Origin of the sequence: Chryseobacterium turcicum (assembly GCF_021010565.1) — a bacterium.
GTDB lineage: Bacteria > Bacteroidota > Bacteroidia > Flavobacteriales > Weeksellaceae > Chryseobacterium > Chryseobacterium turcicum.
The window spans coordinates 3,216,864-3,259,839 of record NZ_JAJNAY010000001.1; the positions used below are offsets into that span (position 1 = coordinate 3,216,864).

The 42,976-nt window shown below is 30.8% G+C and carries 38 protein-coding genes and 1 pseudogene (1 of these 39 running past the window's edge); 27 read left to right on the forward strand and 12 right to left on the reverse strand.

Annotation, left to right across the window (positions count from 1 at the left end; all coding sequences use genetic code 11):
* On the reverse strand, positions 1-241 hold the 5' end (the start) of the coding sequence (locus LO744_RS14555; RefSeq protein WP_230670354.1) for a DUF808 family protein. 665 nt of this gene lie to the left of the window's left edge; 241 of the gene's 906 nt are visible here — the first part of the coding sequence; it begins with the start codon at positions 239-241; its stop codon lies off the left edge, out of view.
* A 153-nt stretch (positions 242-394) separates the two neighbouring features.
* Between LO744_RS14555 and LO744_RS14560 the strand changes: the two genes are divergently transcribed.
* From LO744_RS14560 to LO744_RS14570, 3 genes are read left to right on the forward strand one after another with little or no spacing between them, the layout of a single operon-like run.
* Positions 395-808: a hypothetical protein gene (locus LO744_RS14560; RefSeq protein ID WP_230670356.1), complete on the forward strand. Its 414-nt coding sequence runs from the start codon at positions 395-397 to the stop codon at positions 806-808.
* Positions 801-1,316, forward strand: a complete 516-nt coding sequence (locus LO744_RS14565) for a hypothetical protein (RefSeq protein WP_230670358.1) — start codon at positions 801-803, stop codon at positions 1,314-1,316. Before LO744_RS14560 ends, LO744_RS14565 begins: the two co-directional genes overlap by 8 nt.
* A gap of 51 nt (positions 1,317-1,367) precedes the next feature.
* On the forward strand, positions 1,368-2,228 hold the full coding sequence (locus LO744_RS14570) for an alpha/beta hydrolase (protein WP_230670360.1): 861 nt from the start codon (positions 1,368-1,370) through the stop codon (positions 2,226-2,228).
* Between the two features lie 423 nt (positions 2,229-2,651).
* On the opposite strand, the gene LO744_RS14575 is transcribed toward LO744_RS14570, so the two are convergent.
* From LO744_RS14575 to LO744_RS14590, 4 genes are all read right to left on the reverse strand, one after another.
* The gene (locus LO744_RS14575) at positions 2,652-3,368 is read right to left on the reverse strand and encodes a DedA family protein (protein WP_230670362.1); all 717 of its coding nucleotides are present in this window, start codon (positions 3,366-3,368) and stop codon (positions 2,652-2,654) included.
* A gap of 87 nt (positions 3,369-3,455) precedes the next feature.
* Positions 3,456-4,568, reverse strand: a complete 1,113-nt coding sequence (gene prfB / locus LO744_RS14580; RefSeq protein ID WP_230670364.1) for a peptide chain release factor 2 — start codon at positions 4,566-4,568, stop codon at positions 3,456-3,458.
* A gap of 306 nt (positions 4,569-4,874) precedes the next feature.
* Positions 4,875-5,834: a T9SS type A sorting domain-containing protein gene (locus LO744_RS14585; RefSeq protein WP_230670366.1), complete on the reverse strand. Its 960-nt coding sequence runs from the start codon at positions 5,832-5,834 to the stop codon at positions 4,875-4,877.
* 368 nt (positions 5,835-6,202) lie between these two features.
* A complete protein-coding gene (locus LO744_RS14590) occupies positions 6,203-7,558 on the reverse strand; it encodes an ATP-binding protein (protein ID WP_230670368.1) in 1,356 nt (451 codons plus the stop codon).
* A gap of 214 nt (positions 7,559-7,772) precedes the next feature.
* On the opposite strand from LO744_RS14590, the gene LO744_RS14595 reads away from it, so the two are divergent.
* Entirely contained in the window at positions 7,773-8,675 is a 903-nt protein-coding gene (locus LO744_RS14595; protein ID WP_230670370.1) for an ABC transporter ATP-binding protein, read from the forward strand.
* 2 nt (positions 8,676-8,677) lie between these two features.
* Entirely contained in the window at positions 8,678-9,526 is an 849-nt protein-coding gene (locus LO744_RS14600) for an ABC transporter permease (RefSeq protein WP_230670372.1), read from the forward strand.
* Positions 9,527-9,756: 230 nt separating this feature from the next.
* On the opposite strand, the gene pruA is transcribed toward LO744_RS14600, so the two are convergent.
* From pruA to LO744_RS14620, 4 genes are all read right to left on the reverse strand, one after another.
* Positions 9,757-11,382: an L-glutamate gamma-semialdehyde dehydrogenase gene (pruA, locus tag LO744_RS14605; protein ID WP_230670374.1), complete on the reverse strand. Its 1,626-nt coding sequence runs from the start codon at positions 11,380-11,382 to the stop codon at positions 9,757-9,759.
* A gap of 321 nt (positions 11,383-11,703) precedes the next feature.
* Complete coding sequence (locus tag LO744_RS14610; RefSeq protein ID WP_230670375.1) at positions 11,704-12,807, reverse strand: DNA topoisomerase IB; 1,104 nt, start codon at positions 12,805-12,807, stop codon at positions 11,704-11,706.
* Between the two features lie 9 nt (positions 12,808-12,816).
* Complete coding sequence (locus LO744_RS14615) at positions 12,817-12,984, reverse strand: phosphatidate cytidylyltransferase (RefSeq protein WP_230670377.1); 168 nt, start codon at positions 12,982-12,984, stop codon at positions 12,817-12,819.
* A 27-nt stretch (positions 12,985-13,011) separates the two neighbouring features.
* Positions 13,012-13,494 carry a DUF6526 family protein gene (locus LO744_RS14620; protein ID WP_230670379.1) on the reverse strand — a complete coding sequence of 161 codons (483 nt, stop codon included), beginning with the start codon at positions 13,492-13,494 and terminating at the stop codon, positions 13,012-13,014.
* 171 nt (positions 13,495-13,665) lie between these two features.
* Between LO744_RS14620 and LO744_RS14625 the strand changes: the two genes are divergently transcribed.
* The 12 genes and pseudogenes from LO744_RS14625 to LO744_RS14680 all read left to right on the forward strand — a co-directional run bounded on the left by LO744_RS14625 (position 13,666) and on the right by LO744_RS14680 (position 24,950).
* Positions 13,666-15,444 carry an aminopeptidase P family protein gene (locus tag LO744_RS14625; RefSeq protein WP_230670381.1) on the forward strand — a complete coding sequence of 593 codons (1,779 nt, stop codon included), beginning with the start codon at positions 13,666-13,668 and terminating at the stop codon, positions 15,442-15,444.
* A 279-nt stretch (positions 15,445-15,723) separates the two neighbouring features.
* Positions 15,724-16,290, forward strand: a complete 567-nt coding sequence (locus LO744_RS14630; RefSeq protein ID WP_230670383.1) for a Crp/Fnr family transcriptional regulator — start codon at positions 15,724-15,726, stop codon at positions 16,288-16,290.
* Positions 16,291-16,367: 77 nt separating this feature from the next.
* Complete coding sequence (locus LO744_RS14635) at positions 16,368-16,946, forward strand: NAD(P)H-dependent oxidoreductase (protein ID WP_230670385.1); 579 nt, start codon at positions 16,368-16,370, stop codon at positions 16,944-16,946.
* A gap of 84 nt (positions 16,947-17,030) precedes the next feature.
* Positions 17,031-18,415: pseudogene (gene mnmE / locus LO744_RS14640) on the forward strand (tRNA uridine-5-carboxymethylaminomethyl(34) synthesis GTPase MnmE).
* 167 nt (positions 18,416-18,582) lie between these two features.
* Positions 18,583-19,722, forward strand: a complete 1,140-nt coding sequence (locus LO744_RS14645) for a site-specific integrase (RefSeq protein ID WP_230670390.1) — start codon at positions 18,583-18,585, stop codon at positions 19,720-19,722.
* A gap of 10 nt (positions 19,723-19,732) precedes the next feature.
* Positions 19,733-20,506, forward strand: coding sequence for a hypothetical protein (locus LO744_RS14650; RefSeq protein ID WP_230670392.1), 774 nt, complete (start codon positions 19,733-19,735; stop codon positions 20,504-20,506).
* 87 nt (positions 20,507-20,593) lie between these two features.
* Positions 20,594-20,884, forward strand: a complete 291-nt coding sequence (locus tag LO744_RS14655) for a helix-turn-helix transcriptional regulator (RefSeq protein ID WP_230670394.1) — start codon at positions 20,594-20,596, stop codon at positions 20,882-20,884.
* A 4-nt stretch (positions 20,885-20,888) separates the two neighbouring features.
* Entirely contained in the window at positions 20,889-21,902 is a 1,014-nt protein-coding gene (locus tag LO744_RS14660; protein WP_230670396.1) for a RepB family plasmid replication initiator protein, read from the forward strand.
* Positions 21,903-22,296: 394 nt separating this feature from the next.
* On the forward strand, positions 22,297-23,121 hold the full coding sequence (locus LO744_RS14665; protein ID WP_230670398.1) for a toprim domain-containing protein: 825 nt from the start codon (positions 22,297-22,299) through the stop codon (positions 23,119-23,121).
* Positions 23,122-23,256: 135 nt separating this feature from the next.
* The gene (locus LO744_RS14670; protein ID WP_230670400.1) at positions 23,257-23,553 is read left to right on the forward strand and encodes a plasmid mobilization protein; all 297 of its coding nucleotides are present in this window, start codon (positions 23,257-23,259) and stop codon (positions 23,551-23,553) included.
* 83 nt (positions 23,554-23,636) lie between these two features.
* Positions 23,637-24,452 carry a relaxase/mobilization nuclease domain-containing protein gene (locus LO744_RS14675; protein WP_230670402.1) on the forward strand — a complete coding sequence of 272 codons (816 nt, stop codon included), beginning with the start codon at positions 23,637-23,639 and terminating at the stop codon, positions 24,450-24,452.
* 9 nt (positions 24,453-24,461) lie between these two features.
* A complete protein-coding gene (locus LO744_RS14680) occupies positions 24,462-24,950 on the forward strand; it encodes a hypothetical protein (RefSeq protein WP_230670404.1) in 489 nt (162 codons plus the stop codon).
* A 5-nt stretch (positions 24,951-24,955) separates the two neighbouring features.
* Here LO744_RS14680 and LO744_RS14685 read toward each other — a convergent pair whose 3' ends face one another.
* A complete protein-coding gene (locus LO744_RS14685; RefSeq protein WP_230670406.1) occupies positions 24,956-25,540 on the reverse strand; it encodes a hypothetical protein in 585 nt (194 codons plus the stop codon).
* A gap of 434 nt (positions 25,541-25,974) precedes the next feature.
* On the opposite strand from LO744_RS14685, the gene LO744_RS14690 reads away from it, so the two are divergent.
* From LO744_RS14690 to LO744_RS14735, 10 genes are all read left to right on the forward strand, one after another.
* Complete coding sequence (locus tag LO744_RS14690) at positions 25,975-26,196, forward strand: hypothetical protein (protein WP_230670409.1); 222 nt, start codon at positions 25,975-25,977, stop codon at positions 26,194-26,196.
* A gap of 11 nt (positions 26,197-26,207) precedes the next feature.
* Positions 26,208-27,284, forward strand: coding sequence for a ComEC/Rec2 family competence protein (locus LO744_RS14695; protein WP_230670411.1), 1,077 nt, complete (start codon positions 26,208-26,210; stop codon positions 27,282-27,284).
* Positions 27,266-28,651, forward strand: a complete 1,386-nt coding sequence (locus LO744_RS14700) for an ABC-three component system protein (RefSeq protein ID WP_230670414.1) — start codon at positions 27,266-27,268, stop codon at positions 28,649-28,651. The genes LO744_RS14695 and LO744_RS14700 overlap by 19 nt, the downstream gene beginning before the upstream one ends.
* Positions 28,629-29,174: an ABC-three component system middle component 1 gene (locus tag LO744_RS14705; protein ID WP_230670416.1), complete on the forward strand. Its 546-nt coding sequence runs from the start codon at positions 28,629-28,631 to the stop codon at positions 29,172-29,174. The genes LO744_RS14700 and LO744_RS14705 overlap by 23 nt, the downstream gene beginning before the upstream one ends.
* On the forward strand, positions 29,171-32,290 hold the full coding sequence (locus tag LO744_RS14710; protein ID WP_230670418.1) for an AAA family ATPase: 3,120 nt from the start codon (positions 29,171-29,173) through the stop codon (positions 32,288-32,290). Before LO744_RS14705 ends, LO744_RS14710 begins: the two co-directional genes overlap by 4 nt.
* Before the next feature lie 39 nt (positions 32,291-32,329).
* Positions 32,330-34,195 carry a hypothetical protein gene (locus LO744_RS14715; RefSeq protein ID WP_230670420.1) on the forward strand — a complete coding sequence of 622 codons (1,866 nt, stop codon included), beginning with the start codon at positions 32,330-32,332 and terminating at the stop codon, positions 34,193-34,195.
* The gene (locus LO744_RS14720; protein WP_230670422.1) at positions 34,185-35,954 is read left to right on the forward strand and encodes a hypothetical protein; all 1,770 of its coding nucleotides are present in this window, start codon (positions 34,185-34,187) and stop codon (positions 35,952-35,954) included. The genes LO744_RS14715 and LO744_RS14720 overlap by 11 nt, the downstream gene beginning before the upstream one ends.
* 232 nt (positions 35,955-36,186) lie before the next feature.
* Complete coding sequence (locus LO744_RS14725; RefSeq protein ID WP_230670424.1) at positions 36,187-37,467, forward strand: hypothetical protein; 1,281 nt, start codon at positions 36,187-36,189, stop codon at positions 37,465-37,467.
* Positions 37,468-37,490: 23 nt separating this feature from the next.
* The gene (locus LO744_RS14730; protein WP_230670426.1) at positions 37,491-39,413 is read left to right on the forward strand and encodes an AAA family ATPase; all 1,923 of its coding nucleotides are present in this window, start codon (positions 37,491-37,493) and stop codon (positions 39,411-39,413) included.
* A complete protein-coding gene (locus tag LO744_RS14735; protein ID WP_230670428.1) occupies positions 39,413-40,846 on the forward strand; it encodes an McrC family protein in 1,434 nt (477 codons plus the stop codon). Before LO744_RS14730 ends, LO744_RS14735 begins: the two co-directional genes overlap by 1 nt.
* Positions 40,847-40,880: 34 nt before the next feature.
* Here LO744_RS14735 and LO744_RS14740 read toward each other — a convergent pair whose 3' ends face one another.
* Together LO744_RS14740 and LO744_RS14745 are read right to left on the reverse strand one after the other, a co-directional pair.
* Positions 40,881-41,237: a phosphotyrosine protein phosphatase gene (locus tag LO744_RS14740; protein ID WP_230670430.1), complete on the reverse strand. Its 357-nt coding sequence runs from the start codon at positions 41,235-41,237 to the stop codon at positions 40,881-40,883.
* A gap of 235 nt (positions 41,238-41,472) precedes the next feature.
* Positions 41,473-42,573, reverse strand: a complete 1,101-nt coding sequence (locus LO744_RS14745; RefSeq protein ID WP_230670432.1) for a Fic family protein — start codon at positions 42,571-42,573, stop codon at positions 41,473-41,475.
* Between the last annotated feature and the right edge of the window lie 403 nt (positions 42,574-42,976).

Consider the following 42,976-nt stretch of genomic DNA (forward strand, 5'->3'; position numbering starts at 1 on the left):
GCCATTCGAGCAGGAAAACAAAAGGAACAATAATCAGTTTATTGATGAATGAACCTTTCATAATTTTCATCAATACAGGAATTTCCCTTGAAGAAAGGAAACCTGTGGCTTTTTCTGCGTTTACCGCCAAATCATCGCCTAAGATACCTGCTGTTTTTTGGGTTGCAATTTTACTTGTTACAGCAACATCATCCATTAAAGCAGCGATATCATCTAAAATCGCAAAAAAACCAGACGCCATAGTATTTTAATATTTTTTTAATAAGTGTTAAGTCTTACAAAAATATAGATTTTAATTGGTTTCAAAGAACTTTTAAATCTCATTTGTCAGAATAATTGTTTATTAGGGAAAGTAATTTTATATTTAAAAAAGTTTTTACTTATTTTTATTTAAATGAAATTGACCTTAAAAATTTTAATCGCTATATTCTCACTTACAATACTTTCTCATTGTAAGGAAAAATTGACAAAGCCTATTTCCTTTTTCGAAGATTATGATTTGAATTCCGGCAAATATAAATTGGAAGTCTATCAAATTGAAGGTGAAATTATTGATGATTTTAAAAAATTTTACATTGATGATTCTGAAACTTTAAAAAAAATGCAAAAACAATGGATTTTTAAATATAAATCTGAAGTGATGCCTTGCGGATTTGGATATGAATTACATTTGGTAAAAGACCATAAAATCATCAAAAAAACTTTAATAAATATTGATTGTGAGTACATGCAAGGTTGGATACATTTTCCGAAAGAATATCTTACAGACCACAAAAATCATTTTAAAAGAATTATAGAAAATGACTAAATTTAACTTAAGCTCAATAAAAAGAATATTTTTTTTCTTTTTTGTAATTATAATTCCTCAATTTCTATTTGCTCAGATAAATGATGACAACATCCGATTAAAAACTTTACAAAAATCAAACATTGGCAAAAAATACATTTATGGAAAATGGAATGAAAAAGGTGGGACAGAAACTCATTTAACTTATTTAGGAAATGTCGTTTCAAAAAAAGGCATTTATAAAATTATGAATTCTACTTGGCTTTGGGGATTATCACGAAGAGCAACTAATCGCATTTTAATTTTCAACAATCTTAATCAATATATTGGGGAATACAGTGTAATAATGATGTCAGATTTGCCACAAAAATTTAGACATGGAATATTGATATTTAAAAACAAGAATAATGACTGTGACCGAAGAGTGTCATCAAAAATTAATTTTAAAAATGGTATTCCAAAACAGTTTTTCCGAGAATGCAAAAATGGTTCTGGTGACCTTTATGAGTTTGATAGTTTTATAGAATAAAATCATATTTGTTTATCATCATAAAAATCAAATTCTCCTTACCTTTACTTTATGAAAAAGCTGATTCTCAATTACCATTTCTTTGTTTTAGGATTAATTGGTTTGGTATTAAATTCATGCAATTCTAAATTCAGAGTTTGGGTGGGAAAAGACAGTCAGAAAATTTATAATCTGAAATATGGAGAACACAAACGCCAGAAAATGGATGTTTTTCTTCCTGCAGAATATCCACAAGATTCTCCTGTGATTTTAATTGTTCATGGTGGCGCATGGAAATATGGCAGAAAAGAGCACATGATACAAATTCAAAAAATGCTTTTTGAAAATAATATTCCGAGCATTAATATGAATTATCGCTTGGTTTCAAAACATTTCACTTATAAAAATCAGTTAGAAGACATCGATTCTGTGATTGAAAAATTCAATGCGCTTTCAAAGAATGCAGAACTTCAACCCAATAATTATATTCTTTTGGGTGAAAGTGCGGGTGGCCATTTGGCACTGCTCTACGGATATCAGAATCCTGATAAAATCAAGAAAGTCATTTCTTTAAGCGGACCGACAGATTTTTATTCCCCTAACTATTTAAATTCATTTTATTCAAAATATACTTCAGGAACCATTCAAAAAGTAGTTGGAACAAAATTTAACCGTAAAAATTTGTCTGAGGATTTTCAAAAAGCGAGCCCCATAGCGAATGTTACCAATGTTCCCACTCTTTTATTTCAGGGAAATCAGGATTTTTTGGTCAATCAGAAACAAGGTTTGGCATTAGATTCAGCTTTAACGAAGATGAATGTTCCGCATAAATTGGTTTTCATGGATAAAACAGGACACGCACCCAGATTTTTCAACAAGAAAAAAAGAGATAGCATTATCTATCCTAATATTCTGGAGTGGATTAAAAATTAGATTAATATATCCTTCTCTTCTTTAATTCGCTATTATCCTTGAGAATACGTTGTATTTCATCGTTCAATTTACATGTTTGTATATCCTACGGTCATTATTTTTACGTTAAAAAAAATAACACCTACTATTTGTAAGTAAAAATGAAACCTTAGGATGTATTTTTTAACGCAAAGTTTATTTTTTAAGCATTGATTTTTAGAAGGCAAATGAATTTGCTTCGCGAAGCTTGAAAATAGAGCTTCATCAAATCAACTTGTTGATTCATCTTTGCTCCTTAAATAAGGAAGAGTATTTAATAAAACTTTGCGTGAAATAGAAGAATTATAAGAATCTATATCTGAAAAAAAATTGGGTAAATTTATCTTAGAAGCAAAAAAATAACCTGCAACAAAATTGCAGGTTATCTCTTATATTTTAAATTGATTATTTTTCTTTGTCAATTAAGTCGTCTAAAACCTCATCTTCCAGTTTCGGATTTCCTTTCGGAGCTCCAAACATAAATTTCAGAACCACAGGAACCGTAGTAATTAAAACAATCACAATAATGATAAATTCAAGTTTTTCTTTCAGATTGATTCCGAATTGCTCAAGGAATAACTTATCCAGGTAATGTCCTGCAAAGATTAAACTGAAAGACCAAAGAATACCTCCGATAATGTTATCGCGTAGGAATGCTTTTTTGTCCATCTTCACAATACCCGCCACAATAGGCATAAAAGTTCTTACCACAGGTAAAAATCTTGCCATAATAATTGCCAAGGCTCCATTTTTTTCAAAGAAATCATGTGCCTGATAAAGGTATTTTTTCTTGAAAAGCATGGTATCTTTTTTCTTGTATAAAGCCGGACCTGTTTTGCTTCCGAACCAATACCCTACCTGATTACCTACAATTGCAGCTAAAGCTACAGCACTTGCCAAAATGGTGGTGTCTAAAAAGTCACTACCTGTAGAACCAAATGTTTTAGAAATAATGTCTACTGCATAAATTCCTGAAACAAAAAGCAGTGAATCTCCCGGAAGGAAAAACCCTACAAACAAACCTGTTTCGGCAAATATGATAAACAATATTACCCAAAACCCACCCATGTTGATATAAAACTCAGGGTTTAATAAATCTTTCCAACTATTGAAATCTTCCATATGTAATGATGATGAACAAAAATAAGCTTAATAAAATTATGCTGAAAATATATTAGCATATTTTAACAAAAATGTAAACATGATTTTCTATAGGTCGAAATCATCGTCTGAAACCGCGGTTCCATCGGCCATAAGAAACGCTTTGAGGAATGGCGTAAGATTTCCGTTCATCACTCCATCAACATCTGATGTTTCGTGACCCGAGCGCACATCTTTTACCAATTTGTAAGGATGCATCACATAGTTTCGAATCTGACTTCCCCACTCGATTTTCATTTTATTGGCTTCAATTTCAGTTCTGGCCCTCAAACGTTCTTCCAATTCCATTTCATACAATCTGGATTTTAAAAGTTGCATTGCTTTTTCTTTATTCTGAAGCTGAGAACGTGATTCTGAGTTTTCGATGATAATTCCTGTTGGTGCATGACGAAGACGAACAGCAGTTTCTACCTTGTTTACGTTTTGCCCACCCGCTCCGGAGCTTCGCATTGTTTCAAATGAAATATCTGCCGGATTGATGTTGATTTCAATCGTATCATCCACCAAAGGATAAACATAGACAGAAACGAAACTGGTATGTCGTTTTGCGTTAGAATCAAAAGGAGAAATTCTTACCAATCTATGAACACCATTTTCACCTTTCAGATATCCAAAAGCGTATTCGCCATCGATTTCTAAGGTTACAGTTTTCACACCTGCAACTTCACCTTCCTGATAATTTAGTTCTTTTATTTTATAACCCTGCTTTTCCGCCCACATATTATACATCCTCATTAGCATTGCTGCCCAATCACAACTTTCAGTTCCACCCGCTCCTGCCGTGATTTGAAGAACAGCAGAAAGCTCATCACCTTCATTAGAAAGCATGTTTTTAAATTCCAGATTTTCTATTTTTTCTAATAATTTAGGAAAAGCTTCATCTAACTCTTTTTCAGAATCGGCATCTTCTTTTGCAAACTCAAGCAAAACCTGCAAATCCTCAAACTGAGAATTGATTTCTTCATATTCTTCCACCCATTTCTTTTTGGAACGAAGTTGTTTCAGAAAAACTTCAGCCGTTTTTGGATTATCCCAAAATTCCGGAGCTGCCGTTTTTTCGTCATCATTAGAAATCTCTATCTTCTTTTTGTCAATTTGAAGATATTTATGAAGGTCTTCAATTCTAGATTGAATTTCTTTTATCTGGTCGTTATTAATCAAAGCTAAAAAATTTGAAAAGCAAATTTACGGATAAAATCACGAGTATTGGATAATGTGTAATAAGTTATAAAAATTGTTGTGAATAATCTGTTCAAATAAGCCTCTATAAGCTATAAATTCATCATTTTATCTTTGTCTTTTTTTTCCCACGAATGCACAAATATTAGGATGTGAAATTTTTAGGAAAAATGATTATTTTAATTATCCTCGAAGCCATAAACAAATAAGCCGATTAATTAAAACCGGCTTATTAAACAATGATTTTTTGTAAATTATATAATAATCAAAGTGGAAAAAAACTCTATCTTATTTTTTCACCACTTTCTGTGATGAAATTGTACCATTTTTGTTTTTAAGAACCAAAATATAATTTCCTTTATCTAAGAAAGATAAATCTAATTTTGTCTTAGGCTCTATACTAGCTTTAATTGTTTTCCCTGAAAAATCTAAAACTTCGATTGAAGTAACATCAGAAATATCAGCAAAATTTAATTCGTTTGAAAAAGGATTTGGATAAACAGACTGGTCTTTTACTTTTTTAGCATCTGAAACAGAAAGTTGGGCAACCTGTGCAGACACTGCAAATACATTAATCACTGTTACTTCTGTAGAAGTTTTTTTAACGGTAACTGAAGTAATCACTTTAGATTGATTACCCGCACTTATTGCCAAAGGAATCTGATAAATTCTAGGGTTTGTACCTCCAGCTGCATCTAAGGCATTTGAAGCTCTGTTGATTCTTCCGATTCCCTGAATGGCCGCACTCGTTCCACCATACCAATCCTGAAAATTTGTAGCGGCAAAAACCTGTGTAGTTCCATCTTGGAAATTAACGGTAATATCCCCTGTAGAAGGGCCACTACCGCTTACCGCAAGAACATATAAATTATTTGCAGCAGTTGGCGTTGCCAAAGTAAGTGTTCCTGTATCGTTTGCATTAGGAAGTCTTAAAGAATTATTTCCAGAATACGTTGCCAATTGGTACGTTAAGCCGCTTGTTGTTGCTACAGCAGAAGTAATAAGCCCGTTCTCTGGTAAACCATACGTTAAAGCTGAAGCCGAAGAATTTACTTTAAAATCTCTGGACATGTACGCAAAATTATCGGTGTCTTTATCTAAACTCATGGTTGTAGAATTTAAAGATGGACCTACTCCGTTTGCGATGACATCTGCATTGAAACCTGTAACCGTTAATGACTGATATGATTGTGCGTTTATCTGAGTAAAAGCCAAGATTACCCCAAGAGAAAATAGTTTTCTTTTCATAAGTTTTTATATTAATGTTGATAAGTTTTGAACGTGAGTGTAAGTTTCTTTTCAGAATTAAAAAGATGAACAAATATATAAGATGACCTGTGAAAAGCACTACTCAGAGCATACAAAGTACATACTCAATACATACTCACACTACTTAGAATTGCTCATATAGCAATATTTCAGAAACATAAAACACTTTTCAATAATTAATCCAATTATAAAAAATAAAAAAATATATAAAAACAACTAATATCACAAAAAATTAACAATGACAAAAAAAGTAACAATTTAGAAATACTTACAATATTAGATTTGAAACAAAAAAACCATTACTGTTTAAAAGTAATGGTTTTTGATATTTCTTATAAAAAGTAGATTTATTTCTCTTTTTTTTCTTCATCATTATGCTGAAACCCAATTTCTCTTTGTGGAATTTCTACTGTCTGATAGGTCTCAAGTTCAGATTTCAATGAATGAATTCTCATCTGGAAGTCATCAAGATTATTAATGATAACATCATTTAAAAACTGAGCAATTTGGTTGAGATATTCTTCCGTTAATTTTGCTGCCGCATCTCGCAAAGCACCATTAAGAAGTGTTTCATCAATTTTTAACTTTTCATCTTTTGTCCGTTGGTAACGATTTTTAATTCTCTTTTTAAGACTTTGGGTAAAATCGATGAGCATTGTATTGCTGAAAACTTTCATTTTAGTAGCGGTTTCTGCCCAGAAAGGAATTTTATCCGCTTTATTATTTTTAAGAATTTTAAAAAGAAGCGAGTCTCTATCCAGATTTTTGGTCATTGAATACAAAATAATCTCTGACCTTTCTGCGGCATTCGGAGGAAATATAGGAACCACAACATCAAACCTTCCCGGTGCAAGAATTTCTTCGTTAATATCTGAAACAGAATTGGCAGAACCCACCATTAACAAATCTTCACTTTCAAATTTTGAGACATGATGAAGAATAATCTCCTGAGTTTCAAGATTGCATGATGCGACATCATTTTCAGCTCTTCTTTCCATCATAATTTCATCAAAATCATCCAAAAAAAGCAAAACCTTGTCTTGTTTCATCATCGTCACCAAAAAATCATTAAAATTGGTTTGGCTTCCGTCAATAAATGAAGTGCCGAGATAATGTTTTTTGACTTCTTTAAATTGATAATTGATGATTTCAGCAATTTTATTGGCCCAAAATATTTTTCCACTTCCCGGAGGTCCGTACAAAATAATTCCTGCAGGCTTATTGATTCCCCAGTCTTTAATTTGTTGCGGATTTAAAAATGGTTCTAAAATTCCTGAAATATAAAAGAAAAGATCTCTGTAACCGATAAAATCACGTTGTTTCAAACTGGTTTTATTTCCAAAATAATTATAAACAAAATTGTAATTTCCACCTAATTTATGGTCAATCCCATAGCTTGAAATTGAAGAACGAAATAATCCGTTATCAAAAATATTAGAATTTGTTTCCTGAAGGGCTTTTTCTATCTTTTCTTTCGGCTGATTGATGGTTTTAGCAATCTCATCAATCGTTTTATTTTCACCTAAATCTTCTTCATACTGCTTCAGAAAATCTATATTTTCTCGGGCAAACTTTTCAAAGTCTTCTTTTACTTCAAATTGGGTCGAAATACAGTCTGTCAAATCAAGATCAAAGTCCTGAATAAACTGTTTGATAGCTTCTGCGGAAACATTTAGCTCTTTTGCAAGTTCGATTAACTTCATACTGACATCTTTAATTCAAATGTAATGAAATTTTGGGAAAAGCTAGTTGATAGTTGATAGTTGTTGGTTGTTGGTTGTTGGTTGTTGGTTGTTGTGTTTAATGAAAATACTTTTTACTTTTTACTTTTTACTTTTTACTTTTTTATTAATAATTAAACTTCAAACTGTAACATTTCACAAAAAAGAGAAACTTATAGTACATACAATATACTACATGGAAAAAATTTTATCAGTAAAGAATCTGACAAAAAAATTCAAAAGAGTCGTAGTCAACAATATTTCTTTTGATGTAGAAAGAGGTAATGTGTACGGTCTTCTTGGTCCCAATGGAAGCGGAAAGTCTACAACTTTCGGAATGCTTCTTTCAACCATTAATCCTACAAGCGGCGACTGGTTTTGGTTTGGCAAAAAAGGAACAACACCCGAAACGCTAAAAAAAATCGGAGCTATTATTGAGCAACCCAACTTCTATCCTTATCTAAGTGCAGAAACAAATCTTAAGATTGTTGCTGAAATCAAAGGAACTCCCTTTTCTAGAATTGATGAAGTTCTGAATACCGTAAAGCTTTTAGAAAGAAAAAAAGATGCTTTCAAAACTTTTTCTTTAGGGATGAAGCAGCGTTTAGCAATCGCTTCCGCTTTACTCAACAATCCTGAGGTTTTGATTTTGGATGAACCTACAAATGGTTTGGATCCTGAAGGAATTATTCAGATTAGAGAAATCATAGGAGCTATTTCTAAACAAGGCATCACGATCATTATAGCAAGCCACCTTTTGGATGAAATCGAAAAAATTTGTAGCCATGTAATTGTTTTAAAAGAAGGAAACGCTATTTATTCTGGAAGAGTAGATGAAATAACCACTAATCAAGGCTTTTTTGAATTGAAAGCGGATAATAATACTGCACTGCTACATGCTTTGGAAGAACTTCAGTGGTTTACTTCAGTTTCGGCAGATGGTGAACTTATTAAAGCGCAGGTGCGTGATGATGCATCAATTTCGGCATCGGCATTAAACCAAAAACTTGCTGAAAAAGGTATTTTCTTATCCCATTTGGCGAAGAAGAAACAGTCTCTTGAAAATCAATTCCTTGAACTTGTAAAAAACACTAATTAATTATGATGAAATTATTAAAATTAGAATATTATAAAAATCTTAATTACACTCCTTTTAAGATTTTTACCATCTTGTATTTTGCCATTTTGGTTGTTTTTCTTTGTATTGGATTGATTGATTTAAAGCTTTTTGGAAGTACCATCAATCTTAAAGAGCAAGGATTTTATAATTTCCCGGAAATCTGGAATTTTACAACTTGGACAGTCGCTTTGCTAAAAATTTTTCTTGGACTAATCATTGTCTTTTCAATCTGTCAGGAATTTAGCAATAGAATGTTTAAACAAAATACGATTGATGGCTTAAGCAGAGAAGAATTTATTGGTTCTAAATTACTGACCATCGGTATTTTCACATTTATTTCGACCGTGCTTGTATTTGCAATTACGATGTTTTTAGGTTACAAATACTCAACAACAACAACAGAATCATCATTGGTTTATAAAGAAATATTTTTTGTCGGAAATTATTTTGTAAAACTTTTCTCATTCTTCTGTTTATTAATGTTTTTATCAATTCTGTTAAGAAAATCAGTTTTTGTATTCCTCGCTTTTTTTGTACTTTGGGTAGGAGAATCTATCCTGGGAGGAATTGAAACTTACTCTAAAGTAGCAGGAACACAGGCAGCTCAAAGAAACGAAATTCTACAAAATGAATTTTTCTTCAGTAAACTCTTACCATTAGAAAGCATGTCTAATTTAATTCCTGCTCCATGGTTTAGATTGAATATGGCAAAAGCACTCGGTTTAAAATATGAATTCACTTATCCTACAGAAAGCTTAATTGCTTGTTTAATTTGGTGTGGTTTATTTATTTTCGGATCTTATTTAATTCTAAAAAAGAGAGACTGGTAAACTGATTTACATATTATTCAAAACAAAACGTGGTTCTTTGGAATCACGTTTTTTGCTTTAATTAATTATAATTCATCGGGCTTTACCCGATTCTGTTGTAAACTGCCCTTTCAGGGCTCTCTATCATTCATTTTTTTAACCTTACAAGTAAATAAAAGCCCCGAAATAAAAATTCCGAGGCTATATTTATACAGGCAAAAAATTACTCATTGCCTATTATTTATTACTTATTATCCAAGATATGGATATTTATAATCTTTAGGAGAAACAAAAGTTTCTTTGATTGATCTTACAGAAGTCCATCTTAGTAAGTTCATTTTAGAACCTGCTTTATCGTTTGTTCCAGAAGCTCTACCTCCACCGAAAGGTTGTTGACCCACAACAGCACCCGTTGGTTTGTCGTTGATATAGAAATTTCCTGAAGCATTTTCCAACGCTTTGAAAGCCTCCTGAGTTGCATATCTACATTGTGAAAACACAGAACCCGTTAATGAATATGGAGAAGAAGAATCTACCAATTCAAGAGTTTCAGCCCATTTTTCATCTTCGTAAACGAAAACAGATAAAATAGGACCAAAGATTTCCTCTACCATACTTTCGTATTGAGGATTTGTAGTTTCTATTACTGTTGGATGTACAAACCAGCCTTTAGAATCATCAGTTTTACCACCGATTACTACATTTGCTTCGTTTGAAGAATTGGCTCTGTCGATATATCCTTTACATTTTTCGAAAGAATTTTTATCGATTACTGCATTTACAAAGTTTGAAGGATCTTCAGGAGAACCTACTTTAATTGTAGCAATCTGAGATTCCATTACTTTTTTCACATCAGCCCAAAGAGACTGAGGAATATAAGCTCTAGAAGCCGCAGAACATTTCTGTCCTTGATATTCGAAAGAACCTCTTACCAAAGCCGTTGCTACAGCTTCTACGTTTGCAGAAGGATGAGCGATTACGAAATCTTTTCCACCTGTTTCACCAACGATTCTTGGGTATGTTCTGTAATTGTGAATATTCTCACCAATCATTTTCCACATTCCCTGGAAAACTTTTGTAGAACCTGTAAAATGAAGTCCTGCAAAATCTCTGTGAGCCATTACTTTCTCAGCAGTTTCTTTTCCGTCTGTAAAAATCATGTTGATCACCCCAGCAGGAAGACCCGCTTCGATTAAAACATCCATAATTACTTTTGCAGAATAGATTTGCTTATCAGAAGGCTTCCAAACGACTACGTTTCCAAGCATTGCCATACAAGTTGGTAAGTTACCAGCAATTGCTGTAAAGTTGAATGGCGTTACCGCAAAACAGAATCCTTCTAGTGGTCTGTACTCTACTCTATTCCAAATTCCTGCATCAGAAACCGGCTGCTCAGAATACATTTCTGTCATAAATTCTACGTTGAATCTCAAGAAATCAATAAATTCACAAGCGGCATCAATCTCAGTCTGATGAACATTCTTAGACTGTCCAATCATTGTTGCTGCATTAATAACGTCTCTGTAAGGCCCTGCCAAAAGATCAGCTGCCTTTAAGAAAATCGCTGCACGGTGTTCCCATCCAAGCTCATTCCACTGTTTTTTTGCTGCTAGAGCGGTATTGATTGCATCATCTACATGCTGCATTGTTCCTTTATGATAAAAACCGAAATCATGTGCATGATCTTGAGGAGACTGAAGCTTTACAGTATCACCTGTTTTCACTTCTTTTCCGTTGATAATCATTGGGATTTCTATGTTTTCTGCCCACATTTTTTTGTAAGTTGCAAGAAGAGATTTTACTTCTGCTGATCCCGGAACGTAAGAAGTTACCGGCTCATTTACTGCAAATGGTACTTGCGAAATTGCTTTTGACATATCGTTGTATTGTTTGTTTTTGCTTTTTTACAAATTTACAAAATTTATTTCGAGGAAATGTAAACAGTCAATTTTTGTGTGCGTGAGAATATTAGAGAAAAAATATTTAACGCAATGAGCGTTGATATTTTTTTAGTATTGAAAATATTTTTCGTTCGCAAAGGCACTTCGTTCAGCAAATAAAATGTACGCCATGGTTGAGTAGAACGCCTTTACGAACGGAAATAAAAAGTTCTTTAGTGTTTTTTTTTTTGAGGAATTAGCGTTAAAAGATTTTTATAGCTTGAAATTTACAAGCGAAGTAAATTGACCATTCACAATTCACATTTTTTCTTTTTCTAAAATTTTTAAAACTAATTTCTCTTCCTGTGTCAAATCTGCTTTCCCATCATTTTCTTCGATAATTTCAAGTTGATCAAGGTATTTTTTGATGGAATTATTTTCGTAAAGATTAATAACTAAAGGATGTACATAATATTTTCGGCAAACTGTACTGGTATTTCCAAGATGCTCAGCAACAATTTCTAAGGCGGCTTTTACTTTCTTTTTGTATTGCGAATTGTTTTCTGCATAGCCTATTTCTTTAAAAGCAATTAAAGCGTTCACTGTTCCCGACCAGGTTCTGAAATCTTTAGCTGTAAAATCTTCACCACTTATTTCTTTAATATAATCATTCACCATTCCCGAATCAACAGAATGCCTGTTTCCTTCATCATCAAAATATTGAAACAGTTCTTTCCCCGGAATTTCTTTGCATTTCATAATTAACCTTGCCAATCTCTTACTTTTGAGTTTGACATTGTGCATCACGCCTTTTTTTCCTTTGAATGAGAAATTAATTTTTTGCCCTTCTATCTTTACGTGTTTTTCTTTTAAAGTGGTCAAACCAAAAGAGCCATAGAGTTTTTCATAAATATTATTACCAATACGAATGTTGGTCCGTTGCATTAAACTGACAATTAATGCCAGAATTTTTCGCTTTTCAAAATTTCTTAAAGCTAAATCTTTTTCAAGCTGCAAACGAATTTCTGGTAAAGCATATCCAAACTGCAGCATTCTGTAAAATTTGGTATGATTTCTCAGAGCACTCCAAAGCGAATGATATTTATACTGTTTTCTTTTTTTTGCATCGAATCCTGTTGCCTGAAGATGCCCGTTGTCTAAAGCACAGATCCAGACATTTTCCCAAGCCGGAGGAATCACCAAACTATTAATTCTGGTAATTTCATCTTTATTTTTAATTTTTTCGCCGTCTTTAAAATACAAGTATTTTTTGCCTCTTTTTCTGCGAATAATACCGGCAGTTTCTGCATCTGAGGTGTAAATAAGGTTTACCGCCTTTGCAGAAGCTACCGGATCTTTCATAATTTTTACAATCTTCGATGGCTTAAGATGAGAAATAATCTCTAAGTCTGATTGTTCCATACAAATTGGTTATGAATTTTTACCCCGCGAAAAAAGCCATAGCAAAATACCTACTACTCCTACAACCAGAATTATTCCCCACCACATTCCTGCTTTAAAAATAGTTTCTATTGCTTCACAGCTCGTAAGAAGCATTAAACTAAGAATAGTCATGCTGTATAAAGTCCATTTTTTCATAGTAATATAATTTAGGTGTTAATTATTTTAAATTCGATGGTGATCTGCTCTCCATTTTTTGATAGATTTTTTAATCTGATCGCCCGAAATATTTTCATTTAAAGCTTTAGATAAAAGCACTTTAAATTCTTCATCATAGGCAAATCTCAAAGCTGCAATCTGACCAAAACTTAACTTTTCTTCCACTTCATCTGATCTCTTATTGAACAGTTCAAAATATCTTTGCTTAAATTCTAATCTTACCAAGCGATTTTGAAGTCCCAACGCATAATGTTGGCGTAGCATAAGAGCTAAATAGAGCATTAAAAATATGACGATAGAAAACAACAACCATAACAATTGATTTTCGGAGTCATTAAATATTTTATAAATTCCAAAACCATCAGCTATTAGCAACAACGGCAAATAAACAAAATGATGTAGTGGATAAAATTTTCTGTGGTTATGATAGTTTTGCGTTCCCATATTACCGATACTACAATAATCTTTCCAAAAAGTTGTTTTTTTCATGACATTAACTTAATGTGGTACTTGAATATTATGATTTTTCTCTTCCATTTATTAAAGTTATCCATCAAATCAGATTTTAAATTACAACTATTAATCAAGAATATTTTTTTGATTAAAACACTTCCCAACTTCATTTTTTCGTAACTTTCCATCTTTAAAATTTATAAAAAAATGACTTCAAAGGAAAAAGTAGCTGCACTTCGTGAAGAAATGCAGAAAAATAATGTTGATGCATTTATAGTATATTCTGCAGATCCTCATATGAGCGAATATTTACCTGAAGAATGGCAAGAAAGAGCTTGGCTTTCAGGTTTTCTTGGTTCAGCAGGTTTTGTGGTAATTACTACAAATAAAGCTGGACTTTGGACAGACGGAAGATATTTCACACAAGCTCCCATCGAGTTAGCTGGTTCAGGAATTGACCTTTTCAAAGACGGAATGGAGGGAACACCCAATTATATTGACTGGATTATCTCTGAAATTCCTGCCAACGGAAAAGTAGCAGTAAATGCTTTAGCAACTTCACATGCAAACTGGGAACTTTTATCTCAAAAACTGAATGCCAAAAATTTAACTTTGGTAGACTCTCCTTTATTAAAAGAAGTTTGGAAAGATAGAGGAACACCTTCTAAAAACCCGATTTTCGTGCATCCATTAGACAGAGCAGGAAAATCTGTGGCCGATAAAATCTCTGCAATTCGTCAAAAAATGGAAGAGCAGGAAGTTACCGTTCATGTGATTTCAAGTCTTGATGACGTGGCTTGGACATTAAACTTAAGAGGAAGTGATGTAGAAAGCAATCCTGTATTTTTAGGATATGTTTTAATCACTAAAAATGATGCAATTCTGTTTACAGACCTTGAAAAAATGGAGGTTGAAGCCAGAAAACAAATGGATGATTCATTAGTAAAAATGATGCCTTACGAAGAATTTTATCATCATTTGAGAACCATCAGAAACGAAAACGTTTTAGTTTCACCAAACAGCAACCAGTCGATTTTTGAAGCATTAAAAACTGATAATGAGTTTGTGAAAGCTGCTGTTCCTGGAAACTTGATGAAAGCTCAGAAAAACGAGACAGAGCTTGAAGGTTTCAGAAAAGTAATGGTGAGAGACGGTGTGGCAATGGTAAAATTCCTTTATTGGCTAACGCACAATGCAGGAAAAGAAACCATGAACGAGTATTCTATTGGTAAAAAACTAAGAGAATTCCGTGCTGCAGGTGAAAATTTTGTGGGTGAAAGTTTCGGAAGTATCATTGGATACAAAGATAACGGTGCAATGATGCACTATTCTGCTAAAAGCGAGGGAAGCAAAGAAGTGACCAACGACGCAAGTATCTTGGTTGATTCTGGAGGTCAATATTTAGAAGGAACAACAGATATTACAAGAACGTTAGCTTTAGGAGCAGTTTCTGAAGAGTTTAAAACCAACTCTACTCTAGTTTTACAAGGGATGATTCGCTTATCGATGGTGAAATTTCCAAAAGGAACAAGAGGAGTACAGTTAGATGCCATTGCAAGACTTCCTTTGTGGATGAACGGAAAAGACTACAATCACGGGACAGGCCACGGAGTTGGAAGCTTTATGAATGTGCATGAAGGCCCCCAAAATATTAGAAAGGATATGAATCCGCAGGAACTTTTGGTAGGAATGGTTCTTTCAAATGAGCCCGGTTATTATGTGGAAGGTGAATACGGAATCCGTCACGAAAATCTTTTTGCTGTAAAAGAATCTGAAACCACTGGATCAGGAACTTTCTATGATTTTGAAACATTGACTTTCTGCCCGTTCTTTAAAGACACCATCGTCAAAGAAATTCTTTCTGAGGATGAAATCAACTGGCTGAATACTTATCATAAAACGTGTGAAGAAAAATTGGCTCCACATTTGGAAGGTGAAGTAAAAGATTGGTTTTTAGACTTAGTAAGTCCACTTCAACAAAACTAATTATCAACTTTTTGATATCAATCATACAATCGTTCTGTAATAAATATTGCAGAACGATTTTTATTTTATACCGTATTTTTACGGTGTTATTTATGGGATATACCCTGATATAAAATAAATTCTCATCACCTACTTTTGTCCAATCAAAACCGATCACACATATACATAAAAAACTAATATCCTTTAACGTCGCCTCTATTTAATAGGGGCGATGTTTTTTTATTACCGTGAAATCTTTACTTAAATTTGTTACAATTAATAGCCTAATTTATTTACGTGATGATTCAGCAGTTTTTTCAAAATTTCAAACTTTTTTCAGAAAATGAAATAGAAAATATTTTGACTTTTTTTAAAGAAAGAAAACTTTCAAAAAATGATTTTTTTGTAAAAGAAGGTGAAAAATGCAAGGAAATTGCTTTTATACAATCGGGAATTTTCAGGTCTTATTATATTTCAGAAGAGGGAAAAGATAATACATATTGCTTTAGATTTCCTAATGATTTATTGGCTTCTTATTCTTCATTTATTTCTGATAAACCAAGCATAGAAAATCTACAGGCCATTGCAGAAGCTACTCTATTGGTCATTAAGAAAGAAAAAATTCAAGAACTTAGCTCTGAAAATCCTAAATGGAGTGAATTTCTAAGAATTATTGCCGAACAGGAATATTTGGAACTTGAAAAACGCTTTTTCCAACTGCAACGAGATAGTGCAACTCAGAGATATGCTTTCTTAATTGAAAATCAACCAGATTATATTCAAAAAATTCCTTTGCAATATTTAGCATCCTATTTAGGTATTACCCAAAGACATTTGAGCCGCATCAGAAAGGAAATTTCTTTTTAGACATTTGTCCTATTCATTGATATGCATGATAGATAATTTTGCAATACAGAATTAAGGGTATTCAAATAAAATAAATCATGAAAAAAATCGCATTAATCAACGGGCACCCCAATCAGGAATCATTTAATTTTGCTTTAGCTGAAGCCTATAAAAATGGAGCTGAAAATTCAGGAGCTGAGATAAAGGAAATTATCATCCGAAATCTTGATTTTAATCCCAATTTAGAGTTTGGCTATCAAAAAAGAATGGATTGGGAACCTGATTTAATAAAAGCTTGGGAAATTATACAATGGGCAGATCACTTGGTTTGGGTACATCCGGTTTGGTGGGGCGGACTTCCTGCGATTACAAAAGGTTTTATCGACCGTCTTTTTCTTCCCGGTTTAGCATTTAAATATCGTGAAAATTCGGTATGGTGGGATAAACTTTTAATAGGCAAAACGGTACATATCATCACAACATTAGATCAACCCAGTTGGTATTACAGAATATTTTACGGAAGACCGAGTGTCAATCAACTCAAAAAATCAACTTTAGAGTTTTGCGGAATAAAGCCTGTAAAAGTTACTTACGTCGGAATTATTAAAAATTCAAAAGATGAGCAGCGTAAAAAATGGATTGAAAAAGTATATTCATTAGGTGAAAAGCTTAAATAAAATTATCTAAAGTAAAATTTAGTCAGAATCAATCGGTTTGAAGATTAACATAAAAATCTTCATATAAAACCGTAAATTTGCAACATGAATCATGACACTATCTGCGCACTTGCTACTGCCAACGGCATCGGAGCCATCGGAATTATCAGAATTTCTGGGGATGATGCAATTCCTGTTTCCGCAAAAATATTTGACGGTAAAAATCTTGAAAAAGCTCAATCGCATACCGTTCATTATGGATTTATAAAAGATGGCGATGAAGTAATTGATGAGGTGATGATTTCTGTATTCAAAGCTCCAAAAACCTTTACCGCTGAAGATTCTGTGGAAATTTCTTTTCACGGGTCACCACATATTGCCAAGAAAATTCTGGAAGTTCTCATTAAAAACGGAGCAAGAATGGCAAAAGCCGGTGAATTTACAATGCGTGCTTTCATGAACGGAAGAATTGATTTAAGCCAGGCTGAATCGATTGCCGATTTAATTGCTTCAGAAAATGAAGCTTCAAGAAAAGTAGCCTTAAATCAACTAAAAGGTGGAATCACCAACGAAATTTCTTTTTTAAGAACCGATTTATTAAATTTTGTTTCTTTAATCGAATTGGAACTTGATTTTGCTGAGGAAGATGTAGAATTTGCAGACAGAAGTGCTTTGAATCAATTGCTTGATAAAATAGAAGCTAAATTAAATTCTCTGATTGAAAGTTTCCAATACGGAAATGCTATTAAAAATGGAACTGCCGTTGCTATCATCGGAAAACCTAATGCAGGAAAATCAACCCTTCTCAACGCTTTGCTAAAAGAAGAAAGAGCGATTGTGAGCAATATTGCAGGTACAACGAGAGATACCATTGAAGAAATACTTCACATAAAAGGTCATGCTTTCAGATTGATTGACACCGCTGGTTTACGTGAAACCGCCGATGAAATTGAAGCAATCGGTGTAAAAAAAGCAAAAGAAAAAGTAGAAAATGCCAATATTCTTGTTTACCTCGCCGATGCTGCTACGGAAAACTTTTCTGAAGACATTGAAATGATAAAATCTTTGCAAAGAGATGATTTAAAATTAATAATCTGCGCTACGAAAATTGACGAAGTTTCTCCCGCTCAATACGAACTGGTAGAAAATATTTTCAGAAAAGAAATTGCACAAGATTTTGATTTCATCACCATTTCAGCGGTTGAAAATCAAAATATGCAAGATTTAAAAGACGAATTATCTTCTTACGTAGAACAACTAAAATCTGAAGAAAGTAACGTAGTTATTACCAATCAACGTCACTTTGAAGCTTTAGGAAAATCTATGGATGCTGTGAATAAAGTAAAAGAAGCAATCACTTTCCAGATTTCTACAGAGCTTTTAGCTTATGAGCTAAGAAATGCCTTAGAACATCTCGGTGAAATTTCTGGTGAAGTAACGAATGATGAACTGTAAATGAATTAGTTTTTACTTTCTGTATCGGGAAATAAATATGCTTTCTCTTGCTTTCTTTTAGTTTCTTGTATTTGATTAATAGCTATTTATGTAATTTTTATTTTCTTTTATAAGACTTTGTTTGTACTTTTGTTACCAATCATGTACTACTTTTTAGAATTAATTCTTTTAAGTAGTACAAAGAAGTACAAAAATACAAATTATGAAAATATCACTCAATAAACGAGCTTTGAAAGATGGACGAATTAGTCTTTCTATTGAATATTATCGTGGCTCGGAAATTAATGAGGAGGGTAAAAGACGGCATATCCGAAGTTTCGAGAATTTAGATACCTATTTATTCGGCAATCCTAAGACTTCTACAGAAAAGAAGCACAATAAAGAAGGACTTGAATTCGCGGAAAATGTTTTATCAATCCGGAAAGCAGAATTTGTTCAAGGTAAATTCGATTTAAAGAATACGACAAAGTCAAAACGTATCTTTTTGAATTATTTTGAAGAAAAAACTGAGGAAAAACAAAGGCAGGATTCTTCTAACAATTATGGCAATTGGTTTTCTACGTTACAACACCTTAATAAAATCATTTCAAAAAATCTAACCTTCGACGAAGTTGATGAGGAACTGATTAAAAAAGTCCGCCATTATTTTGATCACGTTGCCAAGACAAAAAGTGACTTACCACTATCTCAAAATTCCAAATATTCATATTTCAATAAATTTAAAGCAGCTTTAAGAAGTGCATTTGATGATGGGTATCTATCAATAAACTATGCTTCTAAAGCTAAATCTTTTGAACAGGCGGAAAGCCAAAGAGAGTATTTGACTTTTGATGAACTGCAATCCTTAGCAAAAGCAGAATGTAAATATCCTGTTTTGAAGAAAGCTTTTTTATTTTCATGTTTATCTGGTCTTCGCTGGTCAGATATTAATACATTGATTTGGTCTGAAGTACGTGATGAAGGAGAAGTCTCTAAAATAAATTATCGTCAAGAAAAAACGGATGGCGTAGAATATCTTTATATCTCTGCTCAAGCAAGGGAATTACTTGGTGAAAGACAAGATCAACTAGATCGAGTTTTTAGAGGATTAAAATATGGGATGACTTATAATACCGAAATTATCCGCTGGTGCAATCGTGCTGGAGTACCCAAACATATTACTTTTCACTCAGCTAGACACACAAATGCCGTCCTTCTTCTAGAGAATGGTGCAGATATTTATACAGTATCAAAGAGACTTGGACATCGAGAAATTAGAACCACAGCTATTTACGCAAAAATCGTGGACACTAAGATGAAAGAAGCTGCTGAGATGATACCAACATTAAAAATTAACTTTTAAAAATTATATTATGGAGACAACACTAGTCTATTTTATTTTAATTACTTCGTTAAGCTTACCATTATTACAGGTATATGTCTCAATGAATTACTTTAAACAATTTGCATTTGAATATCTTGATAACAAACAAAGTTCATGGAATTCAAATTTTGATAGAAGTGCATTGTTTTTTAGTGCATGTTTTGGATTGTTTTCTTTTTATTTAGCAAAACTTCTATGGCATGGAGATACCGATAATTCTTGGTTTTTAACCACAGTTTATACAGTACTCATAATCTTATTTTGTTCTTTTTCAATCTATTATTTGATGTATGTAGCAAGTATTAAGAAATCTATGGTCAGTAATATTAAAATTGATGAAAAATTATATAAGGATATTGATGATAATTCAAATTCAAAATTTTTTAATTATTTAATTGAAACTAAAAAGATTAATTCAGATACTAAGAAAGATGATTTTCAATTTATATATTCTGATCTAAAGAATAAAACAAAAATTATTTGGACAGGGAAAGTTAATGGTAAGTTTACTTATGTTACTTTAATTCTCTTTTTCAAAGTTATTTTGAAAGATGAACATTTCACTAAAAAAAATGTTAAAAACGAGATGGAGAAAAAATTTCTTTTTGAAAAAAAAGACTCAAATACAGGAGATACATATATTGGGCAACTTGATCAGAGGTCATTTGAAAATGCATTTGACAATATTAATTTTGATGATCTACTTTTGTATCAACAATCAGAATTTGATATTTATAGTAGTTTTATTAATAAATCTTTGTAAATCACCTATGGGAAGCTATGTCACAACTGACATAGCTTTTCTATTTTTATTACCTATTTATTCCTTTGCTGTCATAAATCCAAAACAATGACAGCATTAGAAAACGAAATCATTCTTCACAAGCTCAATCGAATTGAAAAGCATATTTTCAGTTTAAAACCAATTCTCAATGTAGAAGAACTTGCAGAATATACAGGATTTAAGAAATCCTATATCTACAAATTAGTTCATTCTAATTCACTACCGTTTTCCAAACCTAATGGAAAAATCTTATTTTTTGATAAGTCAAAAATTGACGAATGGTTGCTTTCCAACAGTTCCAAATCAAATATTGAAATTGAACAGGAAGCTATTGAATTTGCTTTAAAGAAAAAATAAAGTGATGATGGATCGTGATCACTTTTCTCCTAAGCCCAGAAAAAAAGTGCTTATATCGAATGATTTCCGAGAAGTACTGATTTCTCAAGAAACATCGATTATTGAGCAGCGAATTATTACGACGATTCTTTCTGCAATCAAGGATCAACAATCACTTTTTATTAATGTTAAGAGTCCTGTTGAAAACCAAACTCAATTATCTTTTGATGATTGTTATGATGGCTGGTCTAATCAAGGTTATGTAGAATTTCTAATTCCTTTTCAAGATCTAAATAAAGAGCTAAAAGAAGAGAAAAAAATGAAAAATTTTTCAATCAAACAGGCTCTGGTGAATATGACAAATGTTAGCTGGCTTACATTACGGGATGAATCCATCAACGGATACAGTGCAGTTCCTTTTATTATTTCACCGAAGTGGAACAGCAAAAACATTTATTTCAAGATGGATAAAGCTGTAATGAAACATCTTCTTAATATGAACCCCTATTTTCCACTTAAAAAAGATTTACCATACAATGTGTCATCACCGAACACTTTGCGTTTTTTAATGTGGTTATTGAAGTTTAGAAAACAAGAATTTATAGTTAAAGAATATTCGGAAATTCTAAAAGAACTATCGATGCCCAAAAATAAATATGAAAATAGGGCTAAATTCGAAAGAGATTTTTTGAGGAATGTAAAGGCTGACTTGGATTCGTTCAATGATTTAAGCTTTAACTACAACTGTGACAAAGGTATTTACAGTTTTGTATTTTACGACACCAAAAATTCAGTAGGTGACAATCAGAAATATCCGACTATTAATGAGTTGCAAATCACTCGATCTTTGAAGTATTTGAAGAAGAAGAGAAATCTATCAGAAATCGACTTGAATGTTTTGAAAAAATTATTTGAAGTGAAAGGACATAGGGAATTATCGAAAACACTCAATGGAAAAATAGATGCTAAAATGCAGGGCGACGAATATATTAAAGCTGTATTTGTCCATCTTGAAAATCCAGTGACTTTATCTCCCTAAATGCGAACTTTATCTCCCTAAAAGCGGACTTTATCTCCCTAAAAGTGAACTTTATCTCCCTTTTTTAAGACTTTATCTCCCTTTTTCCGGACTTTATCTCCCTTTTTCGCAAATGCAAATCTCTGTAAACGCCTTTCTATAAGTCGTTTCAAGGAATTGAAAAAGTGCTCCTTAATTATATAATGTTATTAATGTTTTTAATATTATTAATTAAATAATAAATGTGGATAAAAAAACAAGAAACCCGAATTTTCAAATATCTCAAAATCAATAAAATAAAAAATAGAAAAAATTTAGAAAAATTAGACTTTATCTCCCTTTTTGATTTTTTGCTTTAGAAAAGAAAAAAAATATTGCAGATAACTTTTTTTATAGTCGGAAAAAACATTTAAAAATGAATATACAGCAGGCAAAAAATATTTCTATAAAGAGTATCATGGAGAGTTTCTCTCTTTTTCCGAGCAAAGGCAATGATAGAACAGCTTTTTATTTTGCGCTGGATCGTGAAGAAAGAACCCCTAGTCTTTCGGTGAATTTCGTAGGGAATACAGCTTTTGATTTTGGTACAGGAAAGAAGTTTGATAATGTCTCGTTAGTTCAAGCGATTAAGCAATGTTCAGTCTCAGATGCTTTAAAATATCTTGCAGGTTTAGATTATGCATTTATAAAGGAAGAAATTACTGCAAAAAGAGAAACTAGTTTTGAAATTTCAGCAATTAAAGATCTTCAGCATCCCGCATTAATTCAATATTTAGATAGCAGAAACATAAACTTCAAAACTAATTATTTACGAGAAATTCATTACGAAATTTCAGGTAAAAAATATTTTGGGATAGCATTTGAAAATAATTCTGGCGGTTTCGAAATTCGGAATAAGTATGCAAAGCTCTGTCTTGGGAAGAAAAATATTTCCACTTTCGAAAATAATTCAAGTACTCTTCAAATTTTTGAAGGTTTTATGGATTTTATGTCTTTCAAAAATATGGATGAAATTTTTGGAAATCCGTCAGCTGATTATGCTGTTTTGAATTCTATATCGCTAACCTATTTACTTGAAAAAATGATAAAAAAGTATGAGAAAGTTGAGTTATACCTCGATAATGATAATGCAGGAGATAAAGGAACTATTGAACTGAAAAATATATTTCCTAATGCAAATGATCAAAGGGGTTTGTACAAAGAATTTAAAGATATTAATGATTTTTTAATGAGTAGATAAGGGTCGTGATATAGCGAGATGTGCCTTTGTGCCCACAAATCTTTCAGATTTGAGTTCCCCTCAGGCCATCCCGCTTTTTCTCCCGAAGGTCGCAAAAGGAAAAATCGCTTTTAGCGATTAAGTAAAACTTCAACAATGAAAAATGAATTTATAAAAATAAGGGTATCTCGAATTGAAAAGAAAGTTATTGAAAAAAAATCTAATAAAGCCGGGCTTTCAGTTTCTGAATTTATACGTCGTTTAGCTTTTGAAAAAGAATTGAAAAGTCGGCTTAGTGAAGAAGAAATAGAATGCTATAAATCGCTTTCAAAGTATGCGGATAATTTTAGAAGAATCTCAAATCTTTTTAACCTCGGGGATGTTACCGGAATGAAACAGGAAACCATGGAAGCTGGAAGATTAATTCGTGAACATTTGAAGAAGTTTCAATAATTAATAGTCGGAAAAAACAATATTATGATATGATAGGAATGGCACAATCCTGTAAAGGTGGCGCAGCTTTGGGAAATTATGTGATGCAAGATGAAAAGGGTTATGAACTTTGTCGAAATGGTGTCTGTGGCGAGGATTCTAAAGAAATTCTACAGGAAATGAAGATTATTCAGGATTTGAATCAGAATGCCCAAAATAAAACTTTTTCGCTGGTTCTCTCACCCGAAAAATCAGAAGGACAAAAACTTTCCAACAAGGAGCTACGTGAAATTACAAGAGATTTTATGAAAAAACTAAATATTGATCCGGAAAAGCAACAGTTTATCGCTTTTGTACATACCGAGAAATCTCATAAGCATATTCATATTATTGCAAATAGAGTTCAGGACAACGGCAAATTAATTTCGGATCATTTTATTGGTAAAAAAGCACAATGGGCTGCACATGAGGTTGCGAAAGAAAATGGATTGATCTCTGCTAAAGAGATCATGATTAATAAACTTCAAACTATTGAACAAGGAAAAGATTTAGATAGAGCAGTAAAAAATGAAATCTTAAAAAAGCATGAATTTGTAATGAATCAAAATCCAAAATCTATGGAATTATACACGAAAAAGATGGCGGAGCTCGGAGTGAAAGTTACTCCCACTATTAATAAACAGGGACAGATACAAGGACATCGTATGATGGATTTGGCGACTAGGAAAGATTTTAAAGCAAGTGAAGTAAATCGAAACTTGGGGTTGAAAAAAATAATGGAAAATGGTATTCCTTTTCAAGATTCTAATTTATCATTCACCAAGCCATTGGAGATTGTGCAAAATGTAGCATTAAAAATTTCAACAAAAATAATCAAGGAAATTGTAAAAAAGACAGTCTCTCAAGGGATAGGATATTAAAATGACACTATGAAAGCAACACCAAAATTACAAGACACATTAGAAATATTTCTGGAACAAATTGATGGATTAGAAGCTTCTTTAAAAGAAATGAAAAATGTTTCACCTAATCTATCTGCAAAAATTAACGAGCTTAAAACGATTAAGATTGAACCTGATTTGAAATATTTACAAACGATGCATGCTAGAAATATTTCAGAATTTTCTGAAGAAATAAACCGACTTACGCTATTGTTTAATCAAAATCAAACAAGTTTAAAAACTATTCTAGCTGAAAATAAGCTGAAAATAAGCCACTTCTACTTTTATATATTAGTAGCTTCTTTGATAACTATTGGTGCTGTATATTTCGGAATAAAAGGAATGAATTCTCAATCTCAATTAAAATCTCAAATTGAAAGTATAAAGACATACAATCAAGATTTAGAAGGTTTTATTGAAAATTCTCAACAGTTAGAAAAATACAATAAGTGGTTAGAAAAAAATAAGGTTAAATAAAAATTTCAATCAATTTCATCAAAATTCTGATAAGCAATATTGAGAACTTTGTTGTAATCGTATTGTCTTACATAGCGATCAACCAAAAACAAGTAATGCTCTTTTGTAACTACTTTTGATTCATAAGGGATGAATTTTAAAAAATCGAAAAATTGAACATGCAAGTAGTTTTTCATTTCATCAGGAAATTCTTTTGTCCAAATGAGTTTCTCTAATATTTCATTATCTTGTTTTTGAGTATCAATATCCTTCAAATTATCTTTCGTATCCAGCAGTCTAAAGATATTATTCACAATCCTTACATTACTGAAACCATAGCAATTCATTAGATCGACTAAGTCCTCATTCTTAATCTTTTTTCGGTAGTTAGTAATGATTTTCTTGTAATATAAATTAATAGTTTCATTGCTTATTTCTTCACTTTGATTCTGTAGCAAATGATAAAAATCGAGTAATGATTTCTGAATTTCGATTTCATCGTTATTCTTCGAGAAATTTGGTTTACCAACCTTTCCAAACAATGTTAGATTAATAAATTTCTGTAAAACAAAATGATAATCTTCGATTACAGTTTCTGTAGTATTTTCCATGATTGAGTAAGAAAATCCAGTTCCGATATCTTCTATTAAAATGAAAAAGCGTGGAACTGAAGCTGATCCGTGCAAGAGGTACTGCGAAGAACCCAACATCCAGATAGAAACTTACAGCCCACGCCGTATAATGACATGGGCGTAAGCCTATCGAATTTTGGATGTTTTAGAAGATTCGCAGTTTTCTTACACCAATACGATAGCTTACGCTTTAATTAAATTTTTTATTTTCTAGAACAAAGATAAGAATTCGATCTTGAAAATTTACTTTTATCTATTTTCAAAATGCTATTTCGCATTAAGCATTGGGATTTTTTTTAAATAAAATGCGAAAAAGTAAAAAAAGCACTCAATATGCGGATTCCCGTTTTTTTCCTTTGCTTGCTTTTATTATATTTAAAGATTTTAAATAACCATATATAATTCAATGACTAATGACTAGAGAGCAGGAACGTGACGAGTTACATCGTGCGATATGGCAGATTGCCAATAATTTAAGAGAAGGTGTAAATGGATGGAATTTTAAATCTTATGTTTGTGGGATCTTGCTTTCCCGATTTTCTCCCACCGGAGATTTGATGAAGAAGAAGGAAATTGTTTTGGAAAAGCTTAAGGCTTATTTTGATAGGTTTTTTGATATAAGTGCTGAAAAATAAAAAGCGAAATCATGAAAATAAAATTTTTACAAGCGGGAAATGGAGATTCATTTTTAATTTCATTTCTCGAAAATGATGAACCAAGAAATATTCTTATTGATGGAGGAATTGGCAATACTTATAAGAGTACAGCAAATGTAAAAGGAGATTTACATAAAATATTTGAAAAAATTCGTGAAGAAAAACAATTTATTGACCTTCTTGTTCTGACTCATTTTGATGACGATCATATTGGAGGAATCTTGAGATGGTTGAATAAAGATAAAGAAGCTTCGAGTCTTATTAAAAAGGTTTGGTTTAACTCAGGAAAAGAAATAGCTAAGAAGTTTGAAAGTACTGAAAACAAAGATTTAGATATTCAAATAGTTGATGGAGCAGACCATTTTCACACAAGTCCTAAACAAGGAATTAAATTTGAAAATTACCTTCGAAATCATAATTTATGGGAAGGCGAAATTATTGAACAAGCTTCAAAATACGATTTGTTTGGCTTAAAATTCAAAATTTTGTCGCCAAATAATGAGAAACTTAATGATCTGTTAAACCTTTATGAAAAACAAAAGGATTATTTTACAAGTGGTGATGAATATGATTTCAATACTTCTTTAAAGGATTTTATTCATGAAGAAAGCGAACCTAATTTCAAATTTAAAGAGGATAAAAGCGTAGCTAATGGAAGTTCTATTGCATTTATAATGGAATATGAAGACAAAAGTTTTCTTTTCTTAGCTGATGCTCATCCTTCAGTAATAATCGAAGGCTTGAACAAATTCGGTTACAATAAGGATAATACATTACATGTAGAGTTGATGAAGGTTTCTCATCACGGAAGTATGTACAATACCAACAAAGAACTTTTGGAAATTGTAAAAACGGATAATTATTTAATAAGTTCAAACGCAACTAAACACGGATTACCAAATAAAAGAACGATAGCTAGAATTATCAATAATCATCCTAATGCTGTAATACGCTTTAATTATGATTTAACAGATAGAGTTTTCTTAGAAGAAGATTGGAATGATTTCTCAATATTTAAAGCTAAAGTCACTAATGAATTTATTTATCCATGGACGAAAACTATTTAAAAAGATATACAGTTATTTTAGGTGGTGGTAGTGGTGTTTTATTTCAACCTTTAGATGAAACAAAAACTTACATTCTTTCCGCAAGGCATATCTTTTATAAAGATGTAGAGAATGACAGAGGTCAGAAAACAAATATACTAACTGAAAAAATTAGTTTTTATTTCTCGTATGCTCAAAATGACAAAAAAGAAATAGAAATTAAAATAGGTGAAAATTATTTTGAGCACTCTGATGAAAATATAGATGCTGCTATTTTAATTTTAAATGAAAATTTGGGCTTAAATCAAATTTTTGTTGATGAAAATTGTATCGCATTTAATGAATGTTTGCTTTGTGGTTATCCTAACAAAATAAATGATAATGATAATGATAAGTACAGTAATCATCAAATTAATCGTAAAATCGATACAACCAATAACGGGTACTTAAGATTAGAGACCAACTTTGGAAATCTAAATCATGAAGATATTATTGGTTTTTCTGGTGGTGGAATTTTGAGATTAAATAATGGAGTGATTAATATCATTGGTATTCAATCATCTACAATTACAGATTATGCAAATGGTCAAATAGATATTGTTCCGATTAATAAGTTTATTCAAATAGTTGAGGAGAACAATTTGTCAGAAATGATCCCTTCATTTTTGAAAAGTTTTGAGTTCTTAAAGGATAAAGTTTTTGATATTTCTGCGGGCATCTTGGACGAAAATATTTCATACACAAGAAAGTTTCTGAAGGATAAAACGTTAGAGGTTATTAATAGTGATATTACTCCAATATTTATTAAAAATCTTTTTAAAGAGAGATTATTAATAAATGAAAATAGTGGTGTAAAACTCAATGATGAACTAATCTATGTTACTTGGTTAGAGTTTTTAACATTAATAAATATTGCAAAAGAAATAGCTTGTAGTCAAAATGATCTAGAAGGTATTTTTTCAATGACAAGACTATTGTATAAAAATACTGATGATGATTGGCAAAGCGATAATTTCTTAGGAGACTGTTTGTCATCAAACTACTTGGGATTAAATGAAAATGGAACAGTTTTTATAAAAACAAAAAGCAATCCAATTGCGGGGAATATAGCTTATTACAAATTGGAAAAAGGAAGTTTAGTGCCGAGAATTGATTCATTTAGAAAAAGTCATGAGAATGGAACTTTATCAGTTGTTAATGATGTTGGCAGACCAATAGATGATATTACTGATTTTATATTTGATAAGTACAATTTTGTACATTTTGAGTATTTAAAAAAATATATGCTCATTGAGAATAGTGAAAATTTCAAAACTTATAAGAGGTCAAATGAGCCTGAGCTATTAATTAAATTAAAAGAAGAATATGGAAAAGTATTTGGAATATAGTAAGGAAATCATAAATCAATTAAAAGAAAAATACAAAACTTGTGATTTTCAATTTCGTCTAGAAAAATCTAATGTAAAAGTATCTGTATTTTTTGTATTGACAAATAGTTCTAATCTTTCTGAAGAAAACCTTTGGGAAAATATTTCAAAGGAAATTGCATTAAAATATCAATCTAAATTAGAAACAGTGTATGAAAAGTGGAACCTCTACATCATATATGTGACTATTGATATAACTTCCAAAGAACTCAAAAACAAAATTGAGAATGATAAATTTTCAAGTAGAAAGATTGTAGAGGATTCTTATGATAGAGAATTTAATGATTATGAGGCGAATCGTTTAATTGTAAAACACATTACTAACTCAGATTTAAAAGAAATTGTAGAAGCAACTCAAGAAGTCACTATTTCAGCATACATACCAAAGAATGAAAAACTTTGGAAACTGTTGTCAGATGAGGAAAAACTTATTGGTGACAGGAAAGCTCAAGAAGCATTCATTAAAAAAATAAATACAATATGAAAATCAAAAGCGTAAAAATTACTGGTTTCAGAGCATTTGAAAAAGTAGAAGATGCCACTTTTGATTTTACAAAAGGTGGTGAAATAATGAATTTCGCTTCTATATACGCTCCAAATGGTTTTGGTAAAACCTCTTTCTACGATGCTGTTGAATGGGGAATTACTCATAAAATTCAGCGTTTCGATAGAATGGTTGATTTCGAAAAAGTAAGGAAAGATAATGATGCTCCTTTGTTGTTGAATAAAGCATCTCTATTAGGAGAAGTATCAATAGAGACTAATTTAAAGCCTTTTAAAAATGTTATTAATAAACGTAAGAAATATGATTATAAAGCGATAGCCGAAAATGAATATTTTCAAAAGCAATTCTTATCACAAGATCTAATTGATGCTTTTCTTAAGGAAGAAAAGGCTGATAAACGTTATGAAACCTTTTTAGAAATTGATGAGAATTTAAAAAAATACGATTCAGTTTACAAAAAAATTAACATTCTTTTGGGATATATTTCAGACCAAAGACAAGAATTAGTTAAAAGGAAAGGAGATGAAGAAAAAAAACTTCAAGGAGAAATCGATTTTGATCAAGAATTTAAAAAGTTTGATGAGATTAATGAAGTAATTAGATCGCTCAAGAAAGAAAGTGAGAATTTAGATATAATTGATCAAAACACATTTAATCAAAGCTCCTATGATAATTTATCTCGTAATATTGATGTTCGACTATTATTATTAAAAGATGATTTAGAAAAAAGTAAGTCACGAATAATTAATATTATACTAGCAAGAGATGGGGAAGAATCTGAAGATAATAAATTAAACGGTGGGGTTTTATCTTACCTTGACAATAAGAGTCGTATTGTAAAATTAGATGAGGAAATTAAAGAATTAGATAAGATAATAAAGTGGTTTAAAGACCAAGAAAAGGTTACTAATGAATTTAATGTTACCGAAGAGAATTTAAAAATTCAACAAAATAAATTGGAGCGTGCTCTCAATATTGAGAAGCAATTCGAAACATTTCTTAGTATACAAAAAGAAATAGATAATTTAGATAAAGATATCGTTGGGCTTAAAGACAATTTACTTACTTCCGAACGTGAGAAGTCTGATGCTGAAAAGGATAAAAATGATAAAGTTATAAAGTTTAACGATGTAAAGAAATCTCTTGAAAATAATCAATCTAAATTAAATAATATACCAACTCAAAAAAAACAGTTTGAATTAGCTTCTCAGACTATCGTTGATTCACAAAAGGTTATTGATGATTTAATAAAATCGATTACAACAGAAGAAAAGAAACAGAATGACTTAAAAATAATTTTGGATGAGTTTGGATATTATGAAAATAAGATCAACGATGATATTGAACTTTTGTTGGAATTTAAATTATTTGACGAGCATAAAGAATTAGTTACTCATTACATAAATGAGAAAAAAAATCTAGAAAAATTAAAGAAAGATATTCAGGAAATTCAATTTAAAATTGACAGTCAAAACCAGTTAAATAAAGAACTTAATGACTTTATAAATTCAGGATTGGAACTTGTAAACAAGTCAAAAAGTTCAGACTGTCCTTTATGTAACCATAAGTATGACACCTTTGAAAAACTATCTGAAAATATCTTATCTAATAAGTTATTAGATGGTCAGTTAAAAAGATATCTAGAACAAAAGGTTGAAATAGAGTGGAAAATCAATAATCTAGTAACAGAGCTGTCAGTTGCAAAAGAAAACATCGAGAATTTTCTTTCTTCAATTAAACAGCCCTATTTATCGAATTTTAGAAACGCACAAAATACAATAGGTAAATTAGATTCTGATAGAAAGATTTATTCAGAGAAATTGAATAGTAATCAATCGATCTTAAGTGGCATTAATTTATTATTAGAAGATTCAAAGACTTTTGATGAATTAGCAGCCAAAATACAAAATGATATAGCGAAAACGGATAATCAAATTGTCGAGTTATCTGGTGAAATTAAAAAAAATGATGAAATATTATTAGAGAAAGAAACATTAATTAAATCAACTACTGAGAAGCTAGAAATTTCAGAAAACAACCTATTAAAACATCAGTCTTCAAATGAACACAAGGATGTCCGAGAGTATTTTATTGGAGAATTGAACTCTAATAATATTGAAAAATCTAAACTATTAGAAAGCATATCCAATATTAACGCAACTCTCAATAACTTAACAGATAAAAAAGCGAGTTTTAAAAAATCTTTAGAAGAATTAATGCTAAAACTATCTAATCATACTTTATTGAAGGAAGAATACATTAAAAAAGCTCAAGAATTAGATGATGCAAAAAGGATAATATTGAGAGTTTACGAAAGTTATGAAAATTTTATTCTATCAGAATTTGGTATGAAAATAAGTGATAAAGATAAATCTCAAATTGAAGCAGCATTTTTAGATTTGATTGGAAAACAAAAGGAGGTTGAAATACAAGTTGAATATAAAATTGAAAAATATAAAATTCTAAAAATTTTGAATGATGCCTGTATAAAAGCTACTGAATCTAAAAGAGTAAAGGATGAAATTGATAGGATCAATTCGAGTCTTAAGGAGTTAGGTAGTGCTGATGAGGAACTAAATAATGAAAAAGAAACTCTAAAAACGTACCTGAAAGATACAATTGAAGCCTATTTTTATACAACTCTCATAAACGCTATTTATAGAAAAATTGATCCTCATCCCGACTACAAAGAAATTGAATTTGAATGTGATTTTGGAGAAATTAAACCTAGATTACAAATCTATACGAAAGATAGTAAAGGAATAAAAAGCATTCCCTCATTATATTTCAGTACAGCACAGGTGAATATTCTTAGTTTAAGTATATTTTTAACAAGAGCTTTAAAAACAACAGATAATGAAGGTAATTCTGTAGATTGTATTTTTATTGACGATCCAATTCAATCAATGGATAGTATTAATATTCTTTCATTTATAGATTTATTTCGCGGGATTACGTTGTCGCTAGATAAGCAATTAATTGTTTCTACCCATGAGGAAAATTTTCATCTTTTATTAAAAAAGAAAATTCCATCAGAATTATTTAAATCAAAGTTTTTAGAGTTTGAAACTTTTGGAAAACTAAAATCTTTTTGAGAAAAGAGAGAAAAGCAAAAATATTTTTTTTTATTTAACATGGATAAAGATCTTGAATTACTCGTTAGTTATTGCTTCATTAACCACAAAACACAATATAATTCTAGCAACAAAATTGTTACAAAAAAATTAATCGATTCTGGAGTTCTTACAAAAATTGAAAATGAAACTTTAGAAGTGTATGAGATTAATTTTTACTCAGATTTTTTCAATAAAAAACTTTCAGTCTACTCAGAAAATATTTTGGGTAAAAAAATGCCTTCAAATCTACCTGAAGCATATCAATTTGTAGATGACTTCTTCAATAAGATCAATATATATAATGGAAATTATCTTTGGAGTGGGGCTAGACAAATAACTCAAGGCTTATTATCCTCCATGTTGAAATTTTTTTTGGAAAATGGTTTAGATATTAATGAAATCTTTAAAATTTTAGAAAAAGAGGAGAAACGAAAGCCTCACATTATAGATTTTAGATTGTCTTATTTATTTGCAATCTCAAAATTTGCAAGTTTAAGTGATTTAAAAAAATGCATAATAGAACTTGCTAACTCCTCCAAAAATTATGAAGCTGAGGCTTTTCTAGGAGATTTACCGAGATTAAATCCCGATTTGGCGATAGAGTTATATAATTCTGTACTCGAGGAAGGCACTGATATGAAACATTTTTTTTTGGCGAAAATACTATACAATTTTATAAAAATTGATGTAGACTTTGTTTTTGAAGAAGCAAAAAAAATATTTGTGAGCTTACCCACTACAGCTCTATTTATTTTTGGCAGAATACCATTTACCAATGAGGACGATATCATAGAAGTTGATAAGATTGTAGATAATTCAAAATTTTCCGATGATCAGATTTCTGAATACAGCTACTTCCTTTGCAAGCTTATAATGAATAAATCTACACCACAACTCATAAAGAATAAATATTTTGAAATATTAGATAATTTAATAGTCTCAACCGAAGACAATGTTTTAAATGCAGTTTTTCATACTATTACTTTTCAACTAAAAGATAACGATGAAGAAAAGTATAAATTACTCCATCAATATTTATCAAGAACACAAAATTTTTCAGTAGTACAAAATTTCTTTCACAATTTTAGCGAACCAAAATATCTGTTCCACCTGATGGTTATGACATCTAGAACAACAGGCTGGCGCTATGCTACCGAACTATTTGATAGTGCTCTGCAAAATTTTTGGAATATCAAGAATGAAGAGACTGAGCATTGTATATTCGAGCTATTTAGCAGTAGAAAGCATAGTTTATTAGGTGTTCAAGTAATTATGTCTGGTTATTCCAAACCATATAATGTTGACTTAAAAAAATCAACAAATATTCAGCAATTAAATGCGATTGTGGCTTGTTGTAAATATCCAATCTTCTTTGAACGACTTTTGCCATTAATCTTACCATTAAGAAACTCTAAATCAAGTAAAATTAGAGATTGTTTGATTTCACAATTATCAATATTGATAAAAGAAGCATATGGTAAAACATTATATGAGTTGATTGAATCACAAATCACAAAGTCAAAAGCAAATCAGAAATTTTTAGAAAAAATGCATATTGCACTAGATGAATACCTGATTGATAAAGTTGAGCGAGAAAGTATAAATGAATTTAATCCTTATTTAAATGAGGATGAACACTTGAACTTATATTATAGGTTACAAAATGAAAGTCAATCTAAAGCTAGCAAAAACGCTGATAAAAAATCAATATTTGGTCAGTTTGCAAGCACTAAAATTATTGTGAGAGGTAACTCTTTTAAGATAGGAGATAAAGAAATTAATCCATTGGGAAAAGTAAGTGTTAGTGCAATGATTGATAAAAGGGCTTATAAAGATCCCGAAGCTTTTGAAATATCTTTAAATAATTTTGAAAATGGAAATTAGAAATTTAATAGTTAAAGAATATTTAGAATCGCTAACCGAAAAAGATGAATTGAACAAAATATTTCCAATTCTCTTAGAAGCTCAAGGATTCGAAATTTTAACTAAACCAACTGAAAATTTAGGACTTAAAGAATATGGAAAAGATATAGTTGCTATTGGGGTTGATCCGGAAGATAATATAAAAAAAAGATTTTTTTTTGAATTAAAAGGAGGTAAGGATCGAGATATAACTGAAGAAAAATTTAATGCTTCTGATGGTATTGCTAGTTCTTTGCTTGATGCTGCTTATGTGCCGTATGTGTCTCAATATCCTAAATATGAAACTCTTCCCTTGAAAATTGTTATTGTTCATAATGGTACAGCTAAAGGAAATGTATCTCAATTAATGAACAATATGTTTTTGAGCATGTCACGTAGCACAAACAATACAACTTTTGATAGATGGGATATTTCTAGATTGACTAAAATATTCACTGAAAAACTGTTCAATGCTTATCTTTTGACGGATGATGTTAATGTAAGATTGTTTAATAAAACTCTGATAAATCTCGATGCTGATGAAAATGTTTCTAGTGATTTTGTAAAGTTATTAGAAAATTTGTTGTCACTGTTTCAATTTGATCGAAAAAAGCTCCGAAAAAATAGAAATAATCAGATGTTGTTTGAGACTTTTAAGTTAATCTCATTCATTGTTTTTACTGAGTCAAAAAGATATAACAATTTAAATATTGCAAAAAAATATCTGCTCTGCTTATTGATTAAAGTTTGGCATTGGGCACTTAAAAATAAATTGGAAGATAATAAATTCGTGTGCAAATATTTCGAGCAGTTATATCAGTTTTACTTTGATGAAGTTTTGCAAGATTATTTTGAAAAGACTTTACCAATTGCGCTTAAAAAAGACGGTCTTTACTATGAGAGAGGTGGTATGTATGAAGAGATTGGATACAACCTCAGATCATTTGACTTTTTGGAGTTTTATGTGATTTATATTAAGTATTGGCTATCTAGTCATAATACTAAAACTAACAAAGATGCAGCAAGGTTCATTTTAGAAGAGGTTATAGAACAAAATAGGCTTTGTATGAAGCCTTTAATCGATTATCATTCTAATGTAATTGTTTCTGTTACAAACTTATTTTTAGATTTTGGCGACCAATATACTGCAAAAGAATATTTAAAAAGTGTTATTTATAATATTAGAAAAAGGAAGATAGACAATAATTTTTTACCTGATGCTAATAACAGTATTGAGAATGTCATTAAATTTAAAATGACTGGGACAAAACCAATCTTTTATTCTGATTCAACATCCCCACTATTGGCGACCATATTTATCTACATTGCTATTTTAGACCTAGAAAAAGAATATAAGGAATTGCGAGAATTTGTCTTAGAAAAAAAAATTGACCTTGGTTATTTTGTTCCACATTTTGGAATTAATTCTATTTCAAAACATCTAATTGAAGATGTTGAAAATGATTTTGAAGAACAATTATTTTCAAAACCCTTATTTAATGAAGGCTATCAACGAGACCTATCATTGAAAAAAATCGATTATTCAAATTTTAGTATGAACGGGGATTTGAGTTTCGACGAGTTTAAAAAATATGTGCTAAGTTCAAAAGATGAGTTTGAATATTTTTATAGAACTGATAATGCAGGATTTCCATTGATGAAAGATTTAGTACACGTGTTCTATCTGATACCATATTTTCCAGATACATGGGGAGATCAAATTAAAAGATTAATAACGTAAATAATCTTCAAAATCTTTGATGAAATTCATAAGGCTTAGTGAAATTCTAATTAATACTTACGATAAACTAATAATCACCGAGGAAATAATAGAAGGAATTAAATTACCTTACGAAGCTTTTGAAATAAAAAAATGCTTCATAAATAAACCAGATTTTAGATGAAATAAACAGAGCGAAAAGAAACGGTATTGAAGAATGCTGATAATAAAATATTAATTTAAAAACACAGATATGAAAGAGTTATTATATGGAGATATAAAAGAATCAGATGAAATTTTTTATGTTGGACTTGAAAATATTGAAGAGTTAAAAGATGACTATTATGAAATCGTTTTTGATGGTATTAAGAGTGATACTATAAAATTTTACAAGAAATCATCACTTGAGGAATCGTTTGAAGAGATTAGAAGTTTTCTATTTTCAATAGAAATACATAAAGATGAGTACAAGGAATTTAAAGATTTCTTTAAACATGAAATTTTTAAAAGTAGATGGTTTTCATTAAGAGTGTCAGAAAAAGAGACTAGGTTACCAGTAAGTATTATTCAAGATGTCAATGAGGATGTTGTTGAAAAAAAATATATTGTCTCTATAAAACAAATTAATAATCGAAATAATATTAATAAAGTTCTAAGTAAATATTTTTCTTGGAATAATTTTGAAAAATCCAATAAGGAAGAAATATTCAACATATTAAATTCTATGTATGAGAAAAAAAATCATTTTAATCATAAGTTAAATGTATATAATGTAGGACAAGGTAGTTTGACAGCTGTAACAACTCAAGATAATATTCCTATTTTTTATTTTGATTTAGGTGGAGGCTTTGCTTGGAATACCAAAACATATCCAGTCACGTTGGATTTATGTTTCACTTTTGTAAAAACTATTATAATTTCTCATTGGGATGGAGACCATTTAGAGACAGCTAGACGATATCTCGCAAAAAATTCAACACAGTTGAAAGATATTAATTGGATTACTCCGGAACAAAATATAACACCATTATATTTTAAGCTTGCTGCTAAAATGAGAGCAACAGGTAGACTCATTTTATGGCCAAAAACTCTGCATGGCAATGTTAAAACTTGGTTTGGTGAATTAATAAAATGCACAGGATCAGATAAGAATCATTCAGGTCTAGCATTAATTGTTGACTCTCCTAACAATTCTATAAAAAAGGTTTTAAATCCAGCTGATGCAGCATATAAATATATACCTTCAATCAAAAAAAATCAGTTTGATGGATTGTTGGCGACTCATCATGGAGCAAACTTTGATGACAACAACTCTCCTATTCCTCTATGTTCAAATGGAAATATTGTATATTCTCATGCTACGACGAAATACGGACATCCCAAGCCTAGTGCTATATTAGCTCATGATAACTGGAATTGGAACAACAAATTATTTACTCCCAATAATCACATTTCTTTTGTAACAACAAATAATAATTTGGATGTAGGTTGTGGAGGTTATTCTTGTAGTTTAAAAATACATCAAACATTTTAATTTCAATAGCAAAAAAAAACATAATGATTTACAGTAAATTCAAAGAAGTAAAAAATGATTTAATAAATTATGTTGATAATAATCAGTTAAAATTTATCTCTAGTACAACAGTGGGATTAAAATACCTTTGGCTTACAGATCTTGAAGGATATTTTGATGATTCGATTGTTCATTTTGAAGTAATAATTGAGAAAGGCATTATTTCGGTGGATGTACATTTTGAAAATAAACATTATAATCAAGAATTATTTAATTTGTTGAAACAAAATCTACCCGCTAATATTTCAGTAAAGAAATGGCAGGGTAAAGCAATTACTCATAACAGAAAATTTGATATAAGCACAGACATTGAAGTCGTAGACATTATAAAATGTTTAACTGAATTGTACGAGTTTACCTACCCACTTCTTATTAACAGGCTTAAAGAAATATTTCAACAATTAAAAGACCATATCGATATGGAAGATAAAATAAAACTACTTCAATACAAAAAACAAATCATCTTACAAGGTCCACCAGGAACTGGTAAAACCAGAGAAGCAAAACTGATAGCAAATAAGATTTTACTAAATGAGCTAAATAGAAATAGCTATTTTGGTAATAATTTGGTTAAAGATGAGACTGTTTTTTCAATAGCTAAAAATGCAAAATATACAGTAAAAAATATATCAGAAAATAATATCGAGTTAGAAGGTAAAGATATACAAGATAAAAAAATTACGAAAAGTAAAATCATTGATTTCGTTAAAGCACAAAATTGGGATGCAGTATCTAATGGTAATGATAGAGGAGCACAAGCAGTTGCATACCATCTCTATCAGAAGTTTCTAGAAAATCAATTTAAAATAATACAGTTTCATCCAAGCTACACTTACGATGATTTTGTAAGAGGTATTGTTGCTAAACCTGACGAAGAAGGAAATGGATTAGTTTACGATGCAGAAAATAAAATACTTGCCAAATTTGCAAAAGAAGCGTTGATAAATTTTTATAGAAGTTCTGATCACACAAACAGTAATAGTATTGATATCTGGATTGACAAAAGTTTTGAAGATTTTAAGAATGATTTAGATGGTAACCTTAATGATGAGGGCTATGTACTATCTGAGAAGGTAAATATTTTTAAAGTAAGAAACAAAGATTTTTTATATGGAAAAGATTGGAAAACACCAGGACATTTGAAATTTGAAGAATTTAAAAATCTTATTAAAGCGGTTATTAATCAAGAAATTGATTTAGCATCACCAAAACTGGACAAAGATAGATTTGTGCATTCAAACTATAGATTTACATATTATGGTTCCCTTTTAAAAAAATTCTTTGAGAAATATTCCTATAAGCCAGGGAGTGAAAATGTAGATCTTAAAAATTATGTATTAGTTATCGACGAAATCAACCGAGCTAACGTTTCCTCAGTTTTAGGTGAACTCATTTACGCACTCGAATACCGTGGCGAAGAAGTTGAAAGTATGTATGAAGTAAACAATTCTCAGAAATTAATTCTTCCTCCTAACCTTTATATCATCGGTACAATGAACACAGCAGACAGAAGTGTTGGACACATTGATTATGCTATTAGAAGACGATTTGCGTTTGTAGATGTGTTGCCTAAAGAACTGGACGATGATAAAATTGTATTCCATAAAGATTGGTTTAAAAAAGTAAGTGAACTGTTTATTATTAATTACGATGAATATGTTTCTAATGAGAAAACACCCCTAAAACGAGGAAAAACACTTTCAGCAGAATTCAGACCAGAAGATGTTTGGATTGGTCACTCTTATTTTATCCAAAAGAAATTAGAAGATGGAAGCTTAGAACCAGATGATTTCCGTATTCGTATCGATTACGAGATTAAGCCAATCTTACTAGAATATGCAAAAGATGGAGTTCTCACAGGAAAGGTAGGTGAGATAACTGTAGAAGATTATATAAAATCTTTATAATGGGCATCTTATTAAAGGAACATATTGCATATAAATTAACATTAACGGATAATTTTAATCTTGTCGAGGAAAAAGATAAGAAAGATTTTATCTGGAATCATTCGTTAGATAAAATCAAACCTCGCAAATTCAAAACCGAACGTGGTAAAGATTATCATTGTTTTTCTTGCAAGATTTCCGAAAATGAAGTTGTTTTAAACAGCGATTATTTTGTAGGTTTAGATTGGTTGACCAAAGATCGATATCTTCACGTAGAGCCTAAACTTAATTTTTGTGTTGCCGAAACTTTCGAAGAGGCTATTAAAAATGAGAATGAAAATATTTCTGATGATGGAATAGAAAAATTTAATAAAAATACAGAACAGAAAGTAAAAAAAGAGGATTCGTTAAAGGAAGTCGATGTAATTGCTATGTTGATGAAAATTATGTCACACAGAGAAGTGGCAAAAGAAACCGATAAGTTACTGTTAATCGACTGGGAATCAACTGAAATTGAGATCGAACAAAAACAAGATTTACTTACCCCTTTTTTAGTAGTGAAATTTCTAAAACTTCTTCAAGATATTGCACGAAAAGGTTTGAAGAAGTCCTATTACAAAGTTCAGGAAAGCCTTCGTAGTAGAGTGAAGGGGAAAATCTTGATAGGGCAGCAAATAAAACAAAATGTTTTTAAAAACCGCTTAACCAATACTGTTTGTGAGTATGAGGTTTTCGGAGAAAATTCTGTTGAAAACCGCTTCCTGAAAAAAGTGTTTTTATTCTGTACACAGTATGTAGAGAATAACGAATACTATTTTAAAAATGTTAATGATATTTCTTGGATGATTAATTACATTCGTCCGACTTTTGAGCACATTAGCTCTGAAGTTGATATTCAGGAAATAAAATACTTAAAACACAATCCATTTTTCAAAGAATACAAAGAAGCCATCAAAATTGGACAACAGATTTTAAAAAGATTTTCATATAACATAACCAGAACAACATCCGAAAAAATATCAACACCCCCATTTTGGATTGATATGCCCAAAATGTTTGAGTTATATGTTTATTCAAAGTTTCTGGAAGAGAACCCAAGTCTTTCTGCATCGCATTTTAATTATCAATTTTCTACTCATGGTAATTCACTTGATTTTTTGATTTGTACAGAATATACGAAGATCGTTGTCGATACAAAATATAAACTCAAATACAATTATAGCCAAATCCACCAAGACATCAGACAAGTCGCTGGATACGCAAGATTAAATAAAGTTAGAGAAAAATTAAAATACTCGGATAATGAAGAAATTCCATGTTTAATTATTTATCCAAAGCCAATTGAGAATAATGAGAATGATAATGAGAGGTTAAGAATTGAAAATTTACTGATAACAGAAATTGGCGCTTATCATAAAGTTTTTAAATTAGGAATATCATTGCCTATATTTTAACCGCTGTAACATCGTAAAGATGTTACATTACACTTCATACTGCAAATATCTTGTCAAAATATTGCCCCAATTTATCTTCTAAAATATCAATTAATTCTTTTGAATAATATTTATAAAGATCTGGAATATTCAGAACCGTAATATCCTTTGTTAACTTAGCTCTTAAAAAATCAGTGATTTGCTTTTTATGTCTATTTTCCATAACAAAAATTAAATCAGCCTCTTCCAACAATGCAATAGTTAACGGATTGGTTCCTTCACGTTCGCAAATTTTCAAGTTTGTTCCTGCGGAAGTAAATGTTTTTTCAGGATATTTTGCACTGAAATAATCTTCAGCTGTTTTTGATCTTTGTTTGTTTGCGGAACAGATAAATAGTATATTTTGATGCACTATATCCAGGGTTTAATTTATTTGATTTTGAAAATTACAAAGATAAAATTAATTGTATTCAAAGTATTGAGTGTCTATAAGTGATAAATTAAAACACAATGCATTCTGTCGTAAATATCTGCTAAATTTGCGACAGGAACATCTTGAGAATTCAATTTAAACAATGGCAATGAGACACTTGTTTACTCTAAAAAGGCCGAGAGGGGTTCGCTAGTTATTGCTATATAAATTAGATTTAAACCAACTCATAATTCGTACTCCTACCACCAGAATCAGTTTTCTTCAGTATATTCTTCTGAATTAAATCTGTAATATCTCGTAGTGCTGTATCTGCCGATGTTTTATTAATTTTCGCCCATTTGGCAGTGGTCAGGTTACCATCAAAATAATCTAATAACTTATTTAGTATTTTTATTTGTCGCTCATTAAAAACTATATCTTTATTATTTTGCCAGAATTGATGCTTCTCCATTACTTTTTGCACTGTTTTATCTGCATCTTTTATGGCTGATAGAAGATTATGACAATACCAATTTAGCCAGTTCGTAATATCAGAATTCCCTTTCTGGGTTTTTTCTAAGATTTCGTAATATTCCTTTCTGTTTTTTCTGATTTGAGAAGACATACTATAAAAACGTTGATTAATCCCATCAGACCTTGTTAATTGTAAATCTGCAATACTGCGAGCAATACGCCCATTTCCATCGTCAAATGGATGTATTGTGACAAACCAAAAATGAGCAATAGCAGATTTTAAAACAGAATCTAGTTCCAGTTGGCTATTGAACCATTCTAGGAATTGATTCATCTCAAATTCAATTCGATCGGATGCCGGAGCCTCGTAATGAACTTTTTCACGCCCCATTGCACCAGAAACAACTTGCATTGCTCCATTTTCATCATTTCTGTATTGTGCAACTTGTATTTTATACATCCCACTTCTTCCTGTAGGAAATAATAATGAATGCCAACCGAATAACCGATCTTCAGTAAGTTTTTCCTCTGCTTTTTTTGTGGCATCAATCATCATTTCGACGACACCATCTACATTTCGATCAGATGGTATTGAGCCAACAATATCTAAGCCTAATCTTCGTGCAATAGATGAACGTACCTGATCTTTATCTAAAAATTCTCCTTCAATTTCAGATGTTTTAATTACATCCTCCGTAAGAGTCATTAAGTTAGCTTCTTCCATCAGGTCAAAACCCAAAACCTCTAGTTTGCCTATGAGTTTCCCTTGTAAATTTCTAACTTCACCAAGAATCTGAATAAACTCATCGCTTTCCCAAGAAAATTGAGTCCAGTTTGTATTTAGATGGATATAACGAGCCATGATAATTTGTTTGCGGTAAATATAAGAATTATTCACCGCAAAAAATGCGGTGATAATGTTTTTATTTACCGCATCGGCTATTTTGAAGTGTATAAGTAATGAGTTTATGCGGTATGAATTTGTAATAATAAGATAAATAACAAGTGTTTTTTTATTAAATAAAGGAACAATCTAATTTTTTTGTAAGAAAGTAAATTATTTTCAGAAATGAAGCGGTACTACTTTTGTACATCTTGATACTTGTAAAATACTGTAAATGAATTAGTTTTTACTTTCTGTATCGGGAAATAAATATGCTTTCTCTTGCTTTCTTTTAGTTTCTTGTATTTGATTAATAGCTATTTATGTAATTTTTATTTTCTTTTATAAGACTTTGTTTGTACTTTTGTTACCAATCATGTAC

Coding starts and splice junctions, on each gene's coding strand:
- LO744_RS14560 (WP_230670356.1), top strand. CDS start 395: ATGAAATTGACCTTAAAAATTTTAATCGCTATATTCTCACTTACAATA.
- LO744_RS14565 (WP_230670358.1), top strand. CDS start 801: ATGACTAAATTTAACTTAAGCTCAATAAAAAGAATATTTTTTTTCTTT.
- LO744_RS14570 (WP_230670360.1), top strand. CDS start 1,368: ATGAAAAAGCTGATTCTCAATTACCATTTCTTTGTTTTAGGATTAATT.
- LO744_RS14575 (WP_230670362.1), bottom strand. CDS start 3,368: ATGGAAGATTTCAATAGTTGGAAAGATTTATTAAACCCTGAGTTTTAT.
- LO744_RS14585 (WP_230670366.1), bottom strand. CDS start 5,834: ATGAAAAGAAAACTATTTTCTCTTGGGGTAATCTTGGCTTTTACTCAG.
- LO744_RS14590 (WP_230670368.1), bottom strand. CDS start 7,558: ATGAAGTTAATCGAACTTGCAAAAGAGCTAAATGTTTCCGCAGAAGCT.
- LO744_RS14595 (WP_230670370.1), top strand. CDS start 7,773: ATGGAAAAAATTTTATCAGTAAAGAATCTGACAAAAAAATTCAAAAGA.
- LO744_RS14600 (WP_230670372.1), top strand. CDS start 8,678: ATGATGAAATTATTAAAATTAGAATATTATAAAAATCTTAATTACACT.
- pruA (WP_230670374.1), bottom strand. CDS start 11,382: ATGTCAAAAGCAATTTCGCAAGTACCATTTGCAGTAAATGAGCCGGTA.
- LO744_RS14610 (WP_230670375.1), bottom strand. CDS start 12,807: ATGGAACAATCAGACTTAGAGATTATTTCTCATCTTAAGCCATCGAAG.
- LO744_RS14615 (WP_230670377.1), bottom strand. CDS start 12,984: ATGAAAAAATGGACTTTATACAGCATGACTATTCTTAGTTTAATGCTT.
- LO744_RS14620 (WP_230670379.1), bottom strand. CDS start 13,494: ATGAAAAAAACAACTTTTTGGAAAGATTATTGTAGTATCGGTAATATG.
- LO744_RS14625 (WP_230670381.1), top strand. CDS start 13,666: ATGACTTCAAAGGAAAAAGTAGCTGCACTTCGTGAAGAAATGCAGAAA.
- LO744_RS14630 (WP_230670383.1), top strand. CDS start 15,724: ATGATTCAGCAGTTTTTTCAAAATTTCAAACTTTTTTCAGAAAATGAA.
- LO744_RS14635 (WP_230670385.1), top strand. CDS start 16,368: ATGAAAAAAATCGCATTAATCAACGGGCACCCCAATCAGGAATCATTT.
- LO744_RS14645 (WP_230670390.1), top strand. CDS start 18,583: ATGAAAATATCACTCAATAAACGAGCTTTGAAAGATGGACGAATTAGT.
- LO744_RS14650 (WP_230670392.1), top strand. CDS start 19,733: ATGGAGACAACACTAGTCTATTTTATTTTAATTACTTCGTTAAGCTTA.
- LO744_RS14655 (WP_230670394.1), top strand. CDS start 20,594: ATGACAGCATTAGAAAACGAAATCATTCTTCACAAGCTCAATCGAATT.
- LO744_RS14660 (WP_230670396.1), top strand. CDS start 20,889: ATGATGGATCGTGATCACTTTTCTCCTAAGCCCAGAAAAAAAGTGCTT.
- LO744_RS14665 (WP_230670398.1), top strand. CDS start 22,297: ATGAATATACAGCAGGCAAAAAATATTTCTATAAAGAGTATCATGGAG.
- LO744_RS14670 (WP_230670400.1), top strand. CDS start 23,257: ATGAAAAATGAATTTATAAAAATAAGGGTATCTCGAATTGAAAAGAAA.
- LO744_RS14675 (WP_230670402.1), top strand. CDS start 23,637: ATGCAAGATGAAAAGGGTTATGAACTTTGTCGAAATGGTGTCTGTGGC.
- LO744_RS14680 (WP_230670404.1), top strand. CDS start 24,462: ATGAAAGCAACACCAAAATTACAAGACACATTAGAAATATTTCTGGAA.
- LO744_RS14685 (WP_230670406.1), bottom strand. CDS start 25,540: ATGGAAAATACTACAGAAACTGTAATCGAAGATTATCATTTTGTTTTA.
- LO744_RS14690 (WP_230670409.1), top strand. CDS start 25,975: ATGACTAGAGAGCAGGAACGTGACGAGTTACATCGTGCGATATGGCAG.
- LO744_RS14695 (WP_230670411.1), top strand. CDS start 26,208: ATGAAAATAAAATTTTTACAAGCGGGAAATGGAGATTCATTTTTAATT.
- LO744_RS14700 (WP_230670414.1), top strand. CDS start 27,266: ATGGACGAAAACTATTTAAAAAGATATACAGTTATTTTAGGTGGTGGT.
- LO744_RS14705 (WP_230670416.1), top strand. CDS start 28,629: ATGGAAAAGTATTTGGAATATAGTAAGGAAATCATAAATCAATTAAAA.
- LO744_RS14710 (WP_230670418.1), top strand. CDS start 29,171: ATGAAAATCAAAAGCGTAAAAATTACTGGTTTCAGAGCATTTGAAAAA.
- LO744_RS14715 (WP_230670420.1), top strand. CDS start 32,330: ATGGATAAAGATCTTGAATTACTCGTTAGTTATTGCTTCATTAACCAC.
- LO744_RS14720 (WP_230670422.1), top strand. CDS start 34,185: ATGGAAATTAGAAATTTAATAGTTAAAGAATATTTAGAATCGCTAACC.
- LO744_RS14725 (WP_230670424.1), top strand. CDS start 36,187: ATGAAAGAGTTATTATATGGAGATATAAAAGAATCAGATGAAATTTTT.
- LO744_RS14730 (WP_230670426.1), top strand. CDS start 37,491: ATGATTTACAGTAAATTCAAAGAAGTAAAAAATGATTTAATAAATTAT.
- LO744_RS14735 (WP_230670428.1), top strand. CDS start 39,413: ATGGGCATCTTATTAAAGGAACATATTGCATATAAATTAACATTAACG.
- LO744_RS14745 (WP_230670432.1), bottom strand. CDS start 42,573: ATGGCTCGTTATATCCATCTAAATACAAACTGGACTCAATTTTCTTGG.